A 51,554-nucleotide genomic window follows, 5' to 3' on the forward strand; every position below is an offset into this window, starting at 1 on the left:
GTGCCAGCCTTTCTCCGAGGAAGAGCACGCCGAGAAGGATGGCGCTCGGCGGCACCAGCAGGGTGACGAGCGAGGCATTGGTGGCGCCGGCCGTCGCCATGATCCGGAAATAGAGGATGTAGCCGAAGGCGGTCGACAGCAGCGCCAATGCCAGGATGGCGAGGAGGGCATCAAGCGGCGGTGCGGCAAGCGCCCAGGGACGATCGGCCAGCAGCGACAGCGGCAGCGCAATCAGCGAAGAGGCGGTCAACTGGCCGGCTGCGGTAACAGGGGCGGGAACATTCTTGAAGCGTTTGCCGTAAGTGGCTGCGAAACCATAGGAGATCGCGGCAAGTACGGGAAGAAGCAGCGCCCAGAGCGGGGCTTCGCCACCGGCCGACATGCCGGGGCCGATCAGCACGATCGTTCCGATCAGGCCAACGAGGCAGCCGGCGATCTTTGCCGGCGACAGCTTCTCGTCTGAGGTGAAGTAGTTGGCGATCAGCACGGTCCAGATCGGCGTCGTCGCATTCAGGATCGCCGCAAGACCGGCGCCGATGCGGGTCTGGCCGAAGAAGATCAGCGCATGCGGCAGGGCATTGTTGATGAGTCCGAGGATCAGGAATTCGCGCCAGCGGGCCTTGAGGATCGCATAGAAGTCGAAACGGCCGGCGATATAGAGATGCAGCGCCAGCGCCGCGAGCAGCAGCCTGAAGAAGACGAGGGTCAGCGGCGGAACGTGCTGGACGGCAATACGGGCAAAGAAGAAGGAGCCGCCCCAGATCAGGCCGAGCAGGACCAGTAGCGCCCAGGTCCAGGCATTCATTCTGCTGTCCATGCCGATTCCTCCATCGCAAGCCGCTCGTTTTGCCGAAAGCCGGCACCGGATTTCGGCTTGATGCTTTAGCGCAGGTGGAGGACCGCGCCACCCGTTTCTTGCCAAGCGGGCGGCGGTAAAAAGTCAGCGGGGCTCAGAGAGCATTGAGGAGGGCAGGCGTCGCCCAGCCGTCAGCCGGCATGCCGAGGCGCTGCTGTTCCTTCTGGATCGCGACACGTGTGCCGGAGCCGAGGATGCCGTCGATCTCGCCGACATCATGGCCAAGCGACTGCAGCTTGGTCTGCAACGCCTTCATCTGGTCGCTGGCAAGCCCCTGTTCCGGCACGCCCTTGAGGTAGGGTTCGGCGCCAGAAAGGCGCGTTCCGAAATAGGCGGCCGAGGTCGTGTAGATGAACGACTTGTTCCATTCGAGATAGATCTTGAAATTGGGATAGGCGATGAAAGCGGGTCCCATGCGGCCCTGCGGCAGAACGAGGTCGCCTTCGAGGTTACCGAAGGCGGTATTGCCATCTCGCGGCTTGACGCCGAGTGCGAACCATTCGGCGGCCTTCATCGTGCCGCCAAGACCGGATTTCTCGAAGGGCAGGTTATCGGGCAGGGTCACTTCCTGCAGCCAGGGCTGGCCGCGCTCGAAGCCGAGGTGCTGGATGAATTTCGCTGCCGTCAGGATGGCGTCCGGGCTGCTCTGTTTCAGGCGGATATGACCGTCGCCGTCGCCGTCCATTCCATAGGCGATGATGTCGCGCGGCAGCATCTGCACCTGGCCGATCTCGCCGGCCCAGGCGCCGGTATTGGTGGCGGGGTCGAGGTCGCCATGCTCGACCATCTCGATAAGGGCGATCAGCTGCGGACGGAAGAGTTCCGGACGGCGGCAGTCATGCGACAGCGTCACCAGGGCGTTGCGGGTGTTGAAATCGCCCTGGACGGCGCCGAAATCGGTTTCCATCGCCCAGAAGGCGGTGATGACGCCCGGGGGGACGCCGAATTCCTGCTCGGCGCGGGCAAAGACGTCGGCATATTGCTTCATCTTCTGGCGGCCGATGTCGAGGCGAGCCTGGCTGACGGTGCGCTGGGAGAATTCGAGGAAGGTCTGCTTGAAGACGCCTTGGGCGCGATCCCGGCTCAGGACCTTGGGATCGATATCGGCGCCGGCGAAGGCTTCGTCGGCGGCTGCCGCACTGGCGCCGGCTGCGATAGCATCTTTCTTCACGCCTTCGAGGAACGCGGACAGATCGCCGCCGCAGGGCGCTGCCGGGGCTGCGCCCGGCGCCTGCTGGGCCGCCGCGCCGCCTGCAAGGGCGAAGGCAAACAGAAGGGCGAGTGCAGAGCGGCTTGCGAGCGAGCGGTGCATGGATGCGGTCCTTATATCAAACAGATTTCCGTCGCTTTCACAGACGAATGTGACGGAAGCAAGAAACATCGCAAGACGTTACTAAGAATTTCTATCCTTGGAAACGGCGGCGACCCAATTGTTCCAGTTCTTTGCGCTGCCGCCAAAGACATTGATGTCGGTCGGCCCACTGATGCCGGGAATAACGCCGGTCGAGGTATATTGCCAGAAGGCCCAGCGGCGGTCGGAATAGGTCGCCTCGGGGTGTTTTGCCACCGAACGGACCCAGAAATGATAATCCTGGAAGTAGCCGACGAGATTTTCGCGGTGGAAATCGACCGAGGTGTAGATGATCGGGCGCTTGCCGTAATAGGCCTCCAGCCGGTCCATGAAACGCTGCATTTCGGCGCGCACCGTTTCAGCGTCGGGACGGTAGCGGCAGGTCTTCGATTCGCCGTTCCATTCGACGTCAAGCACCGGCGGCAGCCGCATGGCCGCCTTCGGCACGTTGCGGATGAACCAGTCGGCCTGCTGATCGGCGGAGGAGCAGAAATAGTAGAAATGATAGGGAGCGTGCGGGATGCCGGCGGCGCCAGCCTCTCGCCAGTATTCGTCGAAGCGCGGATCGACTCTGTCCTTGCCTTCGGTGGCTTTGATGAAGGCGAAGGAGACGCCTGAATTCTTCACCGTGCCCCAGTCGATATCGCCCTGCCATTTGGAAATATCGATGCCGTGCACCGGATTCTGCTGCGGATGCTTTGCTCCGAAATCCTGGGGATCGGTGTCCTTGAAGCGCGTCTTCGGCTTGATCGACGCCGTTTCGAGATAGTCATAACCCGAGGAACTGCAGCCGGCTAAAAGGACGGCCAAGGGCAAAACGCAAAACAATAGCCGGCGCATGGGCGTCCCGTCGTAGCTCGAATGATCTCTTTGCCCCACAACCTGACCTTCGAAAAAGACGAGTCAGCAGAGGATAACCCTCTATTCGCCATATCAACGTAAAAAATCGGTTAGTTTCAAGCGAATTATGAGCGCTTGCTGATAATAGCTGCCCGCCAGGCATAACCGCCGCCGACGGTATCGAACAACAATGTCGCGTTGTTTTCATGGGCTTGCGCTTCCAGGACCTCGCGCAGATCGGGGCGCGGGGTGACGTGGAATTTTGCAAGCCAGGACTGCAGCATGCGCCGGAACCAGCCCGGCAAGCCTTCCTGTTGGCCGAAATCGACGATGTGCAGCTGGCCGCCGGGCTTGAGGGCGGCGATCGATGCATCGACGGCGCGCTCCCAGTCCGGGATCATCGACAGGGCATAGGAAATCAGGATGCGGTCGAAGCCGCTGACGCCGAATTCGCGCGGCGTGAACGCCGTGGCATCGGCGACGCGGAATTCCGGGATTGTCGCCTTGTTGGCAAAGGTCTTGCGCGCCGAAATCAGCATTTCCTGGGAAATGTCGAGACCGAACAGCTTGGCGGTCGGGAAATGCCGGTGGGCGAAGGCCATGTTGCGCCCGGTGCCGCAGCCGACTTCAAGCAGGGTGCCGCCCTCGGGAACGTCGAGATTACGGATCGTGCTGTCGCGGCCGAGAAGATAATATTTGCGGGTGAGGTCGTAGATATGGCGCTGGTAGCGGTACATGCCATCCATCAGGCTGGCATGTTCATCGTCCTTTGCCGCCATATGGGTATCGACCTTGCTCACGCCTTCTTCCCGTAAATGTGGAAGCCGCCGTAGATTGCCGAGCGATCGAGCGCGGTCAGCTCACGCGACTTCTCCTCGAAGTAATCCCACTGGTCGCGGATCGCCGGAGCCAGTCGGCCTTCGATGATGCTCTTTTCTGCGGCGGTGCGGAAGATCACGCGGGCGCCTTCGCGCGCCGTGCGGGTGATTTCCGTCCAGACGTCGTTCAACTGCTCGTCCGTCATCCAGTCCTGTGCGTCGAGCAGGATGTAGCGGTCGCGTGAGGCGGCCGGCTCGCGGGCCAGAAGCTCGGTGAAGCTTGCGTGGTGAACGTTGACGCGATCGACATTGGCGCGGATTACCTGATAGTGCTCCGACTTCAGATAGGTCGGCAGCGGGCCTTCCGCTTCGGTGCCGTAACGGCGGCCGAAGGCCTGCCAGGCGAAATAGTTGTCGCTCATCGGGAAATGACAGGCGAGTTTTTCGAGGCGGTGCTTCAGCACCGGCGCGATCGAATGATCGGCGGCAAGGCTTGCAAGCTCGTCATATTGCTGCGGCGGAATGCCGAGGCCGAAGAGCGAGCTCTTGCGGCCGGTGATCCAGCGCACAACCGGTTTTTCGAAGAGCGGCGCGATCTGCTCGTCGAAGAACTGGCGCTGCTCGCGGATCGAGCGGGTCTTGGTCATCTCGCGCAGCTTGACACCATGCAGGCGGGCAAGAAGGTGGGCGGCGCCGATGAAGCGACCGAGCAGGCCCGTTTCGTAAATGTTGCGGTCGAAGACGGTGACGCGGCGACGGCCGAACTTACGGCCGTTCCAGTAGCTGCGGGTCGCCTCATCGAGACGGGCGGCGAGATGCTGGTCGTAGGCGCGGCTGTTCGACTTCTCGTTCGGCATTGCCAGGAAGCGGACGAGATCGGCATGGCCGGGAAGGTGCTTGAAGGCGGCAAGCTTCAGGCGGTTCAGCGCGATGTGGTGCGGGTTGAGATCGACGACGTCGATCGAGGCCGGCGCTTTGGAGAGATAGGCGAGCATGTTGCAGCCGCCGGAGCCGATGGTGACGATGCGATGGTTTGGCTTCAGCTCCATCGCCTGCATGTCGAGATCCGGATCCTCCCAGATCTGCGGATAGACGAGGCCGGAGAAGAGAAGGCCGAAGAGACGCTCAGAAAAGCCATCCTTCGAAAAAGCCTTATGGCGGAGAAGGGCGTCCTTGAGTTTCCGGTTCTTGCGGAAGCCGGCATCCGGTGCAAATTCTGACATGAGTCTGTCACCTTTTTAGCGTTCAGGGCGTGTAGCGCGCCACTGCTACAGTTTGATGACGTGGGCTGTGGGGGAGCCGTTCCTAGGACTTCGACCTCCTCGGGAAAGCGACCGGGATGGCTCTCCTGGGAAAGTGATCGGGAGGATCGCTCTTCTGCGTTTCGACCCCTTTCCGCCGCGTGAGATTCCTGCTTCTCTCCCGGCATGGAGGAATGCCATGCGATTTGTCCTGCGTATCCTGAAGGCGCTTGCTCTCCTTCTCGTTCTCCTCGTCATCACTGCCGCCGGCTGGCTGTTCATCCGGCCGCCGGAGCTGCTGCGCGTCGGCGACGGCTATGCCGCCAAGATTGTCTGTTCCAATGTCTTCATCGCCGGCCGCAACGCGGAGGACGTGCTGGAGGACGATGTGCAGGCGCCGGGAAACCCGCTGCTCCGGCTTGTGCGCGTCAGCGTCGACCTTGACAACGGCCGCGTGACGGCTCGCTTCATGGGGTTGTTCGCATCGAGTTACTCGCTCTATCGCGGCGGGCTCGGCTGCACGAGTGTGCCGGACGGCGATTTCGAAGCGGCGGCGAATGCCGTGCCCTTCGATGCGCCGGCCAAGATAGAGACGAACGATGCATTATGGCCGCAGGGCGAGGGCGTCGGCGATTCCGACGGGAAGATTGCCGCTGTGCTGGCCGATGCCGGGCTTGCCGGCCCGGCCATGCGGGCGGTCGTGGTGGTGCGGGATGGTCGCATCGTCGCGGAAGCCTATGCCCGCGGATTCTCGGCGAAGACGCCGCTGATCGGCTGGTCGATGACGAAGACGGTGAATGCGGCGATCCTCGGTCGCCTGATGCTCGACGGCAAGATCTCCTTCGACGACGATCATCTGCTGGCGCAGTGGAAGGACGATGCTCGCGCCAAAATAAAGGTTTCCGACCTGCTTGGCATGGAAAGCGGCCTTGCCTTCAACGAGAATTATGGCGATGTCGCCGACGTAACGCGCATGCTCTATCTCGATCCCGACATGGTATCGCTGCCGGCCAATGCGCCGATGGAGGCAGCACCCGGCCAGCGCTTCCGCTATTCGAGCGGCACGGCCGTGCTGCTCTCGCGCATCTGGATGGATAGGGTCGGCAATGCTCAGGCGGCTTTTTCCTATCCGCACGAAGCGTTGTTTTCGCCACTCGGCATGACGAGCGCCGTGTTCGAACTCGATGCGCGCGGCACGTTCGCCGGAAGCTCCTATCTTTATGCGACGGCGCGTGATTGGGCGCGCTTCGGGCAGTTTCTGCTGCAGGATGGCGTGTGGAACGGTCGGCGGCTACTGCCGGAGGGTTTCGTCGGCGCCATGCGCACGCCGACGGCTGCTTCGAACGGCCGGTACACGCAGGGCCAGGCCTGGCTCGCTCCCGGCGGCGGCTCGAGCGCCGCGTTTGGGCTGCCGGAGGATACGTTCTGGCTGACCGGGCATGACGGGCAGAGCATGGCGATCGTGCCGTCCGCCAATCTGGTCGTGGTTCGGCTCGGACTGACGCCGAGCTGGTTCGGCTACCAGCCGCGGACGCTTCTCAAGGCGATCTTGGCGGCCTTGCCGCAATCGGGAGCGCCGGAGCAGCAGGCCGGATCGCAAGGGCAAGCCCAGCCGCAGCCATAAGGTCCGGGGTTTGTTCAGCTGATATCTCTGCTGCATATTCAAAATGCTACAGCGTCCTCTGCGCGCCTGAAAAGACGCGCGGCGCTGTTGTTTCAGCAATTGCCGGGTTTCAGTAGTTACCGTGGGCGATGTCGGTCATGCCCTTGCGCTTGGCGTCGTAATAATAACCGCGGGCGTAGAGGCGAACGGCATCGTCTTCCTTGCTGTCGGAGACGAGCCAGGCGCCGCGCAGATATTTCGCGGCATATTTGATGTTGGTTTCGGCATCGAAGAGGCCGCCCGGGGCACCGTCATAGCCCATGGACTTGGCGGTGTTATACTTGATCTGCATGAGGCCGAAATAGCCGCGCTTGTTGTAGGCCTTCGCATTATAGCGGCTCTCGCGATGGACGACGCGATGGAGCAGGGTCTCGGGAATTTCGTAGACCTTCGAATATTTCTGGATGAGCTTGGTGACAAAGCTCTTCTCGACGGTCGGCGCATCGTCTTTGTCGTCGTCGCTGAACATCGGGGGGGCGGTCGGCGGATCGATCGGCCCGGATTCGTCGAAACCGTAGTCCATGCTGGCACGCGGCGTGGTGTCGACTGCGGCAAGTGCTGCAAGCGCGCTGTTTTGCGGTGTCGCGGCAAAGGCAAGCTGCGTCGTCGGCTGTGCCGGCGTTCCCGGACGCGGCGTCGGCACGACGGACTGGATCGCCGTCATCTCGGGCGTCAGCGGGATCTGCGCATAGGCTGCCGGCTGCATGCCTGCCTGCATGGCAAGATCGCCAGGCTGGGAGGCCGTCACGGCCGGCATCGCCGTTGCGGTCAGGGAGGGCGATGTCTGGGGAATGGTGGCGCCTGCAACAGCCCGACCGGCTGCGCCTTCGGCTGTCGGGATCGCGGCGAGTGTTGCATCTTCGCCGGGTTTCGGCATCGGCACGACGGTCTGGGCGGCTGTCAGTTCGGCCTGGGACGTATATTCGACGCTCGTACATCCCGTCATCACGCCGCAGAGTATTGTCGAGACGACAAGACTGCGTTTCAGGCCGGATAATCCGATCGCTACCATTCCGCCACTTTCGTGAAATCGCGCCGCCCCGGCAGCGTATAAAAGTTACCAAAAGCCTTAAGCCCTGGTGACCCCATTAACCTATTCGTGGCATTCCGGCAACCACGGAATATTTCGGAATATTTCTACGCTGCAATACGACGATACCCGGCCGTTACGGCGCCTGCAGCGATCAGCAGAGTGCCTCCGGTTCTGTTTACGGCGCGCTGGATGCTCGCCTTGCGAATCAGTCCGCGCGCGCTATGGGCAAGAAAGGCGTAGGTGGAAGCGTTGAGGATCGCCAGCACGAGGAAGGTCGCTTCCATGATCGCCATCTGCCCGACGAAGGGCAGGGCCGGATTGAGGAACTGCGGCACGAAGGCGACGAAGAAGATGATGCTCTTCGGATTGAGGGCGGTGACGACATAGGCGTGGAGGAAGATCTTGAGCGACTTCTCCTCCGGCAGGTTGTCGTTGTCGGCAACCGGTTCGCCGATGATGGGAGCCCGCCAGAGCTTGATTCCCAGCCAGATCAGGTAGGCGCCGCCAATCCACTTCAAGACGGTGAAGAGGGTCGCGGAGGCGGCCAGGACGGCGCCGAGACCGAAGAGAGAGGCCGTCATCGCCGTGAAGTCACCAAGCGCCACGCCGCCCACCGTCGCGAACGCCGTCCGGCGCCCATGACCGAGCGCATAGGAAACGACGAGCAGTATCGTCGGCCCCGGTATGGCCAGCATGATGGCGGATGCGGCCGCAAAAGCCAGCCAAGCTTCAAGTGACATGGTGTCTCCTCCTATTCCTCGCGAACAAGCAAAGACATCATATTAACCATCCGTCAATCACGCTTCTTTGTATTTCTGGCCTATATTGTCCATGACTTCCGCAAACCATGCCGTCGAAAGGTCAAAAGCCTTGCCGCCCTTGATGCGCGGGAATTCTATAGTGCGCAATTTACCGTTCTGGCCTTCATCATGGCCGGTGACGCCGGAGACTTTATTGAGCGCGCTTTCGACGGCGAGATCGACCATGCTCTGGATCAGCCTGAGGTCATCGCCGTTCGCGGGCGCCGAGCGGGCGAAATAACCTGATTTCTGCACCAGGGAACGCTCGGCGTCGAGCAGATTGGCAAACTGCTTCTGGAACCAGGCGCCGACATTGATCGTGTCGATTTTCACATGGCCGAAAGCATCGCGCTTGACGGTTTCGCCGGCGGCTTCGCGCTCGGCGACGATGGCGTCGAGGCAGGCGCCTTCCGAGACGAAGACCGTGGCGTGGCCGTTGCGGTCCATGCTTTCCTTCAGCCGGGCGACCTCGGCGTCGAGGTCGAAGGCCATCTCAGGCAGGTAGACGGCGTCGATACTCTTCAGGTGCGCGTCCATCATCAGGCCGTCGACATACTGGTTGCGGCTGGTGCGCTGCAGATAGGCGCGGGCGGTGGCGGCCGTCAGCCAACCGCAATGGCGGCCCATGACTTCATGGATGACGAGGGTGCGGGGGGCGGCGGTCTGCTCGTTGCCGACATTGTCGAAGAAATGCGCGCCGACTTCGGCGGCCGTCCAGGCGCCGAGCGACTGGCGGATCGGCACGACGTCGTTGTCGACAGTCTTCGGCAGGCCGACGACGGTGAGATCGTAGCCGTTGGCGGCGAGGTAGGCGGCAAGGTCGGCGGCCGTGGTGTTGGTGTCGTCGCCGCCGATCGTGTGGAGAATGGTGATGCCGTCATTGGCGAGGCGTTCGGCGGCGACCCGCAGCGGATTCTCGCCTTCCTTGACCAGGCCGCGCTTGACGCAGTCGGCGGCATTGGTGAGCTTGACGCGGCTGTTGCCGATCGGCGAGCCACCGTAGCGGTGCAGCAGCGGCGCCTTTTCGCGCATCGCGCGGCTGATCTCGATGCTGTCGCCGAGGAGCACACCCTGGTAGCCCGACTTGTAAGCGACGATTTCGAGCTCGGGCGCGACGTCGCTATAGCGTTCGATAAGGCCGCCGACGGCGGACGAAAGACAGGGCGCCAGGCCTCCGGCGGTCAGCATTGCGACTTTCTGTTTGGCCATGATCCCTCCTACGGTGTTTCGATGCGGCAGCTTAGCTAGCGCATGGATGCGGCAGGGAAAGGGCCCTGTAAAGTAAAGAATTTACGAAAAATGCGCCTTTCTGCCGTGTTGCATCCTAAAGGCGACGCGAAGTGCTGATATAATCGTTTCAAGCCGGCCTGCGTGTCGGGAACTGCCCGTGGAAATTTCCGCCGCTCGTTCCGGAATCCACATGCCCGGCAAATGCCGGCGACCGCCGGCCATGCCCTCACGCGAGATGAAAGCGGGCGTGATGAATCGTTTGCTGCGGTGCGACAATTACCAAATCGTGAAAACTGTGTTCGGCCCTACGACGAATAGTCGCCTTGCAAAGGCTACGATTCTTTGGTCAAGCTGTTTCTCTATACGTTGACAAGTGTGTGAGATTTTCGATGTCCTTCTGGGAAAAACTGTTGAATGCCATTGGCAATACCGCAGGCAATGCGCTGTCTGCGGTGGTCGAGGCTATCCGCACGGTTTTTGAAGGTGATCCCGAGACCCGGCGTAAGGTGGCTTTCTCGGTGGCGATTATCGCGCTGTCGGCCAAGATGGCCAAGGCCGACGGCATCGTCAGCGAGAAGGAAGTCGAAGCCTTTCGCGAAATCTTCGAGTTTCCGCAGGATCAAGCGAAGAATGTCGCCAGGCTCTACAATCTCGCGCGCCAGGACGTCGCCGGCTACGAAGCCTATGCCGAACGGCTCTCGACGCTCTGCGTAACCTGTGCGGCCAATTGCCCGGTGCTGGAAGACGTGCTCGACGGCCTCTTCCACATCGCCAAGGCCGACGGGCTGATCCATGAGAAGGAACTGAATTTCCTGCGCCATATCGGCGAGATCTTCCAGATGAGCGAGATCCGCTTCGAGCAGATCGCCGCCCGCCACGTCTCGTCCGGCGGCGATCCCTACAAGGTGCTCGGTGTCTCGCCTTCCGATGATTTCCCGACTATCCGCCGCCGTTACCACGGCCTCGTCAGCGAACATCATCCCGACCGGCTGATCTCGCGCGGCGTGCCGAAGGAATTCCATGTGATCGCCAATGAGCGGATGGCGGCGCTGAACGCGGCCTATGAGGCGATCGAGAAGGAACGCCGCGCCGCATGACCTCTTTCGAGGCCGACTGCAGAAGCGCCCGCGTGCAGCCTTCGCCGAACCATGGCGAACGGGCGGACGGGCGCCGTCCTGATATGATCCTGCTGCACTATACCGGCATGCCGACGGCAGATGGTGCGCTCGACTGGCTCTGTCGCGCCGAAAGCCAGGTTTCCAGCCATTATTTCGTGCATGAGAATGGCGAGGTCGTGCAGCTCGTGCCGGAAATGCGGCGTGCCTGGCATGCGGGAAAAAGCAGCTGGCACGGCGAGACCGATATCAATTCGCTGTCGATCGGCATCGAGATCGCCAATGCCGGCCATCCCGGCGGGCTTCCTGATTATCCGAAAGAGCAGATCGCCGCGGTGATCGAATTGTGTCGCGACTGTGTCAAACGTTGGTCGATCACGCCGGAACGGGTCCTCGGGCATTCCGATGTCGCTCCGATCCGCAAGGTCGATCCGGGCGAGAAATTCCCCTGGGCCGCGCTCCACCAAGCGGGCATTGGGCACTGGGTCGAGCCGGCAACGATCACCGGTGGGCGCTTCTTCCAACGCGGCGATACCGGTCAACCTGTGGAAGCGCTGCAGTCGATGCTGTCGCTTTATGGTTACAACACTGAAATCACAGGTGAATTTTCCGAAAAAACGGCGGGTGACGTCGAAGCTTTCCAGCGCCATTTTCGGCCCGAACGGATCGATGGCATCGCCGATTTCTCGACGATCGACACGCTGCACCGGCTGCTGTCGGCTTTGCCGCGTTATTCCTGATTCCTCGACAATTACTGAAACGCTGAATTTCGCACTGCAGCGCGAAATTCGGCCTGCCACATCATTTCCCTATTATCTCCTCATTGCGATGGTCTAAGAACGTCCGCCAAGCGGTGCTCGGGGTTATTTTCGAGTTAAACCAAGGGCGTTATGTGAAACGATAAGAATTACCGTGAATACCGATCGGTCCTTGATCTGGTATTCATTATGACAGCGAGGCGCGCCGTCCGGAAATTCTTTGGGTCGGAGTGTTCAAGACTACATGAGAAAACTGATTGTTGTTGCTGCAACATGCGTTGGCATGGTGCTGGCGGGAAATAGCTTTGCCTTTGCGAATGATTGGGGTGTGCGAGCCGATGCGCCGGTGAAGAAGGTCGAGCGTCCTTCGAAGAAGGCAGAGCGTCCGTTGAAGAAAGCGGAGCGTTCGGTCAAGCCGGCGAAGCGTCCGCTCAAGGCGGCGGAACGCCCGCTGAAGACGGTCGAGCGCCAGAGCGGTTACCCCGTCGCCAATGTTTCCGGCAATTCCTATTCCGTACTGATCAGCAAATATGCGAACCAATATGATGTACCGGTTGCGCTTGCGACCGCGGTCATCCGCATCGAAAGCAATTTCAATCCGAATGCGCGCGGCAGCCACGGTGAAATCGGCCTGATGCAGATAAAGCCTGCAACTGCCCGCATGATGGGCTATTCCGGCAGCGCCAAGGGCCTGTTCGATCCGGAAACCAACATCAAGTACGGCATGAAATATCTGGCTGCCGCCCATGATCTCGGTGGTGGCGAGACCTGCAACACCATCCTCAAATACAATGCCGGCCATGGCGCCACGCGCATGAACCCGGTGTCCAAGTCCTATTGCGGCAAGGTTCTGGCAATGCTCTGAGCGCTGAAGCGCATATCCCTGACAAGAGCTGGATGATTCAAGATGATTGCTATGGTATCGCTGGAATTTAGCGAGGTGGGATATGGCGGTCGATTTCAGGTTCATCGTTATCGGCCGCGGCATGATGGGTGCCGCGGCCGCAAAATATCTGGCACGCCAGACGGATGGCGTCGCCGTCATCGGCCCTGATGAGCCTGATGATCGCAAGACGCATAAGGGTGTCTTCGCAAGCCATTATGACGAGGGGCGCATTACCCGTACCATCGATCCCGACCGCAATTGGGCACTGCTCGCCAACCGCTCGATCGACCGCTATGGCGAGATCGCCGGCGACAGCGGCATCGATTTCTATCGCGAGGTCGGCTGCGTTGTCGTCGCGCCGACCGGGGGCGATTATCTCGAGAAAACCCGACAGGCCGCCGTTTCGCTCGGCGTCGAGACCAGCCTGCTCGACGAGCAAGGGCTGAAGGCTGCCTTTCCCTTCTTCGCCTTTCCCGATGGGGGCGCGGGTGTCTTCGAGGCGAGAGGGGCCGGCCACATCAGTCCGCGTAAGCTTGTGAAAGCCCAATCGTTGCTGGCGGAAAAGGCAGGCGCCACGATCATCCGCGATCATGTCGTTTCGATCCGCAGCGAAGGTGGATCGGCTGTCGTCGAGACATCAGGTGGCCTGAGCCATCGTGCTGAGAAGGTGCTGCTGGCAGCTGGCGGATTTTCCATTGCGGAGAATCTGTTGCCGCAGCCCGTTGCTATGACTGTTTATGCCCGGACTGTGACGCTTTTCGAGGTAAGCGATGCCGACGCGGCGCGCCTGGCCGCGATGCCGTCGCTCATTCTCCGGGCGCCCGGCATCGATATCTACCTGCTGCCGCCGATCCGCTATCCTGACGGCAAATTCTACCTGAAGATCGGCGGCGATCCTGACGATCTGGCGCTCCGCGACGACACGGAAATGCGCGCCTGGTTCAAGACCGAGGGGCGCGATATGGTGCGCGCGCACCTCAAACGCATCGTTGAAGGTCTTGTGCCCGATATGGTGCCGCTTTCGATTTCGACGGCCGCCTGCGTCGTGTCGCATACGGAAAGCGGCTATCCGATGATTGGCTATAGCTCATCGCCCGAGATCGCGGTGTTGACGGGCTGCGCCGGGACGTCGGCCAAGAGCTCGGACGAAATCGGTCGGCTTGGGGCCGAGCTGCTTTTGTCAGGCGGAATCAGCGAACAGGGCTATTCCACGGATTTCACACCGCAATTTCGGTAAATAAATTTTGATTTCGATAGCAATTGCGATCTCTCTCGTTTATGGGAGCCCTGCCAGTTGGCTGGGCAGCCGCGCTTTACCAATGCCGAAAGGCGGTAGGGTGAGGAAAGTCCGGGCTCCACGGAAACACGGTGCCGGATAACGTCCGGCGAGGGCGACCTCAGGGAAAGTGCCACAGAAAGCAAACCGCCTGTCATGACAGGTAAGGGTGAAAGGGTGGGGTAAGAGCCCACCGCATCTCCGGCAACGGAAATGGCACGGTAAACCCCACCGGGAGCAAAACCGAATAGGGATGACGCGGTAGGCCGAAAGGCCTTCCGGCTGGTTTCCAGGCCAGTCATCCGGGTGGGTTGCGTGAGGCAGCGTGCGAACGCTGTCCCAGAGGAATGGCTGCCACGTTCCGGTTCACGCCGGAGCCATACAGAACCCGGCTTACAGGCCAACTGGCGATTATCATCTTGACGGCGCGGCAGCCGGATTTTCAGCGTAAGTCGCTGAAACCGGCTGTTTTCAAGCAGATGTTTATGCATCCATCGGATGGATTTTTCCTGTAGGGATACCAATGCGTGTCATTTGTAAGATGACGCCGCTAACCCTTTGTTAAACTTAACGGCTTATAAATTTTTGATCATGCGTCTATTGCAAAATGGGCGTATCCCATTGACGCCCATATGGTCCCATGCTATCCCAAATGCGCACTGCACCAGGGCAATTATCTGCCCATTTATCGCAAAGCAAAGGCGTCTTCCTCTCCGGAAGCGTCGGAGGGGTTTTTGCTCATCCGGCTTGCGAAGCTGTGCCTGATATCGGGAGTTTCGGGCGTCTTTTGGTCGTCCGGATCCCTGCGGGAACGGATGTTTCGTGTCATGAGCCGCTTCCTTTCGAATGCGACCAACAGGATCGACGCCAAGGGCAGGGTTTCCGTGCCTTCGGCTTTCCGTTCCGTGCTGGCGCAGCGCAACGTCCAGGAGCTCTATTGCTTCCAGGACTTTGTGTTTCCGGCGATCAGCGTCGGCGGTCCGGATCTTCTCGAAAGATTCGAACGGCAGATTGCTGCGGAGGATCCGTTTTCGCCGGATGCGAACGAGATGTCGCTTCTCATTCATGGAGGCGGGGTCTTCATGAAGCTCGACGCCGAGGGGCGGCTGATGGTCACGGATTTCATTCGCGGCTTCACCGGCATCTCGGACGAAGTGACCTTCGTTGGTCGGGCGGATCATTTTCAGCTCTGGCAGCCGCAGGCTTTTGTGGCCGCACAGGCGCAAGCACGAGGGGAGCGCAAGCTGGCGGGCAAGCGTTCCTGAAAAAACGAGGGAACGGAATGGTGGCGAATCCTGGCGGAGGTTCAACTGATGCCGGTGGCGGACCGGTTCGTCACATTCCGGTTCTTCTCGACGAAGTCCTTGCGGCACTGGCGCCCGCGCCCGGCAAGCTCATCCTCGACGGTACGTTCGGTGCGGGCGGTTACAGTTCAGCCATCCTTGCTGCCGGCGCCGAGGTGATCGCGCTCGATCGCGATCCGACGGCAATTGCGGCTGGCCAAGCGATGGTTGCCGCCCATGGCGGTCGTCTCAGGCTCGTTCATTCGCAATTCTCGCATCTTGCCGATCATGCGCCGCAAGCCGGGCTCGATGGCGTCGTGCTCGATATCGGCGTCTCCTCCATGCAGATCGACGAGGCCGAACGTGGCTTCTCCTTCCAGAAGAACGGGCCGCTCGACATGCGCATGTCGGCCGAAGGCGTTTCGGCCGCCGATGTCGTCAACCGCGCCAAGGTCGCCGATCTCATCCGCATCTTCCATTTTCTCGGCGAGGAAAGCCAGGCGCCGCGCATCGCCCATGCGATCGAGAAGCGACGCGAGGAAAAACCGTTCGAAACGACACGCGATCTCGCCGGTCTCATCGAAATCGTCACGCCGCGCAAGATGAAGGACAAGATCCATCCGGCAACGCGTGTCTTCCAGGCCTTGCGGATCTTCGTCAACGATGAGCTCGGCGAACTGGCGCAGGCGCTGTTTGCGGCAGAAACGGCGCTGAAGCCAGGCGGTCGGCTTGTCGTCGTTACCTTTCATTCGCTCGAAGACCGCATCGTCAAGAAATTCTTCTCCGATCGCGCCGGCAAGGCGTCGGGTTCGCGGCATCTGCCGGTCGCGCATGAGCGGGCGGCAACCTTTGCAGCGATAGGCAAACCGATGGTTTCGGCAAGCGAGGCGGAGGCCGAGATCAATCCGCGCGCTCGCTCCGCCAAGCTGCGCGCCGGTCTGAGGACGGACGCCGCCGCCGAAGCCGCGGATATGTCGCTCTTCGGGTTTCCCAATCTTGCCAGTCTCGGAAAGCTTGGAGGTTGATATGCTGAAAACGTTCGATCTCGTGCTCATCGGCGTCATGACGGCCACCGCCACCGTGACCTACACGATCAAGCACCGCGCCGAATTGAAGGTCGAGGAGGTTCATCGCCTCGAAGCAGAGATCAAGCTTGAGAAGGACACGATTGACCTTCTCAAGGCCGACTGGGCGCTGCAATCGCAGCCGAACCGGCTGGAGCGGCTGGTCAAGGCCTATAATGAAGAATTGAAGCTGCAGCCGACGGAATCGACGGCGCTCGTGCATGCCAAGGAATTGCCGATGCTGAAATCCGAGGTTCCCGTGCCTGACGTGACGGAGGCAAAGGTCAGCGCCAAAGGCGCGACCGTGGCCAGCGCCAAGAGCGCGACCGAGGCCAGCGCCAAGGGCGCGCCAGGCACCAAGGGCGCGCAAGCCACTGCCAAGGCGCAGCCCGTTCCGATGCCCGCTCCGCGCGGCGAGGCAGAGGATGCAGACCAGATCGAAACCGGATCGGTGGAGGAATAATGTCGTTTCTTTCCCGCATCATGGTTTTGAAGAGCCAAGCGCATTTCTCCGCCGGCGTCTATAACCGGTTTGGCGGTCCTTCCCCCGCCGGCCTGGCGATCGAGGGGTCGCGCAAGAAGAAATCAGGGCAGGCAAAAAGCCGCGTCGGCCTGCTGATCCTTGGCTTCATGGGCGTCTACGCCGTCATCGGCGGCCGGCTCGTCGAATATGCGATGAAGGACCAGGAGGTCGTCTCCAGCATCCTGCCGCCCGACCGGCTGATGGCCTCGCGCCCCGACATTCTCGACCGCAATGGCGAGGTGCTGGCCACCGACATCCGCACCGTCTCGCTGTTTGCCGAGCCGAACAAGATCGTCGACGCCGACGAGGCGGTCGAGAAGCTTGCAACGGTGCTGCCCGAGCTCGACGTCAGGGACACTTATAAGAAGCTCTCGGTCAAGACCTCGCATTTCGCCTGGCTGCGCCGGCAACTGACGCCGAAGCAGCAGAGCCAGATCCTGGCGCTCGGCATTCCCGGCATCGGCTTCCGGCCGGAGAAGCGCCGCTTCTATCCGGGCGGGGCGACCGCCGCGCACATCCTCGGTTACGTCAACATCGACAACCGCGGTGTCGCCGGCATGGAGAAATTTATCGACGACCAGGGGCTTGCCGATCTCGCCTCCGTCGGCATGACCAGCGACCAGCCGCTCGAGCCGGTGCGCCTTTCGATCGACCTGCGCGTGCAGAACATCGTTCGGGACGTGGTCGTCAACGCTGTCAACAACTTCCAGGCCAAGGGCGCCGGCGCCGCGGTCATAGATGTGCATACGGGAGAAGTGCTGGCGATGGCATCGGCGCCGGATTTCGATCCGAACGATCCGCAGGAAGGCGCCAAGGAGGGTTGGCTCAACCGGATGACCAACGGCACCTTCGAAATGGGTTCTACCTTCAAGACCTTTTCGCTGGCCATGGCGCTTGATAGCGGCAAGGTGAAGATGACCGACAGTTTCGATGCCAGCAAATCGATCTATATCGGCGGCTTCACCATCCACGATTTTCACGGGCAGCGCCGCTGGCTCACCGTTCCCGAGATTTTCCAGTATTCTTCGAATATCGGTACGGCGCGCGTCATCGATATCGTCGGCATCGACGCTCAGAAGGAATATCTCACCAAGTTAGGCCTCTTGACGAAGATGCAGACCGAGCTGCCCGAAGTGAAGATGCCGAGCCAGCCGCGCGTCTGGAAGAAGATCAATTCGATCACGATTTCCTTCGGCCATGGCGTCTCGACGACGGCGCTGCAGACAGGGGTGGCGGCTGCCGCACTCGTCAACGGCGGCAAGCTGATCGAGCCGACATTCCTGCCGCGCACACGCGAACAGGCCGATCAGATCGCCAAGCAAGTTCTTAAGAAGTCGACTAGCGACGAAGTGCGCCATCTCCTCGATTTCAACGGTTACAAGGGATCGGGGCGGGTCGCCCGCGTGCCGGGTTTTGCCGTCGGCAGCAAGACCGGCACGGCGGACAAGGTGGTGAATGGGCGTTACTCCTCGACGCTGAACTTCAACTCCTTCATCTCCGCTTTCCCGATCGATAATCCCCGATATGCCGTTATCACCTTCTGCGACGAGCCAAAAACGGGCGAAAAGCAATATGGCGGAACGCTCTCCGCAGGTACCGCCGGTCCGATCGCCCGCGACATCATCAGCCGCGCGGCCCCTATTCTCGGCATCGAGCCGAAATTCGGGGAGGGCGGATCGGCCTTGCTGGTGTCTTATTGAGTGTGAATGAATATCGACGCCGATTCGCGAGGGGTGAACCGGCTTCAAGAGAGAAAAGTGCATTCGATGAAATTGCGAGACCTGGCCGGAGATCAGTTTCCGGAACTTGAAGCACAGCTCGAAGGCCCGGCAGGCCTGCTTGATATTTCAGGCCTGTCTTCGGATAGCCGCAAGGTGGCGCCGGGCAATGTCTTCGTCGCGGTCGCCGGCACCAGGGCTGATGGCGCGGGCTTCATCGTGGATGCCGCCGGCCGCGGCGCTGCCGTCGCCATCGCCGCCCAAGCCGTCGATGCTTCGATCCCCGTGCTGGCGGTCAAGGAGCCGCGCCGTTTCCTTTCCATCGCCGCCGCGCGTTTCCACGGCAGGCAGCCCGACACCATGGTCGCCGTCACCGGCACGGCGGGCAAAACCTCCGTCGCTTCTTTCACCCGGCAGATCTGGGCGCATGCCGGCCACGCGGCCGCGATGATCGGCACGACGGGCGTCGTCTCACCGACGCGCAACGAATATGGCTCGCTGACGACGCCGGATCCGGTGTCGCTGCATGCGCTGCTGGCGGAACTTGCCGGAGAAGGCGTGACACATGCCGCGATGGAGGCCTCCAGCCACGGTCTCGACCAGTGCCGGCTCGACGGCGTCAGGCTTGCGGCCGCCGCCTTCACCAATCTTGGCCGAGACCACATGGATTATCATCCGACCGTCGAGGCCTACCTGGCCGCCAAGATGCGGCTTTTCGATACGCTGTTGCCGAGGGGATCGCCCGCGGTGATCTTTGCCGACGATCCGTGGTCGGCGCAGGCGATCAAGGCCGCGACCGATGCCGGTCACGACATCCGTACCGTCGGGCGGAAGGGCGATTATCTCTCGTTGAAGCGCGTCGAGCACTTCCGCCACAAGCAGATGGCCGAGATCCATATCGGCGGCGAGATCTTCGAGGTGGACATTCCGCTGGCGGGCGATTTCCAGGTGGCCAACGCGCTGGTTGCAGCAGGGCTTGCCATGTCGACCGGCGTTGAGGCGAAGGTTGCAATGGCCGCGCTCGAGAAGCTCGTCGGCGCGTCCGGCCGTCTCGAACTCGTCGGCCATACAAAAGACGGCGCGCTCGCCTATGTCGACTACGCCCACAAGCCGGATGCGCTGGAAAATGTGCTGGGCTCGGTCAGACCCTTCACTACCGGTCGCGTCATCGTCGTTTTCGGCTGCGGCGGCGACCGTGACCGCGGCAAACGGCCGATCATGGGCGAAATCGCCTGCCGACTTGCCGACGTCGTTATCGTCACCGACGATAATCCGCGTTCGGAGGAGCCGGCCTCGATCCGGGCGGAGATCATGGCGGCAGCAAGCTGCGCCGCGGAAATCGCCGATCGCGCCATGGCGATCCGCGAGGCGGTCGGCATGCTGAGATCCGGCGATACGCTGATCGTCGCCGGCAAGGGGCATGAGGAAGGGCAGACGATCGGCGGCATCACCCTGCCGTTCTCCGATCATGCGGAGGTGCGCAAGGCCTTGGAGGAGTTGAAATCTTGAGCTGGCTCTGGACGACGGAAGACATGATCGCAGCGATGGCGGGGCGCCCCTTCGGCACGCTGCCCGAGGGCATCACCGGCATTTCCATCGACAGCCGCTCGATTACTCCAGGCCAAGCCTTCTTTGCGATCAAGGGCGACCGCGTCGACGGTCACGACTACGCCTCGATGGCGATGGCGAACGGCGCTTCCCTTCTCGTCGTCAGCGAGGCGAGGCTTCCCGCCATGGGCCGCCTGACGGTGCCGATGATCGTCGTGGAAGACGTGCTCGCGGCACTTGGCCGGCTCGGCCTTGCCTCGCGTGAGCGCGCGCGGGCCCGGATCATCGCGGTGACGGGATCTGTGGGAAAGACGACCACCAAGGAAATGCTGCGGCATGTGCTGTCGCCCTCCGGCAAGGTGCACGCCTCCGTCGCCTCCTTCAACAATCATTGGGGCGTGCCGCTGACGCTGGCGCGCATGCCGGAGGATACGGATTACGGCGTCTTCGAAGTCGGCATGAATCATCCCGGCGAGATTCGGCCGCTGGTGGCGATGATCCGTCCCGATGTCGCCATCATCACGACGATCGCGCCGGCGCATCTCGGCAATTTCAAGAACATCAAGGAAATCGCCGCCGCCAAGGCCGAGATCTTCGAGGGGCTCGAACCCGGTGGCCATGTCGTGCTCAACCGCGACAACGACCAGTTCAATTTCCTCGACCGCACGGCGCAGTCGCTCGGCATCGAGCATATCCATTCTTTCGGCCAGCATGCCAAGGCCGAATTCCGGCTCGCAGAATTCAACGGCTCCGACGAGAATTCGACGCTGTGGCTGACGATCGGCGGCGAGACGCTGGAGGTCGCGCTCGGCGCGCCGGGCCGCCATATCGCTGAGAATGCGCTCGCAGCGCTCGGCGTCGTCAGGATCGTCGACGCCGATATGCAGAAGGCGATCGAAGCGCTTGCGACGCTGAGGCCGGAAAAGGGCAGGGGCAAGCGCCACCGGCTTTCGATCGGCGGCGGCAGCTTCACGCTGATCGACGAGAGCTACAATGCCAATCCGGCCTCGATGCGCGCGGCGATCGCGCTGCTGGCAGCCTCCGAGCCGACCGGCCGCGGACGCCGTATCGCCGTGCTCGGCGACATGCTTGAGATGGGCGAGTATGCGCAAAAGGTCCATACCGACCTTACCGTGCCGCTGCTTGCTGCCGGCATCGAACATGTCTGGCTCGCAGGAGCCGAGATGGCTGCGCTCAAGGAATCGTTGCCGGAAAGCGTCCATGTCGAATATCGCGAGAACACGGACGAATTGACGGATTATGTATTGAACTCGGTCGCGCCAGGCGACGTGTTGATGGTGAAATCGTCTCTGGGCATCGGTTTCGGCAAGATCGTCGCCGCGCTCCTTGACAAGTTCCCGCCATTTGCCGACACGCAACGCGAATTTTGATCGGGTAAACAAGGGGCCCTGAATGCTGATCTGGCTTGTCGAACTGTCGGAATATTTCAAATTTCTGAACCTGTTCAGATATATTACCTTCCGCACGGGGGCTGCTCTCTTCACCTCAGCACTGATCGTCTTCCTGTTCGGGCCGACGATCATCAATTCGCTGCGCATCCGGCAGGGCAAGGGCCAGCCGATCCGCGCCGACGGGCCGCAGACGCATTTCAAGAAGGCCGGCACGCCGACCATGGGCGGGCTCATGATCCTCGCCGGCATCGTCGGCGCGTCGCTGCTCTGGGCCGATCTTTCCAACGTCTATGTCGTCGCCACGCTGCTGGTAACGCTGGGCTTCGGTGCGATCGGCTTCTACGACGATTATCTCAAGGTAACGAAGCAGAGCCACATGGGCTTTTCCGGCAAGGCGCGGCTCGGCATTGAATTCGTCATCGCCGGCATCGCCGTCTATTTCATGATGCGCACCGCCCTTGCCTCGGGGATTGCCGGCTCGACCTTCGGCTCCTCGATCGCCTTTCCCTTCTTCAAGGACTTCATGATCAATATCGGCATCATGTTCGTCGTCTTCGGCGGCTTCGTCATCGTCGGCGCCGGCAATGCCGTCAATCTGACTGACGGTCTCGACGGGCTTGCCATCGTGCCTGTGATGATCGCCGCCGCCTCCTTCGGCGTCATCGCCTATCTCGCCGGCAACGTGGTGTTTGCGAACTACCTGCAGATCAATTTCGTGCCCGGCACCGGCGAACTCGCCGTCGTGCTTGGCGCCGTCATCGGCGCCGGCCTCGGCTTTCTCTGGTTCAACGCGCCGCCGGCCGCCATCTTCATGGGCGACACGGGGTCGCTGGCACTCGGCGGCACGATCGGCACCGTCGCCGTCGCCACCAAACACGAGATCGTCATGGCGATCATCGGCGGCCTCTTCGTCATCGAGACGCTGTCGGTCATCATCCAGGTCGGCTTCTTCAAGATGACTGGCCGGCGTGTCTTCCTGATGGCGCCGATTCATCATCACTTCGAGAAGAAGGGCTGGACCGAGAGCCAGGTAGTGATCCGCTTCTGGATCGTCGCCGTCGGCCTTGCGATGCTCGGCCTTTCGACGCTGAAGCTCCGGTGAGGCAGCGATGATCCCGGTCACGACGCTCAAGGACAGGAAGGTCGCGCTCTTCGGGCTCGGCGGCTCCGGCTTTGCCACCGCCCGGGCGCTGATATCAGGTGGTGCCGAGGTGACCGCCTGGGACGACAATCCCGACAGTGTCGCCAAGGCAGCTACCGAAGGTATCAGGACCGAAGACCTGCACAGCATCGACTGGAGCCAGCAGGCGCTGTTCGTGCTGTCGCCCGGCGTGCCGCTTACCCATCCGAAGCCGCATTGGACCGTCGATCTTGCGCGGGCGGCCGGCGTCGATATCGTCGGCGACGTCGAACTCTTCGTGCGCGAGCGCCGTGCCCATGCGCCGGATTGCCCCTTCATCGCCATAACCGGCACCAACGGCAAGTCGACCACGACGGCGCTGATCGCCCATATCCTGAAATCATCAGGCTACGACACGCAGCTCGGCGGCAATATCGGCACGGCGGTGCTGACGCTCGAGCCGCCGAAGGCCGAGCGTTATTACGTCGTCGAATGCTCCTCCTACCAGATCGATCTGGCGCCGACACTGGACCCGTCTGCCGGCATTCTGCTCAACCTGACGCCCGATCATCTCGACCGTCACGGCACGATGCAGCATTATGCCGATATCAAGGAAAGGCTGGTCGCCGGCAGCGATGTCGCGATCGTCGGCGTCGACGACAGCCATTCGGCGCTGATTGCCGACCGTGTCGAGCGGGCAGGCGTCAAGGTGGTCCGTATTTCGCGCCGCAACGTGCTGGCCGACGGCATCTACGCCGAGGGCACCAAACTCATCCAGGCCGCCGGCGGTGCCATGCTGCCCTTCGCCGATCTCGACGGCATCCAGACGCTGCGCGGCAGCCATAATGCGCAGAACGCTGCAGCCGCCGTCGCCGCCTGCCTCGCCGTCGGGGTTTTCGCCGACGACATCCGCACTGGTCTTGCCTCGTTTCCCGGCCTCAAGCACCGCATGCAGCCGGTCGGGCAGCGTGGCCGCGTCGTTTTCGTCAACGATTCCAAGGCGACCAATGCCGATGCCGCAGCACCGGCTCTTTCGAGCTATGATCGCATCTACTGGATCGCCGGCGGCTTGCCGAAGGCTGGCGGCATTACGACGCTTGCTCCCTATTTTCCGCGCATCGCCAAGGCCTATCTGATCGGTGAGGCGGCGGCGGAATTCGCTGCGACGCTCGGCGAGGCCGTGCCTTACGAGATCTCGGGCACGCTGGAGCGCGCCGTCGCGCATGCGGCCGCCGATGCCGAACGCGACGAAAGCGCTGCTTCGGCCGTGATGTTATCCCCGGCTTGCGCAAGCTTCGACCAGTATAAGAACTTCGAAGTCAGGGGCGAAGCCTTCGTCGGCCACGTGGCAGCGCTTGACGGTATTGCGATGCTGATCGGTCCGGCAACAGGAGAGAAATGACATGGTAAGCCGCGCGGAACGTGGGCCTCTGGCCGATTGGTTCTGGACTATCGATCGCTTCTTTCTGGCAATGTTCATCTTCCTGATGGGCATCGGCTTCATGCTGTCGTTTGCGGCATCTCCTGCGGTCGCCGAGCGCATTGGGCTCGAGCCCTTCCATTTCGTCAAACGCCATGCGGCCTTCATGATCCCGTCGATCGGCGTCATGCTCGGGCTATCGTTCCTGACGCCACGCCAGGTGCGGCGAACCGCGATCCTGATCCTGATCGTCTCGGTCGCCATGATGGTGCTGGTGCTGTTCGTCGGGCAGGAGGTCAAGGGTGGCCGGCGCTGGATCTGGATCGCCGGTCTTTCCGTCCAGCCGTCGGAATTCATGAAGCCTGCCTTCGTCGTGGTCTGCGCCTGGCTGTTTGCCGAACATGCGCGCCAGCCGGAGATCCCCGGCAATCTCTTTGCCATTATTCTGTTCGGCATCGTCGCGGCCCTTCTCGTCGCGCAACCGGACCTCGGCCAGACCATCCTGACCACGGCCGTCTGGGGGGGGATGTTCTTCATGGCCGGCATGCCATGGATCTGGATCATGCTGCTCGGTATCGGCGGCGCCGGCGGCCTGCTCAGCGCCTATTACGTCTTTCCGCACGTCGCCGGCCGAATAGACAAGTTCATGACCGGCGAGGGTGATACGTTCCAGATCGATACCGCGCGCGAGGCGATCATTCGCGGCAGCTGGTTCGGCCAGGGACCGGGCGAGGGCATCGTCAAGCGCATCATCCCGGATGCGCATACCGACTTCATCTTCTCGGTCGCGGCCGAGGAGTTCGGCATCGTGTTCTGCATGGCGCTCGTGGCGCTGTTTACCGTGCTGGTACTGCGCGGCCTCTCGCATGCCTATCGCGAGCGGAACGACTTCAACCGCTTCGCCGTCGCCGGCTTGGTGCTGCAGATGGGCATCCAGTCGATCATCAATATCGGCGTCAATCTCGAACTGCTGCCGGCAAAGGGCATGACGCTGCCGCTGATTTCCTATGGCGGCTCGTCTATGGTGGCGATCTGCGTCACCGCCGGCTTCATTCTGGCGCTGACGCGCCATCGACCGGAAAAACGCGCGCAGGACCGGAGCCTCTTCCGCGTCCCGCACGGCATGCCGGCGGAGTAGAAGACTATGAGCAAAGGCATCGTGCTGCTTGCCGCCGGAGGGACCGGCGGCCATGTGTTCCCGGCGGAAGCGCTGGCCTTCAAGCTGAAGGAGCGCGGCTATTCGGTGCATCTCGTCACGGATAGCCGGGCCGAGCGTTATGCCGGCAAGTTCCCGGCCGAGGAGATCCATGTCGTGCCGTCGGCGACGATCGGCTCGAAGAACCCGGTTGCCGTCGCCCGCTCGTTATGGACGCTTTGGAGCGGCATGCGGGCGGCGAAGAAGCTGATCCAGCGGCTACAACCTATCATCGTCGTCGGTTTCGGCGGTTATCCCACCGTGCCGCCGCTGCTTGCCGCCACCCGGCTCGGCGTGCCCTCGATGATCCACGAGCAGAACGCCGTGATGGGACGCGCCAACAAGGCCTTGGCAACTCGCGTGCAGGCCATTGCCGGCGGTTTCCTGCCGGAGGGAGGCGCTGCCTTCCCGGACAAGACGATGACGACTGGCAATCCCGTCCGCCCGGCAATCATCGCCGCAGCCGAGGTGCCTTACACGCCGTCGCATCCAGGCGAGGCCTTCAATCTCGTCGTCTTCGGCGGCAGCCAGGGTGCGCAATATTTCTCCAAGGCGCTGCCGACGGCGATCAGCCTGCTCGACGATGCGCTTCGCGTGCGCCTGCGCATCACCCAGCAGGTACGTCCCGAGGATATGGAGATGGTCAGCGGCTGCGTCGCCAAGCTGGAGATGGATGCCGATATCGCCCCCTTCTTCACCGACATGGCCGAGAGGCTGGCGAGGGCGCATCTTGTCATCTGCCGTTCGGGCGCCTCGACGGTTTCGGAAATCTCGGTCATCGGCCGGCCTGCCATCCTTGTGCCTTACCCGCACGCTCTCGATCACGACCAGGCGGCGAATGCGGCGGCACTCGCTGCGGCCGGTGGGGCGAAGGTGATCGCCCAGTCGGAGCTTTCGCCGGAGAAGATCGCGGCGATCCTGACGGCTGTGATGAACGATCCGGAAAAGCTTTCGCACATGGCGGCGGCGGCGAAACTCGCCGGGAAACCCGATGCCGCGAACTTGCTTGCCGACATGGTTGAGGCTATTGCCGCCAGACGGACAATTGCGGAATTCAAGAGGACACGCGCATGAAACTGCCGAAGACGATCGGTCTCGTCCATTTCATCGGCATCGGCGGCATCGGCATGAGCGGTATTGCCGAAGTGCTGCACAATCTCGGACACAAGGTGCAGGGATCGGACCAGGCCGACAGCGCCAATGTCCAGCGCCTGCGCGACAAGGGCATCGAGGTGTTCGTCGGCCACCGGGCCGAAAACCTGGGCGAGGCTGAAGTCGTCGTCGTCTCGACGGCAATCAAGAAGAGCAATCCGGAACTCATCGCCGCGCGCGAAAAGCTGCTGCCGGTGGTGCGCCGCGCCGAGATGCTCGCCGAGCTGATGCGCTTCCGCAATGCGATAGCCATCGGCGGCACGCATGGCAAGACGACGACCACCTCGCTGGTCGCCACACTGCTCGAAGCCGGAGGGCTGGACCCGACTGTCATCAATGGCGGCATCATCAATGCCTACGGCACCAATGCCCGCATGGGCGAGGGCGAGTGGATGGTGGTCGAGGCCGACGAATCGGACGGCACCTTCCTGAAGCTTCCGGCCGATGTCGCGGTCATCACCAATATCGACCCGGAACATCTCGACCATTACGGCAATTTCGACGCCGTGCGCGCCGCCTTCCGGCAGTTCGTCGAGAACGTGCCGTTCTACGGCTTCGGCGTTATGTGTCTCGACCATCCCGAGGTGCAGTCGCTGGTCGGCCGCATCGAGGACCGCAAGATCATCACCTATGGCGAGAACCCGCAGGCCGATGTGCGCTTCAAGAATGTGCGCATCGACGGCACGCGCTCGATCTTCGACGTCGAAATCCGCCGCCGCCGCACCGGCCAGGTGATCGAACTCAAGGGGCTGGTCATGCCGATGCCCGGACGGCATAATATCTCCAACGCGACGGCGGCGATTGCCGTTGCCAACCGGCTCGGCATATCGAGCGCCGATATCGCCAAGGGGCTTGCCTCCTTCGGCGGCGTCAAGCGCCGCTTCACGCTGACCGGCGAGTGGAATGGCGTGCAGATCTTCGACGATTACGGCCATCATCCGGTCGAGATCAAGGCGGTGCTGCGCGCCGCCCGAGAATCCTGCAAGGGCCGCGTCATTGCGGTCCACCAGCCGCACCGCTTTAGCCGTCTTGCGAGCCTGTTCGAGGAATTCGCCGCCTGCTTCAACGATGCCGACAGCATCTTCCTGGCACCGGTCTATGCGGCGGGGGAGGATCCGATCGAGGGTATCGATTCCGTGTCGCTGGTCTCGCGCATAAAATCCGGCGGCCATCGCGACGCCCGCTTTCTAACTTCGGCGGAGCTTCTGCCGCAGATGGTCGCGGAGGTTGCAAAGCCTGGCGATTTCGTGGTTCTGTTGGGGGCTGGGAGCATTACATCCTGGGCAGCGGCACTGCCCAAGCAACTGGAAGGCCTATCGGGAAAGTCCGTATGAAACAGGTGAATGGGGAAAAGCTTCTCGCGTCTCTCGGAGACGGTGTAAAGGATATCCGCGGCCGTATCACGCCGGATGCCCCAATGGACCGCGTCACCTGGTTCAGGGCTGGTGGCTTGGCCGAGCTGATGTTCCAGCCGCATGACATCGACGATCTCGTCGCCTTCCTGAAGATATTGCCGGAAGAGGTGCCGCTGACGGTGGTCGGCGTCGGCTCCAACATCCTGGTGCGCGACGGCGGCATTCCCGGCGTCGTGCTGCGCCTGTCGGCCAAGGGGTTCGGCTTCGTCGAGCTTGCCGGCGAAAACCGGATTCTCGCCGGCGCCATCTGCCCTGATAAACATGTAGCGGCGATGGCGATGGATAACGGCATCGGCGGCTTCCATTTCTATTACGGCATTCCAGGCGGTGTCGGCGGCGCGGCGCGCATGAATGCCGGCGCCAACGGTGTCGAGACGCGCGAGCGGCTGATCGAAGTCAACGCTGTCGATCGCAAGGGCAACAAGCATGTGCTTTCCAATGCCGAGATGGGCTATTCCTACCGGTATTCGGCAGCGCCCGCCGACCTGATCTTCACCTCCGTGCTGTTCGAGGGCTACCCGGAAGAGCGCGCGCAGATCCGCGCCGAGATGGACGCCGTGCGCAATCATCGCGAGACGGTCCAGCCGGTGCGCGAAAGGACCGGCGGTTCAACCTTCAAGAACCCGGCCGGCCATTCGGCCTGGAAACTGATCGACGAGGCAGGCTGCCGCGGCCTCGTCATCGGCGGAGCGCAGATGTCGTCGCTTCACTGCAACTTCATGATCAACATGGGGCAGGCAACCGGCTATGATCTCGAATATCTTGGCGAACAGGTGCGTCGCGAGGTCTTCGAAAAAGACGGCATCAAGCTCGAATGGGAAATCAAACGCCTCGGCGTCTTCATGCCCGGCCGTGAGGTGCGTCCGTTCCACGGTGTGACGAGCGAATAGCGGTTTACATCACTGCAAGCTTCAGGCCTTCGCGTGGCGTGACAAGAGGCGACCAGCCGAGCACGTCGCGGGCATGGGATATATCGACCTGCAGGGAACCGCAAAGACGCTGGTAGACTGCGCTCTTTCCCGTGACTCTCGCGCCCATCTGCAACAGCGTTGGGGGGAAGGGGAGCAGCATTGGTTTGACACCTAGCCCTGCGGCAATCCCTTCGATAAGCCCGGGAGTCGAAAGGTCTTCTCCATCGCCTGCGAGAAAGGTCAGGCCGGCTGCGCTGGGATGCTTCATCCCGGCGATGATCAGATCGACGAGATTTGGAAGCGCGACCAGTGTCCGGCGGTTCTTCAGCGACGCGAAAGGGAGCGGCATTTTCTTCCGGACAAGTCCGACGAGCAGGGCGAAATTGCCCCGCGCGCCGGGTCCATAAACGAGCGGCGGGCGAATGACCACGACCTCCATGCCTGTTCGGGCGGCGATTTCATGCAGCCCGATTTCAGTTTCCAGCTTCGAGATGCCATAGGGATCGATCGGCATTGGCGTATCGTCATGCCGGAAGGGCCGATCGTTCTCCTCGCCATTGACCTTGATACTGCTGAGGAAGACGAACCTTTTTACGCCTGCGCGGGCGGCCTGTGCGGCGAGGTTCAACGTGGCGGCGGTGTTGATGCGGCGAAATTCCGCAAGCGGATCGGCTGCGCGGTCGTTCATGATGTGAACACGAGCGGCGAGATGGACGATGACATCGATACCCTCGAGAACTGCCGTCCAATCGGTTTCGCTTGTTATCTCGATGGGGAAATGCCGCACAGATGTCTGGAAGCTGGCGGCTGCAGATCGCGTGGTCACCGCAAGCTCGCATATCCGCTCTCCATGCAGTCTTTCGACGAGAGGCCCACCGACAAAGCCGGCTGCGCCGGTAATGAGGCATCGCATGATCTGTTCCCCGTTTTGCCGTGAGTGTTCCGGTTAACCGGAAGTGCCCACCGCATCAATAAAAAAGCCGCGACGTTAGAGCGCCGTGCGTCCTTTCGGACGCACAAAGGACGCTCTAACTCTTTGAATCTACGCATCGTGCTTTCCGAAAATCGATTCCGATTTTCGGGCCGATGCGCTAGCCGTCGCGGCTTGTTGTTCATTTGCTGCTCGAGGCTCAGACTTCCTCGCGGCCCGACAGCCGACATAGCTCAGCGGAGAGACCGCAATATGGGGGCAGAACACCGGTCCCCCAGTCAGCAGCACAGCATCAGGCAAAATGGAGGTAGTCTGGAAATCACCGCCTACTTCCCAGCCCCTTCTTCAGTGAGCGGTATAGGCCCCGTCCACCAAATAGTGCACCCCAGTGATGAAACTAGCCTGCTCGGACAGGAGGAAACACACAAGAGTCGCGACCTCTTCCGGTTTTCCACGCCTGCCCATTGGTTGAAGCGATGCCATGCGTCGCGTACTCGCCGCCTCAAGATGCTCTGACAAAAGTGGTGTTTCGATCCAGCCGGGACCGACGGCATTTATGCGGATACCCAGCCTCGCATACTCCATCGCAGCGACTTTCGTCAGTCCAACGACCCCGTGCTTGGCTGCTGTGTATGCCGCCGCGGTGGGTAATCCAACGGACCCGAGAGTGGAAGACATATTCACAATTGCGCCGCCGCCCAGCTTAAGCATCGCGCCAATTTCGGACTTCATGCAATAGAAAACGCCGTTCAGATTGACGTTCATCACCTTGTCCCAATTGTCGAGTGGATAGTCAGCGACCGCTGCGCGCATCCCATCGATTCCCGCATTATTGACCGCCAGATCCAAGCCGCCGCACGTCTCGACGGTAAAATCGACAAGTCTCTGTACACTTCCACTGTCACTGACATCGACGACAAATTCACGGGCGCGGCCTCCATCCGATCTGATTGCGGCGGCAATCGTGTGTGCTGCGTCAGCATTGATGTCGGCAACAACAACCTCAGCACCCTCATCAGCGAGTTGACGGGAAACGGCGGCACCAATACCGGAACCCGCACCCGTTACGATCGCGATTTTTCCTTCCAGGCAAAGCTTCATCGTCTCCGTCCTTGTCGATATGCTAATATTCGATCGACGCGATTGTTGATGCAAGGGGTTTCACGGATAAATAGAAGCGTATGGTATTGCGCAGCTTCAGATGTTGCCAGTGTTGCGAACTCATCCTCCACAGAGTTGAGTGTCTTTATCTGAAGATGTCGCAATCTAATTTGGAATAAACGGGATCGACGGAATTACTTGGCAGGTGGAAATGGACAAGCACCATATTGCACGCCGGGGGCTCGTGCTGGGGAGCCTGGCTCTGATGCTTTCCGGATGTACTTCGGGGGATGGGCCGCCGCTGGGCTACCGATTTGCGAAGGATCCGGATGTCGATCCTCGCTATCGACGACAGGAGGTCGCCTATACGGGGAGTGAGCCGCCCGGAACCATCGTCGTCGATACGGCGAGCCGCTATCTTTATTTCGTGGAAGCAGACGGACTGGCGACCCGTTATGGCGTTACCGTCGGAGAGGAAGGGCTGAGTTTCAAGGGCGAAGCCACCATCGGCTACAAGGCGGAATGGCCTTCGTGGAAGCCCACCAATGACATGATTCAGCGCAAGCCCCGACTGGCCAAATATGCCGATGGAGTACCGGGGGGACCGCTCAACCCCCTCGGTGCAGCCGCCCTCTACCTCTATCAAGGCGGGCAAGATACCCTGTTCCGGTTGCACGGAACGAATGCCCCTTGGTCGATAGGCCGTGCAGTTTCGAATGGGTGCATTCGCTTGACGAACGCAAACATTGTCGACCTCTACTCCCGTGCACGCGTAGGCACGCGCGTGGTTGTCATCTGATGGTGTTTACCATTTGAAATCGCAGGGTTGGTCATAACTATAGGTATCTGCTAATGTAGAGTCGTTGCATGTTGCATCATGTCTGCCCTATCCAGGGTACTGATTGTCGCTAAACTTTAAGGTGTAGCCTAAACGCTATGCATGATGAGGAGAGGACTTCCTGATGAGCAGAATTCTAATTGTAATCGTTGCGATGTTTGCGGTGGCCAATCTGAGTGCTTGCGGGTCGATTGGCAAAGGCAAGGGGAAAGCCCCACCGCCGGCAGAAGCAGTGTACAAGTAGCATATCGCGTTTGATTCTCAGGAAGGGTCACGTAGACCCTTCCTCTTCTTACACCATAAACTGCCCGCCTGCGCTCCTTCACAACTCATAGCGCACGAGTGGCATTTTATATGCTGACCTCGGGCTCCCATTCGTCAGGGCCTGCATATGGAGCTTTGGTGATGGCGCTTGGAAAAGGCGGTGTGTCGCTAGTTGTCATGTTGGCGGTCGTGGCATCGTCATGCCAGACAGACGACAAAAGACCTTTACCGCATTATACGTCCAATGGCAGAGGCGTAGCTCCCACCAATGCGGCTGAAAACAAATCGAATCGGTATTTCATCGAATTTCGCTCACGTTATGCTTTAACCTACGGACACACCTACGTCGTTTTTGGGCGAGCGGATAAGAACGGAAATATGATCAATCCCCAAGTCGCAGGACTTGCCCCAGCTTCTCCTGATGCCGCCCAATATGTAATAGGCCACTTCATACCGGTTCCAGCCTCGACCGGAGCAACGGATGGCGACCTGGAAGAGCAGTACAGGTCGGCAAGCTGGCGTGTGATGCTGACTGATAGTGAATATAACGACACAGTTGCATATATACGCAAGCTGCAGGCAACCTCTCATCTCTGGGAGGCAACGGTTTACAATTGCAACGCCTTTGTGGCGGATATTGCCCGGCACATGGGTTATAAGGCGCCCGGCATTTGGCTAAGGCCACAACAATTCATTGCAACTCTCCGGGAGATGAATACAGGTTGATTGCGCGGGCATCCAAGTCACGCGTTGGCGATCGCGGAAGGCAGATCATAGAAAGGTTCTGGTGACTTGATTTGAACTTATCAGCAGCCGTCGTCGGCGAGGTCGTCTGGGTTCTTGGAATTGTTGTATGGTGCATCATTCGATACCCATTTGAGCGCCGCGCAAAGCGAGTGCCTGTCGTCAGTAACCGCCGTAGCGGCTCGGAGGCGCTCGGGCTCGTTTCAGCGCTCGGCGGGCTTGCGATCGTGCCAGGATTTTACGTTGCGACCGGTATCCCTGAAGCGGCCGACTATATACCCCGTTGGTGGGTCATCCAGATCGGGGGAATACTTTTCTGGGCTGCAATGTGGGTCTTTCGAAGGACTCACAAGCAATTAGGACGAAACTGGTCTATTACACTGGAGATCCGCCAGCAGCACGAATTGATATGCGCTGGCCCGTACTCCCTTGTCCGCCACCCGATGTACACATCGTTCCTTCTGATGGGGCTTTCACAAGCGTTTCTGCTGCCGAACTGGGTTGCAGGCATGGCGGGCCTCATCGGCTTCGCCGTTCTATTCTTCCTAAGGGTGGACGAGGAAGAACGTATGATGCTGGAAGCTTTCGGCCCACGATACCGCGCGTATATGGCGAAGACCAAGCGCATCATCCCTTATCTTTACTAGAGGTGGCAAGATGAGAGGCCGAACGATCAAGCTTTCGGCATCCCGACGTCTTGTCGGAGATCTGATGAGATTCTCGATCGGGGTGCCACGTGTGACGGTTCAGCGGCAAATGAACCTTCGGCCGCTCCTCGATGCCAGAGACGGACCGGATGCCCGTCCGTCCTGGACTGTGCTTTTTTTAAAGGGATACGCTCTGCTCTCTCAAGAGATCCCCGAATTGCGGCGCGCTTACATCAAGTTTCCGTGGCCACAGCTCTATGAATATCCAGCCAGCGTCGCCTCCATTGCCCATGAGCGCGAGCATGACGGAGAACGGGTCGTTCTCCTGAGCATCATCAGAGGTCCCGAGCAACGCTCAATCACCGAGCTGGAGACGCTGATCCGTTCAGCGAGGTCACTTCCGGTTCTGGAGATCAAGGAGTTTCGGCGCTCTCTGGAGCTTGCTCGCGCACCTGCCCCTGTGAGGTGGCTGCTCATGTGGCTCGGGCTCAATATCGGGCGGAAGCGTGCGCGCTATTTCGGCACGTTCCAATTGTCTGTCTATTCGGGCTTGGGAGCGGAGTCCCTCAACCCCCTTACCCCACTGACCACACTTCTCAACTACGGTCCAATCGGCGAGGATGGATCGGTTGCTGTCCGCATCCACTACGACCACAGGGTCATGGATGGAGCGAATGTCGCACGAGCATTGGAACGGTTCGAAAGGATCTTGAACGGCGAGGTCGCCGACGAAGTAAAAAGCCTCGCCCAGAGCGGAGCCCCTACCATCGTGACGGCGGTAGGAACATCGAAGTGACACCGCACAGTGAGCCCCGCTTGGCTGTCGTCGTGGTTGGCGGTTCCCGCGGCATTGGACGAGCAATCGCAAAGGTTGCCGCACGGGAGCGCAACGTCGTCGTGCTCATCGCGCGCTCGCCTGAAGGCCTCACCGCTGCGGCGGCCGACGTACAGCAGGCCGGCGGTGAAGCCTTCACGCTGGAGCTGGATCTGCTTGCAGCCGACGCATCCGAGCGTCTCGAGGCTTTTCTAACCGCCAATGATTTGGTCTGCGGCGTGCTGGTCAACAGTGCCGGGTATGGCCTGCGAGGCGCAGCAACGTTACTCCCCGTCAAAGATCAGATGGGGATTATCGATGTCAATATACGCGCCCTGACCGACATGACCCTTCGCTTCCTGCCTGGAATGCTGGCGCGCGGACGTGGCGGCGTGATCAATCTCGGCTCCATAGCGGGTCTCGTTCCCGGGCCGTACATGGCATTGTATTACGCAAGCAAGGGTTTTGTGCGCTCTTTTTCGGACGCGCTCCATCAGGAAGTGCGCCGTTTTGGCGTTACCGTGACATGTGTGGCGCCAGGACCGGTATCCACGGAATTCCTTGAAAAGGCCGGCGCGAACCGGGCGGCTCTCTTCAAGATATTACCCAAGCTGGACGCTGAATATGTCGCTGAGCGGGCCTGGAGCGGTTTCAACTCCGGCCGTCGCCGCGTCGTTCCCGGCATTTCAGCCAAGTTGTTTACTCTTGTCGCCGCATTCTTGCCGACCGCAGTTATTCTCCCCCTGATCGGTCGCCTGCAGCGCAGGAGCAAAGATCCATGTCCTTGCGGTTCAGGGAAAAGCCTCAAGGAATGTTGCGGTAGCCGCTCCCCGGCACGGAGCAACATGCAGAAAATAATGCCTGTCGACGAGGGTGAAGCCGACCGATGATGCCAGCCACGCAGAGATCCGCCGTATGATCTTCCTCGCGATTACCAGGCTATAAACGCACAAAGCACGCTGGATAGCCGTCTGAAGCCGCGACGAGTGTCGCGGCCTTTTTTTGCTTGCACGGCAGATGGCTCAGACTTCCTCGCGGCCCGACAGCCGGATGCAGACCAGCGAGATCACTGCCGAGGCGGCGAGGTAGTAGCCGACATAGTCCAGACTATAATGGGTGGCGAGCCAGGTTGCGATATAAGGGGCGAGCGAAGCGCCGAAGATGCCGCCGAGGTTGAAGGTCATCGAGGCGCCGGTATAGCGCACCGTGGTCGGAAAGGGGGCGGCAAGGGCAGCGCCGATCGGACCATAGGTGAAGCCCATCAAGGCGAGGCCGATGATCGAGCACAGGAAGGCGCCTGTGAGACCGCTTGTCAACAGCGTCGCGTAGAAGAAGCCGAAGATGGTGATGGCAATCGTCGTCAGCGTCAGGATGATGCGGCGCGAATAGAGATCGGAGAGCCAGCCGGAGAGCGGGATCGTCAGGCCGAAGAAGACGACGCCGACAAGCTGGACGACCAGGAACTGCTCGCGGGAGTAACCGAGCCCACCCTTTTCCAGAGGTGTCGTACCCCAGGAGAGCGTGAAGACCGTCATCAGGTAGAACAGCACGAAGGTCGCGACGGCGATGAAGGTGCCGAGGATCAGGCTGCGCAGATGGTTACGGAAGACGACCTCGATCGGCACAGCGACGCGTTCGTGCTTTTCGACGGCTTTGCGGAATTCCGGCGTCTCGGCAATCTTCAGGCGGACATAGAGGCCGACGGCGACGAGGGCGAGGCTGGCGATGAAGGGAATGCGCCATCCGTAGTCTAGGAAATCCTCGTTGCTCATCGTTTCCGTCAGGATGAGGAAGAAGCCGGAGGAGAGGATGAAGCCGATCGGTGCGCCGAGCTGCGGAAACATTGCGTACCAGCTGCGCTTGCCGGGAGGAGCGTTTTCGGTGGCAAGCAGGACGGCGCCACCCCATTCGCCGCCGAGGCCGAGGCCCTGACCGAAGCGGCAAAGCGCCAGCAACAAGGGTGCTGCGATGCCGATCGCATCATAGCCGGGCAGCATGCCGATCAGCACGGTCGAAAGCCCCATCGTCATCAGCGCGGCGACGAGCGTCGCCTTGCGGCCGATGCGGTCGCCGAAATGACCGAAAATCACGGCGCCGATGGGGCGGGCGAAAAAGGCGATCGAGAAGGTGACCAGCGACTGCAGCGTTGCGGCGTTCGTATCGCTTGCCGGGAAGAAGAGATGCGGGAAGACGAGGACGGCTGCCGTCGCGTAGACGTAGAAGTCGAAGAATTCGATGGTGGTGCCGACAAGGCTGGCGATGAGGACGCGAGCCGGAGAATTGACTTGCGTGCTGTTCGAGACAGGAGTCGGCGATGCGGAGACCGCGTCAGTCATTTTCATTCCAATCAATATTTTTATGAGTCGCCTTGGGAGGCTTGGCGGGTCTTAACGCAATTTCAGGTCTGAGAAAACGTCTCCTCGCGCCGCACGTACCGCATCTCCACCCGTTTCTCGATCCTTGCGTGAAGCTTGCCGCGGCAATGGCCGCGCGCTTGACCGGAATCAAATTGTAACGGATTCATTTAAACTCTTGGTTGAGGTTAAAGGAGGCGAGCATGCAAAAGAGTCTAGTTGCTGAGTTTCTCGGCACGTTCTGGCTGGTGTTCGGCGGATGCGGCAGTGCCGTGCTGGCCGCGGCCTATCCCGAGCTTGGAATTGGTTTTGTTGGCGTGGCCTTTGCGTTCGGTCTGACCGTGCTCACCATGGCCTATGCCGTGGGCGGCATTTCGGGCGGTCATTTCAACCCCGCCGTCTCGCTTGGCCTTACGGTTGCCGGACGGTTTCCGGCGGCGCGTCTCGTTCCCTATATCGTCGTGCAGGTTGTCGGCGCCATCGCCGCGGCGGCGCTGCTTTATCTCATCGCCAGCGGCAAGGCGGGTTTCGAACTCGGCGGATTTGCCGCCAACGGATATGGCGATCATTCCCCGGGCGGTTATTCACTGCTTTCGGCGCTGCTGATCGAAGTGCTGCTGACCATGTTTTTCCTGATCATCATCTTGGGGTCGACCAGCAGTCGGGTGCCTGCGGGCTTCGCGCCGCTTGCGATCGGCCTCGGGCTGACGCTGATCCATCTCGTTTCTATCCCCGTGACGAATACCTCGGTCAATCCGGCGCGTTCCACCGGCCAGGCGCTTTTCGTCGGCGGCTGGGCGCTGCAGCAGCTCTGGCTGTTCTGGATTGCGCCGGTTGCGGGTGGGGCGCTCGGCGGGCTTGTGTGGAAGTTCCTCGACGACGCCGACTGATTGCAAGAAACTAATCTATCCCATTGAGCCCGCGCGGTTTTCCGTGCGGGTTTTTCTATTTTCGCAGATCGGCGACATCTTCGATCTGGCAATCGCGAAGAAGAGAAGGTTAAAAAATCAGGGGCGCGGCAAGACGAAGTTAACGAAAGTAAACACTTCATTAACCATAATGATGCTCTACTGCACCCAGGTCGGACAAAGGCCCGAAACGGTGCAGACAGCTTCGCGCCAGCGTCGATTTCGAAAATGGAAGTTATTTTTTGGGGGTGTTGATGAGTCGCAAGCATGTCGCTGTCCTGATGGGCGGATTTTCCTCGGAAAGGCCTGTCAGCCTTTCCTCGGGAAAGGCTTGCGCAGAAGCTCTCGAAGCGGAGGGCTTCGACGTGACGCGCATCGACGTGGCGCGCGACGTTTCCGAGAAACTCGCCGCGCTGAAGCCCGATGTCGTCTTCAATGCGCTTCACGGCCCGTTCGGCGAGGACGGCACCATTCAGGGCATCCTCGAATATCTCGAAATCCCCTATACGCATTCGGGCGTGCTTGCCTCGGCGCTGGCGATGGACAAGGACAAGGCGAAGCTCGTTGCCGCCGCCGCCGGCATTCCGGTGGCCGAATCGCAGGTGGTAAACCGTTTCGCCTTTCCCTCGACGCATCCAATGAAGCCGCCCTATGTGGTGAAGCCCGTCCGCGAAGGGTCGAGCTTCGGCGTCGTCATCGTCACGGAAGATCAGGCGCATCCGCCACAGATCGTCAGCTCGCCTGAATGGCGTTACGGCGAGGAGGTGATCGTCGAGCGCTATGTTTACGGTCGCGAACTCACCTGCGGCGTCATGGGTGAAACTCCCCTCGGTGTCACGGAAGTGGTGCCGCAGGGACACAATTTTTATGATTACGACTCCAAGTACGCGGCAGGTGGTTCAAAACACGTCATCCCCGCGAAAATTTCACCGAATATTTACCAAAAAATACAAACATTGTCCCTAAGGGCGCATCAGGCAATCGGTTGTCGCGGCGTCAGTCGGTCCGACTTTCGTTACGACGATCGTTTCTCCGAAGACGGCGAAATCATCTGGCTGGAGGTCAATACCCAGCCAGGCATGACTCCAACCTCGCTCGTGCCCGAAATGGCCGGTCATGCCGGCTATTCATTTGGTCAGTTTCTCCGGTGGATGGTGGAGGACGCGTCTTGTTTGCGTTGACGGTCAAGAGGATTGGGCGCCCCAGCCATCATGCCGTGCTTCCGATTGTGGAAGCCGAAGAGCGGTTCGTGCTGCCGCGCCCGCTGCGCCGGGTCACGCGCTTCCTGATCAGCCTCTGCAGTGGCCGAATCTACATTCCCGTTCATACGGGCACGGTCTCGGCGCTCGCTTTCTTAGGCGCGACGGGGCTTTACGGCATGTCGCTCGGCGGCCACACGGAAGCCGTGGCGCAGGCGACGACGACGGCCGCGGGTTTTGCGATCGAGGACGTCAAGGTCTCCGGCAATTCGGAGACCTCCGAAATCGAGATACTGCAGTTGATCGGCCTTGACGGCACGACCTCGCTGGTCGCCCTTGACGTCGATGCCGCCCGCAGGAAGATCGCGCATCTTCCCTGGGTCGAAAATGTCGAGGTCCGCAAGATTTATCCGAAGACGATCGAGGTGAAGCTCAAGGAACGTCAGGCCTATGCGATCTGGCAGCACGGGCAGGAGCTTTCCCTGATCGAGAAGAACGGCAGCGTCATTGCGCCGCTGCGCGACAACAAGTTTTCGGCGCTGCCGCTCGTCGTCGGCCGCGATGCCGAAACGGCGGCGGCTTCGCTCGACGAAGCCTTCTCGAAGTGGCCCGACGTGAAGGCCCGCGTGAAGGCCTATGTCTGGATATCCGGCCGTCGCTGGGACCTGCATATGGACAACGGCGTCGTCGTCAAGCTGCCGGAAGACGGTATCGACCAGGCACTGGCGACGCTTTCGAAGTTCGACAGGGAGCATCAGCTCCTGGAGCGGGACATTGCCGCAGTCGATCTCAGGCTGGCCGACAGAACCGCGATCCAGCTGACGCCGGAGGCGGCGATCCGCAGGCAGACGGCAGTGACGGAGCGTACGAAAGAATTGAAGAAGGCGGGGCAGAATATATGAGCTTGTTCGGTTCATCCCATTTCGGATTGCCGCGCCTGAAGCCGCTTTCGTCGAAGCGGTCACATGTCGTTTCGGTGCTCGACATCGGTTCGACCAAGGTAGTCTGCATGATCGGCCGGCTGACGCCGCGCGAGGAAAGCCAGATCCTGCCGGGCCGCACGCACAATATCGAGATCATCGGCATCGGCCACCAGCGTTCCCGCGGCATCAAGACCGGCGTCATCGCCGATCTCGACGCGTTGGAAGGCGTCATCCGCCTTGCGGTCGACGCGGCCGAGCGCATGGCCGGGCTGACCGTCGAAAGCCTGATCGTCAACCTGACGGCCGGCCGTCTCGGCAGCGATATCTACACCGCGACAATCGATCTTGGCGGCCAGGAAGTCGAGCTCAACGATCTGAAGAAGGTGCTGTCGGCCGCCTGCCAGCAGTCGCTGCGCCAGGACCGTTCGGTGCTGCACTCGCTGGCGACCGGCTTCTCGCTCGACGGCGAACGCGGCATCCGCGATCCGCTGGCGATGTATGGCGATGCGCTCGGCGTCGACATGCATGTCGTCACCGCGGAGCGCTCGGCGCTGAAGAACCTCGAGCTTAGCGTCAATCGTGCGCATCTGTCGGTCGAGGGCATCGTTGCTACGCCCTATGCATCGGGCCTTGCGGCTCTCGTCGACGACGAGGTCGAGCTCGGCTGTGCGGCGATCGATATGGGCGGCGGCACGACGACGATCTCGGTGTTTGCCGAAGGCAAGCTCGTCCATACGGATGCCGTCGGCCTCGGCGGCCATCACGTCACCACCGACCTGGCGCGCGGCCTTTCGACCCGCATCGAGGATGCGGAGCGTCTGAAGGTCGTGCATGCCTCGGCGCTTTCGAATTCCTCCGACGAGCGCGAGTTGATCTCGATCCCGCCGATCGGCGAGGACGATCGCGACCAGCCGTCGCAGGTTCCGCGGGCGCTGGTCTCGCGCATCGTATCGGCCCGTATCGAGGAGACGATGGAACTGATCCGCGACCGTATCCAGCGCTCCGGTTTCAGCCCGATCGTCGGCAAGCGCGTCGTGCTGACCGGCGGGGCGAGCCAGCTGACCGGCCTTGCCGACGTGGCGCGGCGCATTCTTGCCCGCAACGTCCGCATCGGCCGCCCGATGGGCGTCTCGGGGCTGCCGACGGCGGCCAAGGGCCCGGCCTTTTCGACGGCCGTCGGCCTGATGATCTATCCGCAGGTAGCGGACATGGAGACACATGCGTCACAGAGCGGTCTGCTCATGTCGCTTGGGGGAAATAACAGTCGCATAGCCCGCATGGGCCAGTGGCTGAAGGAAAGCTTCTGAAATTGCGTAATTGGCCGGCGTGGCGATGCGGCCAGAGAGAGAAGGAACAGGTACCATGACCATCAAGCTGCAAAAGCCCGACATCACAGAGCTGAAGCCGCGCATCACCGTGTTCGGCGTTGGCGGCGGTGGCGGCAATGCCGTCAACAACATGATTACCGCCGGCCTCCAGGGCGTCGACTTCGTCGTCGCCAACACGGATGCGCAGGCGCTGACGATGACGAAGGCCGAGCGCATCATTCAGCTCGGCGTCAACGTCACCGAAGGCCTCGGTGCCGGCTCGCAGCCGGAAGTTGGCCGCGCGGCCGCCGAGGAGTGCATCGACGAGATCGTCGATCACCTGAACGGCACGCATATGTGCTTCGTCACCGCCGGCATGGGCGGCGGCACCGGCACAGGTGCTGCCCCGGTTGTCGCACAGGCGGCCCGCAACAAGGGCATCCTGACGGTCGGCGTCGTCACCAAGCCGTTCCATTTCGAAGGCGGGCGCCGTATGCGCCTGGCCGAGATGGGCATCCAGGAACTGCAGAAGTCTGTCGATACGCTGATCGTCATTCCGAACCAGAACCTCTTCCGCATTGCCAACGACAAGACGACGTTCGCCGATGCCTTCGCCATGGCTGACCAGGTTCTCTATTCGGGCGTTGCCTGCATTACCGACCTGATGGTCAAGGAAGGCCTCATCAACCTCGACTTCGCCGACGTCCGCTCGGTGATGCGCGAGATGGGCCGCGCGATGATGGGCACCGGCGAAGCTTCCGGCTCCGGCCGCGCGCTGCAGGCCGCAGAGGCTGCGATCGCCAACCCGCTGCTCGACGAAACCTCGATGAAGGGCGCTCAAGGGTTGCTGATCTCCATTACCGGCGGTCGCGACCTCACGCTCTTCGAAGTCGACGAAGCCGCGACCCGCATCCGCGAGGAAGTCGATCCTGACGCCAACATCATCCTCGGCGCCACCTTCGACGAATCGCTCGAAGGCATCATCCGCGTCTCGGTCGTCGCAACCGGCATCGATCGGGCGATGAACGAAGCCGCCGAGCGGAACTTCCAGCCGACCGCAAGGCCTGCTATCCGTTCCTCCGCGGCTGTTGCTCCGGCAGCGGCCGCAGTTCAGCCTGCCCCCGTCATGCAGGCACCGAAGGCCATGGATCCGATCGCGCAGACCATCCGCGAAGCCGAGATGGAACGCGAGCTCGAAATTCCGGCCCCGCGTGCTGCCGCACCGCTGCAGCAGCCGGCGGCACAGCAGGAAACCTTCCGTCCGCAGAGCAAGATCTTCGCACCTGCACCGGAAGCTCCGGCAATGCGTCCTCAGGTGCAGCAGCAGGCTCCGGCGCCGGTGATGAGCCAGCCGATCCAGCAGCCCGTCCAGCAGCAGCCCGTCCAGCAGCAGCCGGTGCAGCAGCAGCCCGTCCGGCAGGAGCCGACCATCCGTCAGGCGCCCGAACCGATGCGCATGCCGAAGGTCGAGGATTTCCCGCCCGTCGTTCAGGCCGAACTCAACCACCGCACGCAGTCGGCGTCCGCGCATGCGGCGGAAGAGCGCGGTCCGATGGGGCTGCTCAAGCGAATCACCAATTCGCTTGGCCGCCGCGACGACGACGCCGTTGCCGCCGATATGACCGCCGCACCGCCGGCCGCTTCGCAGCAGCGCCGTCCGCTGTCGCCGGAGGCAAGCCTCTACGCACCGCGTCGCGGCAACCTCGACGACCAGGGCCGCGCGGTTCCGCAGGCCCGGATGATGCAGGAAGACGACCAGCTGGAAATCCCGGCATTCCTGCGTCGCCAGTCAAACTGAGGCCGTGCTTCGGCCTCTCATGCCCGGGATCGAGGTCCCGGGCATTGCTGTTTTTTCGCCCGTGATTCGCAAATGATTTCAATCGCGTGACTTCGTAACAAAGCGAAAGAAACAGTGATTTGGATTGGAGCGCCGGCGCACGTAAGTATGGTGCAACGAAACGGCCCCAGGAGACCTTTTGACAGGCTCCGGCTGCAGAATAAATGATGACCGCGCCGATCGGACAGACCGCCGGTGCGGAAGAATAAAGGCAGAATTTATGGCGATTGGCTTGCTGGGTTTTCAAACGACGGTATCGCGTCCCGTGACGCTTTCGGGCATCGGGGTCCATTCGGGCGCTGACGTTTCGATCACCCTGAACCCGGCCGAATCGGGCACCGGCGTCGTTTTCCAGCGCCTGCATGACAATGGCGATATCACCGAACTCAAGGCCGTTTCCTCGCAGGTCGGTAACACCGACCTCTGCACCGTGCTCGGCTTCTCGCCCGCCCATTCGGTTGCGACGATCGAGCATGTCATGGCCGCCGTCTATGCGCTCGGCCTCGACAATGTGGTGATCGAGGTGCAGGGCTCCGAAATGCCGATCATGGATGGCAGCTCGCTGCCCTTCGTTGAGGCGATCGAGCAGGTCGGTCTCGTCTCGCTCGGCGTCAAGCGCCGTTATATCCGCATCACCAAGCCGGTGCGAATCGAGCATGGCGGCTCCTGGAGCGAATTCCGCCCCTATGACGGCACGCGCTTCGAAGTCGAGATCGATTTCGATTGCCCGCTGATCGGCCGGCAGAAGTGGGCCGGCGACATGACCGCCGCCGTCTTCAAGGCCGAGCTTTCCCGCGCCCGCACCTTCGGGTTCATGCGCGATGTCGAACGTCTCTGGGCGTCGGGCCACGCGCTCGGCTCTTCACTCGAAAATTCCGTCGTCATTTCGGACGACAACACCGTCATCAACGTCGAAGGACTGCGTTACGCCAAGGACGAATTCGTCCGCCACAAGACGCTCGACGCCGTCGGCGATCTGTCGCTTGCCGGCGCCCAGTTCATCGGCTGCTACCGTTCTTATCGCGGTGGTCACAAGATGAACGCCAATGCGCTGAAGGCGCTGCTCGCCGATTCCTCCGCCTACGAGGTGGTCGAGACGTCGACGCCGCGCCAGCGTGTCGCTGCCCGCGAACTGATCGCAGTCAGCGCTTCGGAATTCGCTCCCTGGTCGGCATGACCTCCAGCATATTCTCAAGACCAGGCCGCCTCTTTCCCGGAGGCGGTTTTTTTTATGTCCGGGCGCGTCTGCGGCAATAGGCCGATGCTTGGCCGCCACAGGTCGGGAAGAAGTTGAGAAGCAGGTCATTTCTGCGGCTGCTGCCACAAAAATGCGTTAATGCCTTATCATTGCGTTGCTCTTGATGCACATTTGTGGCTAGAAACGCCAGCGAGGCGTGGCTGCCGTGGAGAGAGCGGCAGCAGTGGGGTTCTTTCGAATGGGTTATGCAGGATCTGAAGGTATGATGAAGACAGCGCGTGCTTTGTTCGCATCGCTTCTGGTGCTCAGCGCAGGCGCCTTGATCTCCGGTTGCCAGTCGGACCCCGATATCGACATCACCAAGCTCGGCCTCGAAACCGATCCGCCCGACGTGCTCTACACGCAAGGCCTTGCCAATATGAAGGCCGGCAACATGGCGGAAGCGGGGCGCAAGTTCGACGCGATCGACCGCGAGAACCCGTTCTCCGAATGGGCGCGCAAGGCGCTTGTGATGAGCACCTTCGTCAAATACCGCCAAGGCCGTCTGGACGATGCGCTTGCTTCCGGCAACCGTTACATGTCGCAGTATCCGAAGTCCCAGGATGCCGCCTATGTGCAGTATCTGATCGGTCTCACCTATTCCAAGCAGATCGTCGACGTGACGCAGGACCAGCGCGCCTCGGCCAAGACGATCGAAGCGATGCAGGCCGTCGTCGACAATTATCCGAACTCCGAATATGTCGACGACGCACAGGCCAAGATCCGCTTCGCACGCGACCAGCTCGCCGGCAAGGAAATGCAGATCGGCCGCTACTACATGGAGCGGAAGGAATATCTCGCCGCGATCTCGCGCTTCCGCATCGTCGTCGAGAAATATCCGAACACGAACCAGATCGAAGAGGCCCTAGCGCGTCTCGTCGAAGCTTATTACTCCATGGGCATCGTCGACGAGGCGCAGACAGCCGCTGCCGTTCTCGGTCACAATTATCCCGACAGCCAGTGGTATGCTGATTCCTACAAGCTGCTGCAGAGCGGCGGTGCCGAGCCGCGTGAAAACAAGGGTTCGTGGATCGCCGCAGCGGGCAAGAAACTTCTTCTCGGTTCCTGAGGCCAATGCTGATCCAGCTTTCGATCCGCGATATCGTCCTGATCGAGCGGCTGGATCTTGCCTTCGAGACCGGCCTCTCCGTGCTGACGGGCGAGACCGGGGCGGGTAAATCCATCCTGCTCGACAGCCTGTCGCTGGCGCTCGGCGGGCGCGGCGACGGCGACTTGGTGCGTCATGGCGAGGACAAGGGCCAGGTGACGGCGGTGTTCGACGTCGGCATGGAACACGGCGCCCGCACCCTCCTGCGCGAAAACGGCATCGACGACGAGGGCGACCTGATCTTCCGCCGCCAGCAATCGGCGGATGGGCGCACCAAGGCCTATGTCAACGACCAGCCGGTCAGCGTGCAGCTGATGCGCCAGGCTGGTCAGCTGCTGGTCGAAATCCACGGGCAGCACGACGATCGCGCCCTTGTCGACACCAATGCCCACCGCACTCTCCTCGATGCGTTCGCCGGCCTTACCGACGAGGTTTCGGAGGTCTCACGGCTCTATCGCCTGTGGCGCGACAGCGAGCGGACACTGAAGAAGCATCGCGAGAAGGTGGAAAGTGCGGCGCGCGAAGCCGACTACCTGCGCTCTTCCGTCGAGGAACTCGAGAAGCTCTCGCCGCAGGATGGCGAGGAGGAAGAACTCGCCGATCGCAGGCAGAAGATGATGAAGGCCGAGCGAATCGCCGGCGATATCGCCGAGGCGTCCGAATTCCTGAACGGCAATGCCTCGCCGGTGCCCCATATCGCCTCACTGGTGCGCCGGCTGGAGCGCAAGAGCCATGAGGCGCCGGGACTGCTCGAAGACACCGTGACGCTGCTCGATGCCGCGCTGGACCAGCTTTCCAACGCGCAGATGGAAGTCGAGGCGGCCCTGCGCAAGACCGAATACGATCCAAGGGAGCTGGAGCGGGTGGAAGAGCGGCTTTTCGCGCTCAGGGCCGCCTCGCGCAAATATTCCGTGCCCGTCACCGAACTGCCGGCGCTTGCCGTGCGCATGATTGCCGATCTTGCCGATCTCGACGCGGGCGAGGAGAGGCTTGCGCGGCTCGACGCCGAGGTCGGCCTGGCGCGGGAAAATTACGATGCGGCGGCGCGCTCGCTGTCAGACAAGCGCCATCATGCCGGCACCGCACTGGCTGGGGCCGTCATGGCCGAGCTGCCGGCACTGAAACTCGAACGCGCCCGTTTCATGGTCGAGATCACCACGGATGCGGGCGAGGCGCTCGCCGAAGGCATCGACGTCGTCGAGTTCCATGTCCAGACCAATCCCGGCACGCGGCCGGGCTCGATCATGAAGGTTGCCTCCGGCGGCGAGCTGTCGCGTTTCCTGCTGGCGCTGAAAGTGGCGCTCGCCGATCGCGGATCGGCCCCGACGCTCGTCTTCGACGAAATCGATACCGGCGTCGGCGGTGCGGTGGCCGATGCGATCGGCCAGCGGCTGAAGCGGCTGTCGGAGCGGGTGCAGGTGCTGTCGGTCACGCATGCGCCGCAGGTCGCGGCGCGGGCGGCGACGCATCTCTTGATTTCCAAGGGACCGTTGGCCGACGGTTCGGAAAAGATCGCCACCCGCGTCGCGACGATGGCGCAGAAGGATCGCACCGAGGAGATCGCCCGTATGCTGGCCGGGGCTTCGGTCACCGAAGAGGCGAGGGCGGCGGCAAAGCGGCTGCTGGCCGGCAACGGCTGATTTTTCTTCCGATGCTCTTCCCGCCCGGGCCGGCGGGATGACAATCATCCTGCGGCGCGATATGGGCTGAAACTTCCCGATCGGCGACGAGCTCATGCCATGCGGCTTTTCCATTTCAGCGACGATGCCGGTATTGCGGCGTTCGAGCCACGCCCGGTTCGCGTCCCGTCTGCCCGTGCGCCCGGCCGAGAATGGCTGAACGGTCCGCTCGTCTGGGCAATCGATGCCGATCATGATTTCATGTATCTCTTTCCGCGCGATTGCCCCCGCATCCTGCTCTGGGCGACAGCCGATACGCCGGAGGCCGAACGGCGGCGCTGGCTCGGCGACTGGCGGGCCGTCGCCTGCGTCGAGCGCCATTGGCTGGAAAGGCTCGAAGCGGAGACGATCCAGCGTTACGAGATGCCGGCCGAGGGCTTCGAGGGTCTGGACGATGCGGGCATGTGGGTGGCCCGCAGACGCGTCATTCCCCTGGAGAGGACCGCCATCACGCGGCTCGACCAGGAGTTTGCGCCGCGCAGGGTGGAGCTTCGGGGGGTCGATAGCCTGCGGCCGTTGAAGGGCCTCTGGAACACCAGCCTGCATGTCAGCGGCATCCGGCTGCGCAATGCCAGGGATTGGGAATAGGCCGGGTAGACCGATCTTCCTTTCGAAGGACCGCAGCCTCTCTTTTCATCCGACAATTTTGCTCTAAAAACAATCCAGATTTCTGGGCAGATTCTCTGGAGTGATGTTCCATGTCCACCGAACGTTCCGCCGTCGACACGTTGACGATCGAAGAGGCTGCTGCTGAGCTCGAACGGCTGGCAAAGGAGATTGCGCATCACGATGCGCTCTATCACGGCAAGGACCAACCGGAGATTTCGGATGCCGATTACGATGCGCTGAAGCGACGCAATGATGCGCTTGAGGCTCGGTTTCCCGAGCTGATCCGCGAGGACAGCCCGTCGCGGCATGTCGGTGCAGCGCCTTCCGTCACCTTCTCGCCTGTCGTCCATGCCCGGCCGATGCTGTCGCTCGACAACACTTTCTCGCAGGATGATGTGCAGGATTTCGTCGCCGGCGTCTATCGCTTCCTCGGCCGTCTGCCGGATCAGTCGATCGCCTTTACTGCGGAACCGAAGATCGACGGCCTGTCGATGTCTATCCGTTACGAGAACGGCAGGCTGGTGACGGCAGCGACGCGCGGCGACGGCACGACGGGGGAGAATGTCACCGCCAATATCCGCACCATCGCCGAAATCCCCAACGAGCTGCCGAAAGGCGTTCCTGCCGTCGTCGAGATCCGCGGCGAGGTCTATATGGCCAAGAGCGACTTCCTGGCGCTGAACCGCCAAATGGAGGCGGAAGGCAAGCAGACCTATGTCAATCCGCGCAACACCGCGGCCGGGTCGCTGCGCCAGCTCGACGCCAAGGTGACGGCGAGCCGCAAGCTGAAATTCTTCGCCTATGCCTGGGGCGAGATGTCGGAGATGCCTGAAGATACGCAATTTGGGATAGTGCAGACCTTCAAGGACTGGGGTTTTCCTGTCAATCCGCTGATGAAACGGCTGAACTCGGTCGCCGACATCCTGGCACATTATGACGAGATCGGCCTTAAGCGCCCGGATCTCGATTACGACATCGACGGCGTCGTCTACAAGGTCGACAGCCTCGAGCTGCAGGCCCGCCTCGGCTTCCGCTCGCGCTCGCCGCGCTGGGCGACGGCGCACAAATTTCCGGCGGAGCAGGCTTTCACGATCGTCGAGAATATCGACATTCAAGTCGGCCGCACCGGCGCCCTGACACCCGTCGCGCGATTGACGCCGATCACCGTCGGCGGCGTGGTCGTCACCAATGCGACGCTGCACAACGCGGATTACATCCGGGGCATCGGCAATAGCGGCGAGCGCATCCGCGACGACGAGCACGATATCCGCATCGGCGATACCGTCATCGTACAGCGGGCAGGTGATGTGATCCCGCAGGTGCTCGACGTCGTCATGGAGAAGCGGCCGGCCGGGGCCAGGCCCTATGAATTTCCGAAGACCTGCCCGGTCTGCGGTTCGCATGCCGTGCGTGAAAGACATGAGAAGACCGGCAAACTCGATTCGGTCACCCGCTGCACCGGCGGCTTCATTTGCAGGGCACAGGCGACGGAGCATCTGAAGCATTTCGTTTCGCGAAACGCCTTCGATATCGAAGGGCTCGGTTCGAAGCAGATCGATTTCTTCTTCGAAAACGAGGACGCGTCGCTGCAGATCCGCACCGCGCCGGATATCTTCACGCTGGAGAAGCGTCAGCAGCAATCGCTGACCAAGCTGGAGAATATTGACGGCTTCGGCAAGGTCAGCGTCGGCAAGCTCTATGCGGCGATCACCGAGCGGCGCAGCATTGCGCTCCACCGCTTCATTTACGCGCTCGGCATCCGTCATGTCGGCGAGACCACGGCGAAGCTCTTGGCGCGTTCTTACGGCACCTATGCGGCTTTTGAAACCGCAATGCGCGAGGCCGAGGCGCTTGCCGGCGACGCCTGGAACGATCTCAACGCCATCGAGGGTATCGGCGAAGTTGTGGCGCGGGCCATCGTCGAATTCTACAAGGAGCCGCGCAATGTCGAGGTGATCACCCGACTGCTTGAGGAGGTGACGCCCGAGGAGGCCGAACAACCGAAGACGGCAGGCAGCCCGGTTGCCGGTAAGACCGTGGTTTTCACCGGCTCGCTGGAAAAATTTACCCGCGACGAGGCAAAGGCGAGGGCGGAAAGTCTTGGCGCCAAGGTGGCGGGATCGGTCTCGAAGAAGACCGACATCGTCGTCGCCGGCCCCGGCGCCGGCTCCAAGCTCGACAAGGCGCGCGAACTCGGCGTGCAGACGATGGACGAGGACGAATGGCTGGCACTGATCAGCGGGTGAGGGGACTGACGGCAAGCCGTCAGCCCCGTTTGTTCATAGCCTGAGCCGCGCCATCGTATAGGCGTCGACATACTCGCCGGATCGAAAGCCGAAGGCCTTCAGTAGGCCTTCCTGTTTGAAGCCGAATTTCCGGTAGAGGCCGATGGCCACGTCGTTGTCGATGTAGACGGTCAGTTCCAGCCGTTTGATATCAAGCCAGTCGTCGGCTGCGTCGACAAAAGCGCCGAGCAGGATTCGCCCGAAGCCGCGGCCGGTGAAATCGTCATGCACGCCCATGCCGATGCTGGCGACGTGCTGCCTGCGGCCGGAAAGACGGTTGAGGCCGCCATTGCCGACGATCCTGCCGTCCTGGGTGACGACGAGGTTGAGTGCTCCCGGCGACGGGTTTTCCATGTGCTTGCGAACTTCCTCGACCCTCTGGTATGGCGGCCGCAAGGTGCCGGCCCGGTAGCCCGGCAGATTTATGAGATCGGTGATCTCCTCCGCATCGGACAGGCGGACGGCGCGCACGAGGACGCCATCTGGCAGGCGCGCTCGGCCGCGAGGTTCATTCTCTTCGTTTTCGGACATTCATGCTCTCCGTTTGTTTCAGGAGGAGAGCCGGCTTTACGAAAACCCTGCTCGCCTCGGCAGGGTTTTCGGGATGATCGGATCGCTGCTAACGCACCATCGTTCCCGCGTACCCTTCAAGGGTCGTGGTGTGATGAATAAGCGCTGCCATGGTCACGGAACCGATCATGGCAACAAATTTCGATATGCGGGTTAAAAAGTCAACCGTGCGTCGTGTCGAATTTGCGCGGCAAGAAGCGGGGCGGTATTCCTGTTCCCGACGAAACGATTCGGGTTGCTGATTTGAAGACCATCGCGATTGACTTCGAGACGGCGAACGAGCAGCGCGGCAGCGCCTGTTCCGTCGGCCTTGCCTGGATCGAGGACGGCAGGGTGACGCGCGTCGAGGAGCGGCTGATCCGGCCGCGGGACATGCGCTTTTCAGGCATGAACATCGCGATCCATGGCATCCGGCCGGAGCATGTCGAGGACGCTCCCGAGTTTCCCGAGGTAATGGATGAGTTTGAGGAGGATTTTCGTGGCGCGACGATGATCGCGCACAATGCCGCCTTCGATTTCAGCGTCTGGCGGGCCAGCCTCGATCTCTACCGGCAATCCTATCCGGAGCTTACCTATCTCTGCAGCCTGAAGATGGCGCAGCGGATTTGGCCGCATTTCCTCTCGCACCGGCTGAACCTGATCGCCGAGCATCTCGGCCTGCGTTTCGTGCACCACAACGCCGCCGAAGATGCCGCCGTCTGCGCAGCGGCGGCGATCGAGATGGCAAGGGCCGTCAAGGCACATGCCGTCCACGCCATACCGTCGTTGATCGGCATGAAGCCAGGTCGGCTGACGGCGCGGGCCTACGAGCCCTGCACCTGCCGAAAAGGCTGATCCCTTTCTGCAAACGCCCTTTTCTTGCAAAGCATGGGTGCATGCTTATCTAGAAAGCGGATTATTCAGGGAGCCGCCATGTCCAGACTGCGCAATCTTCTCCTCGCCGCCTTCTCTTTCGCCGCCCTTTCTACAGGTGCTGCCTCGGCCGAAGTCGTCGGCAAGGTCGGAGTCGACTGGATCGGCAACGACATCATCGTCGAGGCGGTCTCCGACCCCGAGGTCAAAGGCGTTACCTGCCACGTCACCTATTTCGACCGCAGCCTGATCGACCGGTTCAAGAACGGCAACTGGTTCGAGGATCCGTCCAACAATTCCATTGCCTGCCGGCAGACGGGGCCGATCGAGATCGGCAATATCGACCTGTCCAAGGATGGCAGCGAGGTGTTCCGCCAGGGCATGTCGCTGATCTGGAAGACGTTGGTCGTCAACCGCATCTACGACAAGACCAACGACACGCTGATCTATCTCGCCCATTCGCGCGAACTGACCGACGGTTCGGCGAAGATGTCGATCTCGACCATTCCGCTCTATGGGCAGAGCGTTGTCTGGAAGAATGGGAAGCCGCAATAAGGCTGGGAGGTTCCGGGGTCTCTCGCGCTTGCGATGAAAGACCCCGCCCCAACCCCTCCCCACAAGGGGGAGGGGCTTAACTTGCCGCACCCGCTTTCCAGATTTTCGACGTTTCGGGAGGAGCGAGTCGGGGCCTGAGCTTAGTCCCTCCCCCTTGTGGGGAG

At 61.3% G+C, this 51,554-nt stretch carries 47 protein-coding genes and 1 other RNA gene (1 of these 48 running past the window's edge); 36 read left to right on the forward strand and 12 right to left on the reverse strand.

The features are described 5' to 3' along the window. The 5 genes from GFM02_RS28825 to GFM02_RS28845 all read right to left on the reverse strand — a co-directional run. Nucleotides 1–817 carry the 5' portion of a DMT family transporter gene (locus GFM02_RS28825; protein WP_168323540.1) on the reverse strand. 89 nt of this gene lie to the left of the window's left edge, so 817 of the gene's 906 nt are visible here — the first part of the coding sequence; it begins with the start codon at nt 815–817; its stop codon lies beyond the left edge, outside the window. Between the two features lie 133 nt (nt 818–950). Further along, nucleotides 951–2,168 (reverse strand): lytic murein transglycosylase, encoded by a 1,218-nt coding sequence (locus GFM02_RS28830; protein ID WP_168323541.1) that lies wholly within the window; start codon nt 2,166–2,168, stop codon nt 951–953. Between the two features lie 81 nt (nt 2,169–2,249). Further along, complete coding sequence (locus GFM02_RS28835; protein WP_131666304.1) at nt 2,250–3,047, reverse strand: glycoside hydrolase family 25 protein; 798 nt, start codon at nt 3,045–3,047, stop codon at nt 2,250–2,252. A 125-nt stretch (nt 3,048–3,172) separates the two neighbouring features. Continuing rightward, the gene (locus GFM02_RS28840; RefSeq protein WP_410001494.1) at nt 3,173–3,847 is read right to left on the reverse strand and encodes a class I SAM-dependent methyltransferase; all 675 of its coding nucleotides are present in this window, start codon (nt 3,845–3,847) and stop codon (nt 3,173–3,175) included. Continuing rightward, entirely contained in the window at nt 3,844–5,088 is a 1,245-nt protein-coding gene (locus GFM02_RS28845; protein WP_020050852.1) for a DUF3419 family protein, read from the reverse strand. The genes GFM02_RS28840 and GFM02_RS28845 overlap by 4 nt, the downstream gene beginning before the upstream one ends. A gap of 217 nt (nt 5,089–5,305) precedes the next feature. Between GFM02_RS28845 and GFM02_RS28850 the strand changes: the two genes are divergently transcribed. Further along, nucleotides 5,306–6,730 carry a serine hydrolase domain-containing protein gene (locus tag GFM02_RS28850; protein WP_168323542.1) on the forward strand — a complete coding sequence of 475 codons (1,425 nt, stop codon included), beginning with the start codon at nt 5,306–5,308 and terminating at the stop codon, nt 6,728–6,730. A gap of 109 nt (nt 6,731–6,839) precedes the next feature. Here the strand turns inward: GFM02_RS28850 and GFM02_RS28855 are convergent, their stop codons facing one another. From GFM02_RS28855 to GFM02_RS28865, 3 genes are all read right to left on the reverse strand, one after another. Beyond that, the gene (locus GFM02_RS28855; protein ID WP_168272118.1) at nt 6,840–7,781 is read right to left on the reverse strand and encodes a lytic transglycosylase domain-containing protein; all 942 of its coding nucleotides are present in this window, start codon (nt 7,779–7,781) and stop codon (nt 6,840–6,842) included. Nucleotides 7,782–7,906: 125 nt separating this feature from the next. Further along, nucleotides 7,907–8,542 carry a LysE family translocator gene (locus GFM02_RS28860; protein ID WP_065280696.1) on the reverse strand — a complete coding sequence of 212 codons (636 nt, stop codon included), beginning with the start codon at nt 8,540–8,542 and terminating at the stop codon, nt 7,907–7,909. A gap of 57 nt (nt 8,543–8,599) precedes the next feature. After that, nucleotides 8,600–9,811 carry a pyrophosphate--fructose-6-phosphate 1-phosphotransferase gene (locus tag GFM02_RS28865; protein WP_168272117.1) on the reverse strand — a complete coding sequence of 404 codons (1,212 nt, stop codon included), beginning with the start codon at nt 9,809–9,811 and terminating at the stop codon, nt 8,600–8,602. Nucleotides 9,812–10,221: 410 nt separating this feature from the next. Between GFM02_RS28865 and GFM02_RS28870 the strand changes: the two genes are divergently transcribed. From GFM02_RS28870 to murB, 17 genes are all read left to right on the forward strand, one after another. Then, entirely contained in the window at nt 10,222–10,929 is a 708-nt protein-coding gene (locus GFM02_RS28870; protein WP_017961314.1) for a J domain-containing protein, read from the forward strand. Further along, nucleotides 10,926–11,687, forward strand: coding sequence for an N-acetylmuramoyl-L-alanine amidase (locus GFM02_RS28875; RefSeq protein WP_168272116.1), 762 nt, complete (start codon nt 10,926–10,928; stop codon nt 11,685–11,687). Before GFM02_RS28870 ends, GFM02_RS28875 begins: the two co-directional genes overlap by 4 nt. Nucleotides 11,688–11,949: 262 nt before the next feature. Further along, nucleotides 11,950–12,570 carry a lytic transglycosylase domain-containing protein gene (locus GFM02_RS28880; RefSeq protein ID WP_072637782.1) on the forward strand — a complete coding sequence of 207 codons (621 nt, stop codon included), beginning with the start codon at nt 11,950–11,952 and terminating at the stop codon, nt 12,568–12,570. 82 nt (nt 12,571–12,652) lie between these two features. Beyond that, nucleotides 12,653–13,828, forward strand: coding sequence for an NAD(P)/FAD-dependent oxidoreductase (locus tag GFM02_RS28885; RefSeq protein WP_168272115.1), 1,176 nt, complete (start codon nt 12,653–12,655; stop codon nt 13,826–13,828). A 53-nt stretch (nt 13,829–13,881) separates the two neighbouring features. Continuing rightward, an RNA gene (gene rnpB, locus GFM02_RS28890) (RNase P RNA component class A) lies at nt 13,882–14,279 on the forward strand. Nucleotides 14,280–14,694: 415 nt separating this feature from the next. Then, nucleotides 14,695–15,132: a division/cell wall cluster transcriptional repressor MraZ gene (gene mraZ / locus GFM02_RS28895; protein WP_024320776.1), complete on the forward strand. Its 438-nt coding sequence runs from the start codon at nt 14,695–14,697 to the stop codon at nt 15,130–15,132. Between the two features lie 17 nt (nt 15,133–15,149). Beyond that, a complete protein-coding gene (rsmH, locus tag GFM02_RS28900) occupies nt 15,150–16,175 on the forward strand; it encodes a 16S rRNA (cytosine(1402)-N(4))-methyltransferase RsmH (RefSeq protein WP_168323543.1) in 1,026 nt (341 codons plus the stop codon). Between the two features lies 1 nt (nt 16,176). Next, nucleotides 16,177–16,677, forward strand: coding sequence for a cell division protein FtsL (ftsL, locus tag GFM02_RS28905; RefSeq protein WP_072637784.1), 501 nt, complete (start codon nt 16,177–16,179; stop codon nt 16,675–16,677). Beyond that, complete coding sequence (locus GFM02_RS28910) at nt 16,677–18,437, forward strand: peptidoglycan D,D-transpeptidase FtsI family protein (RefSeq protein WP_168272113.1); 1,761 nt, start codon at nt 16,677–16,679, stop codon at nt 18,435–18,437. The genes ftsL and GFM02_RS28910 overlap by 1 nt, the downstream gene beginning before the upstream one ends. A 6-nt stretch (nt 18,438–18,443) precedes the next feature. After that, nucleotides 18,444–19,964, forward strand: coding sequence for a UDP-N-acetylmuramoyl-L-alanyl-D-glutamate--2,6-diaminopimelate ligase (locus GFM02_RS28915; RefSeq protein WP_168272112.1), 1,521 nt, complete (start codon nt 18,444–18,446; stop codon nt 19,962–19,964). After that, nucleotides 19,961–21,394, forward strand: coding sequence for a UDP-N-acetylmuramoylalanyl-D-glutamyl-2,6-diaminopimelate--D-alanyl-D-alanine ligase (locus GFM02_RS28920; RefSeq protein WP_168323544.1), 1,434 nt, complete (start codon nt 19,961–19,963; stop codon nt 21,392–21,394). Before GFM02_RS28915 ends, GFM02_RS28920 begins: the two co-directional genes overlap by 4 nt. 22 nt (nt 21,395–21,416) lie before the next feature. Then, a complete protein-coding gene (mraY, locus tag GFM02_RS28925; protein WP_003541415.1) occupies nt 21,417–22,517 on the forward strand; it encodes a phospho-N-acetylmuramoyl-pentapeptide-transferase in 1,101 nt (366 codons plus the stop codon). A 7-nt stretch (nt 22,518–22,524) separates the two neighbouring features. Then, a complete protein-coding gene (murD, locus tag GFM02_RS28930; protein ID WP_168272110.1) occupies nt 22,525–23,937 on the forward strand; it encodes a UDP-N-acetylmuramoyl-L-alanine--D-glutamate ligase in 1,413 nt (470 codons plus the stop codon). A gap of 1 nt (nt 23,938) precedes the next feature. Further along, the gene (gene ftsW / locus GFM02_RS28935; RefSeq protein WP_168272109.1) at nt 23,939–25,093 is read left to right on the forward strand and encodes a putative lipid II flippase FtsW; all 1,155 of its coding nucleotides are present in this window, start codon (nt 23,939–23,941) and stop codon (nt 25,091–25,093) included. A 6-nt stretch (nt 25,094–25,099) separates the two neighbouring features. After that, nucleotides 25,100–26,224 carry an undecaprenyldiphospho-muramoylpentapeptide beta-N-acetylglucosaminyltransferase gene (murG, locus tag GFM02_RS28940; protein WP_168272108.1) on the forward strand — a complete coding sequence of 375 codons (1,125 nt, stop codon included), beginning with the start codon at nt 25,100–25,102 and terminating at the stop codon, nt 26,222–26,224. After that, nucleotides 26,221–27,636, forward strand: a complete 1,416-nt coding sequence (gene murC, locus GFM02_RS28945; RefSeq protein ID WP_018485165.1) for a UDP-N-acetylmuramate--L-alanine ligase — start codon at nt 26,221–26,223, stop codon at nt 27,634–27,636. The genes murG and murC overlap by 4 nt, the downstream gene beginning before the upstream one ends. Next, the gene (gene murB / locus GFM02_RS28950) at nt 27,633–28,607 is read left to right on the forward strand and encodes a UDP-N-acetylmuramate dehydrogenase (RefSeq protein ID WP_168272107.1); all 975 of its coding nucleotides are present in this window, start codon (nt 27,633–27,635) and stop codon (nt 28,605–28,607) included. Before murC ends, murB begins: the two co-directional genes overlap by 4 nt. A 4-nt stretch (nt 28,608–28,611) precedes the next feature. Here murB and GFM02_RS28955 read toward each other — a convergent pair whose 3' ends face one another. Then, nucleotides 28,612–29,541 carry a UDP-glucose 4-epimerase family protein gene (locus GFM02_RS28955; RefSeq protein ID WP_168323545.1) on the reverse strand — a complete coding sequence of 310 codons (930 nt, stop codon included), beginning with the start codon at nt 29,539–29,541 and terminating at the stop codon, nt 28,612–28,614. A 363-nt stretch (nt 29,542–29,904) separates the two neighbouring features. Beyond that, the gene (locus tag GFM02_RS28960) at nt 29,905–30,660 is read right to left on the reverse strand and encodes an SDR family NAD(P)-dependent oxidoreductase (protein ID WP_020050833.1); all 756 of its coding nucleotides are present in this window, start codon (nt 30,658–30,660) and stop codon (nt 29,905–29,907) included. A 211-nt stretch (nt 30,661–30,871) separates the two neighbouring features. On the opposite strand from GFM02_RS28960, the gene GFM02_RS28965 reads away from it, so the two are divergent. The 6 genes from GFM02_RS28965 to GFM02_RS28990 all read left to right on the forward strand — a co-directional run bounded on the left by GFM02_RS28965 (nt 30,872) and on the right by GFM02_RS28990 (nt 34,857). Further along, nucleotides 30,872–31,459, forward strand: a complete 588-nt coding sequence (locus GFM02_RS28965) for a L,D-transpeptidase (protein ID WP_020050832.1) — start codon at nt 30,872–30,874, stop codon at nt 31,457–31,459. 163 nt (nt 31,460–31,622) lie between these two features. Then, nucleotides 31,623–31,742, forward strand: coding sequence for a hypothetical protein (locus GFM02_RS35250; RefSeq protein WP_018243378.1), 120 nt, complete (start codon nt 31,623–31,625; stop codon nt 31,740–31,742). A gap of 161 nt (nt 31,743–31,903) precedes the next feature. Further along, nucleotides 31,904–32,488: a hypothetical protein gene (locus GFM02_RS28975; RefSeq protein ID WP_026265351.1), complete on the forward strand. Its 585-nt coding sequence runs from the start codon at nt 31,904–31,906 to the stop codon at nt 32,486–32,488. 71 nt (nt 32,489–32,559) lie between these two features. Continuing rightward, complete coding sequence (locus tag GFM02_RS28980) at nt 32,560–33,153, forward strand: protein-S-isoprenylcysteine O-methyltransferase (RefSeq protein WP_020050830.1); 594 nt, start codon at nt 32,560–32,562, stop codon at nt 33,151–33,153. A 10-nt stretch (nt 33,154–33,163) separates the two neighbouring features. After that, nucleotides 33,164–33,949, forward strand: coding sequence for a 2-oxo acid dehydrogenase subunit E2 (locus tag GFM02_RS28985; protein ID WP_168272105.1), 786 nt, complete (start codon nt 33,164–33,166; stop codon nt 33,947–33,949). Further along, nucleotides 33,946–34,857 carry an SDR family NAD(P)-dependent oxidoreductase gene (locus GFM02_RS28990; RefSeq protein ID WP_168272104.1) on the forward strand — a complete coding sequence of 304 codons (912 nt, stop codon included), beginning with the start codon at nt 33,946–33,948 and terminating at the stop codon, nt 34,855–34,857. Before GFM02_RS28985 ends, GFM02_RS28990 begins: the two co-directional genes overlap by 4 nt. A 132-nt stretch (nt 34,858–34,989) precedes the next feature. Here GFM02_RS28990 and GFM02_RS28995 read toward each other — a convergent pair whose 3' ends face one another. Further along, nucleotides 34,990–36,303: an MFS transporter gene (locus GFM02_RS28995; RefSeq protein WP_131666284.1), complete on the reverse strand. Its 1,314-nt coding sequence runs from the start codon at nt 36,301–36,303 to the stop codon at nt 34,990–34,992. Nucleotides 36,304–36,503: 200 nt separating this feature from the next. Here GFM02_RS28995 and aqpZ point away from each other — a divergent pair, with 200 nt between their 5' ends. From aqpZ to ligA, 10 genes are all read left to right on the forward strand, one after another. After that, nucleotides 36,504–37,211, forward strand: a complete 708-nt coding sequence (gene aqpZ, locus GFM02_RS29000; protein WP_338135217.1) for an aquaporin Z — start codon at nt 36,504–36,506, stop codon at nt 37,209–37,211. 272 nt (nt 37,212–37,483) lie between these two features. Further along, nucleotides 37,484–38,410: a D-alanine--D-alanine ligase gene (locus GFM02_RS29005; protein ID WP_017961294.1), complete on the forward strand. Its 927-nt coding sequence runs from the start codon at nt 37,484–37,486 to the stop codon at nt 38,408–38,410. After that, nucleotides 38,398–39,330: a cell division protein FtsQ/DivIB gene (locus GFM02_RS29010; protein ID WP_131628500.1), complete on the forward strand. Its 933-nt coding sequence runs from the start codon at nt 38,398–38,400 to the stop codon at nt 39,328–39,330. Before GFM02_RS29005 ends, GFM02_RS29010 begins: the two co-directional genes overlap by 13 nt. Continuing rightward, the gene (gene ftsA, locus GFM02_RS29015; protein ID WP_003561012.1) at nt 39,327–40,658 is read left to right on the forward strand and encodes a cell division protein FtsA; all 1,332 of its coding nucleotides are present in this window, start codon (nt 39,327–39,329) and stop codon (nt 40,656–40,658) included. The genes GFM02_RS29010 and ftsA overlap by 4 nt, the downstream gene beginning before the upstream one ends. 55 nt (nt 40,659–40,713) lie before the next feature. After that, nucleotides 40,714–42,456: a cell division protein FtsZ gene (gene ftsZ / locus GFM02_RS29020; RefSeq protein WP_168323546.1), complete on the forward strand. Its 1,743-nt coding sequence runs from the start codon at nt 40,714–40,716 to the stop codon at nt 42,454–42,456. A 259-nt stretch (nt 42,457–42,715) separates the two neighbouring features. Next, nucleotides 42,716–43,672: a UDP-3-O-acyl-N-acetylglucosamine deacetylase gene (gene lpxC / locus GFM02_RS29025; protein ID WP_011652789.1), complete on the forward strand. Its 957-nt coding sequence runs from the start codon at nt 42,716–42,718 to the stop codon at nt 43,670–43,672. 259 nt (nt 43,673–43,931) lie between these two features. Then, nucleotides 43,932–44,801 carry an outer membrane protein assembly factor BamD gene (locus GFM02_RS29030; protein ID WP_020050822.1) on the forward strand — a complete coding sequence of 290 codons (870 nt, stop codon included), beginning with the start codon at nt 43,932–43,934 and terminating at the stop codon, nt 44,799–44,801. Between the two features lie 5 nt (nt 44,802–44,806). Further along, on the forward strand, nt 44,807–46,480 hold the full coding sequence (gene recN / locus GFM02_RS29035; RefSeq protein ID WP_168323547.1) for a DNA repair protein RecN: 1,674 nt from the start codon (nt 44,807–44,809) through the stop codon (nt 46,478–46,480). Nucleotides 46,481–46,579: 99 nt separating this feature from the next. Beyond that, nucleotides 46,580–47,107: a DUF6886 family protein gene (locus GFM02_RS29040; RefSeq protein ID WP_168323548.1), complete on the forward strand. Its 528-nt coding sequence runs from the start codon at nt 46,580–46,582 to the stop codon at nt 47,105–47,107. A gap of 110 nt (nt 47,108–47,217) precedes the next feature. Continuing rightward, on the forward strand, nt 47,218–49,374 hold the full coding sequence (gene ligA, locus GFM02_RS29045; RefSeq protein ID WP_168323549.1) for an NAD-dependent DNA ligase LigA: 2,157 nt from the start codon (nt 47,218–47,220) through the stop codon (nt 49,372–49,374). A gap of 33 nt (nt 49,375–49,407) precedes the next feature. Here the strand turns inward: ligA and GFM02_RS29050 are convergent, their stop codons facing one another. After that, nucleotides 49,408–49,944, reverse strand: coding sequence for a GNAT family N-acetyltransferase (locus GFM02_RS29050; RefSeq protein ID WP_168323550.1), 537 nt, complete (start codon nt 49,942–49,944; stop codon nt 49,408–49,410). Nucleotides 49,945–50,226: 282 nt separating this feature from the next. On the opposite strand from GFM02_RS29050, the gene GFM02_RS29055 reads away from it, so the two are divergent. Both GFM02_RS29055 and GFM02_RS29060 read left to right on the forward strand, forming a co-directional pair. Then, nucleotides 50,227–50,817, forward strand: a complete 591-nt coding sequence (locus GFM02_RS29055; RefSeq protein WP_027664272.1) for a 3'-5' exonuclease — start codon at nt 50,227–50,229, stop codon at nt 50,815–50,817. A 78-nt stretch (nt 50,818–50,895) separates the two neighbouring features. After that, the gene (locus GFM02_RS29060) at nt 50,896–51,390 is read left to right on the forward strand and encodes a CreA family protein (RefSeq protein ID WP_168323551.1); all 495 of its coding nucleotides are present in this window, start codon (nt 50,896–50,898) and stop codon (nt 51,388–51,390) included. Nucleotides 51,391–51,554: the final 164 nt, after the last annotated feature.

This window comes from Rhizobium leguminosarum bv. viciae (assembly GCF_012276115.1).
Classification (GTDB): Bacteria; Pseudomonadota; Alphaproteobacteria; order Rhizobiales; family Rhizobiaceae; genus Rhizobium; species Rhizobium leguminosarum_T.

Coding starts and splice junctions, on each gene's coding strand:
- GFM02_RS28830 (WP_168323541.1), bottom strand. CDS start 2,168: ATGCACCGCTCGCTCGCAAGCCGCTCTGCACTCGCCCTTCTGTTTGCC.
- GFM02_RS28835 (WP_131666304.1), bottom strand. CDS start 3,047: ATGCGCCGGCTATTGTTTTGCGTTTTGCCCTTGGCCGTCCTTTTAGCC.
- GFM02_RS28845 (WP_020050852.1), bottom strand. CDS start 5,088: ATGTCAGAATTTGCACCGGATGCCGGCTTCCGCAAGAACCGGAAACTC.
- GFM02_RS28850 (WP_168323542.1), top strand. CDS start 5,306: ATGCGATTTGTCCTGCGTATCCTGAAGGCGCTTGCTCTCCTTCTCGTT.
- GFM02_RS28855 (WP_168272118.1), bottom strand. CDS start 7,781: ATGGTAGCGATCGGATTATCCGGCCTGAAACGCAGTCTTGTCGTCTCG.
- GFM02_RS28860 (WP_065280696.1), bottom strand. CDS start 8,542: ATGTCACTTGAAGCTTGGCTGGCTTTTGCGGCCGCATCCGCCATCATG.
- GFM02_RS28865 (WP_168272117.1), bottom strand. CDS start 9,811: ATGGCCAAACAGAAAGTCGCAATGCTGACCGCCGGAGGCCTGGCGCCC.
- GFM02_RS28870 (WP_017961314.1), top strand. CDS start 10,222: ATGTCCTTCTGGGAAAAACTGTTGAATGCCATTGGCAATACCGCAGGC.
- GFM02_RS28875 (WP_168272116.1), top strand. CDS start 10,926: ATGACCTCTTTCGAGGCCGACTGCAGAAGCGCCCGCGTGCAGCCTTCG.
- GFM02_RS28880 (WP_072637782.1), top strand. CDS start 11,950: ATGAGAAAACTGATTGTTGTTGCTGCAACATGCGTTGGCATGGTGCTG.
- GFM02_RS28885 (WP_168272115.1), top strand. CDS start 12,653: ATGGCGGTCGATTTCAGGTTCATCGTTATCGGCCGCGGCATGATGGGT.
- mraZ (WP_024320776.1), top strand. CDS start 14,695: ATGAGCCGCTTCCTTTCGAATGCGACCAACAGGATCGACGCCAAGGGC.
- rsmH (WP_168323543.1), top strand. CDS start 15,150: ATGGTGGCGAATCCTGGCGGAGGTTCAACTGATGCCGGTGGCGGACCG.
- ftsL (WP_072637784.1), top strand. CDS start 16,177: ATGCTGAAAACGTTCGATCTCGTGCTCATCGGCGTCATGACGGCCACC.
- GFM02_RS28910 (WP_168272113.1), top strand. CDS start 16,677: ATGTCGTTTCTTTCCCGCATCATGGTTTTGAAGAGCCAAGCGCATTTC.
- GFM02_RS28915 (WP_168272112.1), top strand. CDS start 18,444: ATGAATATCGACGCCGATTCGCGAGGGGTGAACCGGCTTCAAGAGAGA.
- mraY (WP_003541415.1), top strand. CDS start 21,417: ATGCTGATCTGGCTTGTCGAACTGTCGGAATATTTCAAATTTCTGAAC.
- murD (WP_168272110.1), top strand. CDS start 22,525: ATGATCCCGGTCACGACGCTCAAGGACAGGAAGGTCGCGCTCTTCGGG.
- ftsW (WP_168272109.1), top strand. CDS start 23,939: ATGGTAAGCCGCGCGGAACGTGGGCCTCTGGCCGATTGGTTCTGGACT.
- murG (WP_168272108.1), top strand. CDS start 25,100: ATGAGCAAAGGCATCGTGCTGCTTGCCGCCGGAGGGACCGGCGGCCAT.
- murC (WP_018485165.1), top strand. CDS start 26,221: ATGAAACTGCCGAAGACGATCGGTCTCGTCCATTTCATCGGCATCGGC.
- murB (WP_168272107.1), top strand. CDS start 27,633: ATGAAACAGGTGAATGGGGAAAAGCTTCTCGCGTCTCTCGGAGACGGT.
- GFM02_RS28955 (WP_168323545.1), bottom strand. CDS start 29,541: ATGCGATGCCTCATTACCGGCGCAGCCGGCTTTGTCGGTGGGCCTCTC.
- GFM02_RS28960 (WP_020050833.1), bottom strand. CDS start 30,660: ATGAAGCTTTGCCTGGAAGGAAAAATCGCGATCGTAACGGGTGCGGGT.
- GFM02_RS28965 (WP_020050832.1), top strand. CDS start 30,872: ATGGACAAGCACCATATTGCACGCCGGGGGCTCGTGCTGGGGAGCCTG.
- GFM02_RS35250 (WP_018243378.1), top strand. CDS start 31,623: ATGAGCAGAATTCTAATTGTAATCGTTGCGATGTTTGCGGTGGCCAAT.
- GFM02_RS28975 (WP_026265351.1), top strand. CDS start 31,904: ATGGCGCTTGGAAAAGGCGGTGTGTCGCTAGTTGTCATGTTGGCGGTC.
- GFM02_RS28985 (WP_168272105.1), top strand. CDS start 33,164: ATGAGAGGCCGAACGATCAAGCTTTCGGCATCCCGACGTCTTGTCGGA.
- GFM02_RS28995 (WP_131666284.1), bottom strand. CDS start 36,303: ATGACTGACGCGGTCTCCGCATCGCCGACTCCTGTCTCGAACAGCACG.
- GFM02_RS29005 (WP_017961294.1), top strand. CDS start 37,484: ATGAGTCGCAAGCATGTCGCTGTCCTGATGGGCGGATTTTCCTCGGAA.
- ftsA (WP_003561012.1), top strand. CDS start 39,327: ATGAGCTTGTTCGGTTCATCCCATTTCGGATTGCCGCGCCTGAAGCCG.
- ftsZ (WP_168323546.1), top strand. CDS start 40,714: ATGACCATCAAGCTGCAAAAGCCCGACATCACAGAGCTGAAGCCGCGC.
- lpxC (WP_011652789.1), top strand. CDS start 42,716: ATGGCGATTGGCTTGCTGGGTTTTCAAACGACGGTATCGCGTCCCGTG.
- GFM02_RS29030 (WP_020050822.1), top strand. CDS start 43,932: ATGGGTTATGCAGGATCTGAAGGTATGATGAAGACAGCGCGTGCTTTG.
- recN (WP_168323547.1), top strand. CDS start 44,807: ATGCTGATCCAGCTTTCGATCCGCGATATCGTCCTGATCGAGCGGCTG.
- GFM02_RS29040 (WP_168323548.1), top strand. CDS start 46,580: ATGCGGCTTTTCCATTTCAGCGACGATGCCGGTATTGCGGCGTTCGAG.
- ligA (WP_168323549.1), top strand. CDS start 47,218: ATGTCCACCGAACGTTCCGCCGTCGACACGTTGACGATCGAAGAGGCT.
- GFM02_RS29050 (WP_168323550.1), bottom strand. CDS start 49,944: ATGTCCGAAAACGAAGAGAATGAACCTCGCGGCCGAGCGCGCCTGCCA.
- GFM02_RS29060 (WP_168323551.1), top strand. CDS start 50,896: ATGTCCAGACTGCGCAATCTTCTCCTCGCCGCCTTCTCTTTCGCCGCC.